Here is a 57,671-nt window from a genome sequence, read left to right as displayed (position 1 = left end):
GATTCCTCAGCGAATGGATGTTTAATTGATTAATCTCGTAATCATCAATCAGAACCTTGCCAATATTCGGTTTGATAAATCCGGTAATCAATTTCAGCAGAGTGGATTTCCCAGAACCGCTTTCCCCGGTAATCGCTATCAACTGACGAAGCCGGATATCCATCGAAAAATTTTTTAACACAAACTGTTTATTGGCATTATAAAACACGCCAATGTTCGCAAGCCGGATCCCTTTTTTGATTTCGATGGTTTTTTTAAGACCGCTGTGGGCATCGTACTCATCGGGAAGATCAAGAAAATTATCAATCTGCTGGATAGTCCGGTACAGTTTTTCGGAACGAACCATCGTCGATGATGCCACCTGAATGGGTGAAAAAATACGCCAGGAAAGAAAAACAGTAGCTAATAAAATATCCACGGTGATTTGGTTGGACCACACCAGGTAAATGCCTGTACACAAGGTAATAAGAATCCCCATGTTGGTAATCCATTTTCCATAATTGTCGACAAAATTACTGGCCAATTCAGCCTTGAGATTGTAATACGTGGCCTGTTCTGACAGGGCATTGAGTTTTCGCGTGTAATAGCGCTCCAGGCCCTGATAATGCAGGGTATTCAATTTGTCCAGATAAATGGCGGTGAGGTAGTATTTCTCGGTGTTAATCAAGGTATTCTTTTTGATTCTTGCAGCCAGAATACGATGAAAAAACACAAGGCAAATGGCCAAGAGAAGGAAACCGGCGGCAAAGATTATCGTAAACAGATAATGCAGGTAACTGATTAGAATAATCATCAGCACAATGGCTGGTAACTCAAGCAGCGTTGAAAAAATAGGCCCCGTGAAAAAATCGCGCACGGAGGAAAACGAACGGATACGCGCTATCTGTGAAGGCAGAGAGAGTTTTTCAATAATCGGCAGCGGCAACTGATTTAATTTATTCAGCACTTCATTGGTAACGATGTAGTCAACACGGCTACCCAGCCAGGACAGCACGCCCGCGCGAAAATAGCGCAGTAGCTGCTCGCATAACAACAAGCAAATCACACTGACAGTGACCACCATCAGGTTTGAGGTATCATGCGATACAATCACCCGATTGTAGGTGTAAATAAGATAAAGCGGCATCACTAGTGAGAACAGGTGAAGCACAATGGACATGAGAACCAGCTTGCCAATCACATAGCGAAAGCGGGCCAACAAAGCCACGAACCAGGATCGCCCCAGGAATTTAAGCACACCCCGACTTAAATCAAACCGCTCTTCTGCAAAGGGTTCGAAGGTATAAACCAGATACGTTTTGTCAATCGATAAACCGTCAAATGCCGTGTAGGAATCACTAAACGGATCGTAGCAAATGGTTGTCTCGTTTTCACGGAACAACACCCGGACATGATTATCGATATCAGATCCTTTGATTAACAGGCACGGGAACGTTACTTTTTCAAGCGTACTGCATCCCCGGGACTGCCGGCTCACATAACCCAATTGGGACAGACCATTGGTGATATTAATGATATTGGGCTTGTCGATTTGATGCGGAATCGATTTTAAAATGGTATTGGAATCATGGATGAGGGTTGGATTTAATTTAATGGTCAGTAAAATATAGGCATTTAAATAAATCTCAAAGTCAATGTTTTTAAAGGGATAGCTTAAGCTTGACAGGTTGGACAGCCCCCTCATTATCTTTTCTTTTAATTTAAGCAGTGCGTCTTTATTCATAACTGCCCACCTTTCATTTCTCGATGTCCAGCGAGTAATAGCGGCACGCGTCGAGTCGATAACAGTAATCAGCAAGATTCACGAGATTATAATCATTGGAAATAATGAGTATGGCGGAATGTTCACGGATGGTTTTTAAAAATTTAAACAGCGTCTGATAAAGCTGCTCATCCACGTATTCGTCGTCTGTATCGACAATAACCACCTTTGGTCTGAAAATGTAGCTGCGCACCAACAGAATCTTGACGCGAAGGCTTAAAGGTAATTCCTGCAGCGTCGTGGCGTTTAACACCGTCTGAAAACCATACTCCAGTTGCAGGATATCCTGCTTAATATGAAATAGCTGGCAAAGTGCTTCAATTTCTTCATCGGCAATGTCCCGCCCACCGGTGATGTTTTCCAAAATCGTGCCATTGATGAAATGTTCTTCCATGGTGATATAACCCATCGTGCTGTAAAATTGTTCACTGTTCAATTGATACAGAGGATTGCCCAGTACACGGACATCGCCGCTATCGGGCTTAATGGCGCCGGTCAGCAGTTTCTTTAAGATGGCTCGCTGATGACTGTTTATCTTGGTTATCGCGGCACATTGACCTGTTTTCAATTGGATAGTTAAGCCATTAATTGCGAGCTTGCTGGTTTTATAGTTTTCTCTGACCGTGACTTTTTCAATGTCCAGCGCATAAGCATAGCGTCTGCGCAAATGGCTTTTAAGGTAAGCACGCGTATTCTGATTATAAAAATCAAGCAGTTTCTCATTGGAACTTAAGTACGTGGCGACTCGAAACCAGAGCGTTAGCATTTCGCGGATGGGATTGGTCAGCCGACCGGCGATAATGACGGTGGCGATTAAGGTTCCAAACGTCAGGTAACCGGTTATGACCTGCGATGCGCCAATGACTAAGGTCGCAACAATCAGTATCTGGGTGGTAAAAGTCGAAAAATTATACAAAGAGGACAAGCTGATGGACAACTTGTAGGTGTTAACCACGGCTTTCCGCTCAATGATGTCCTGTTTTTGCAGTAGCAGGGATTCATTGGCATGCATTTTGGCAATAAAAATGGAACGTAAAAAATTAATGATCCCGGCCAATCGTTTTTCGTCGGAACCTGACCGGTTGTTATGCTGCCTGATAATGGATAGATTCATGTGGATGGCAATCAGGGTAAACACCAGCAATACCCCAAGAATTACCAGGCTCAAGCGAACGGATAACAGCGCAATCACGGCTAAAAACAGCGCTAAAAATAAAATATCCACTAAGGCGACATAGAGCTGACGGTAAATAAAATCATTGGTTTTGGATAACTCGTTAATAATCTCGCTTTTTTGAGCTAAGGTTAAATAGACTAATTTTTCAGGTTTAATGCGGGCAAATTGTTGAATGGCTTTGATGAACTCCACATGCTTGTTTTTGTTGGCATAATAAGAAATCAGGTTGCTGCGCAGCAGGCGGAATAAAAACTCAAGCCCAATAAAGAGGAAAGCCCCAAGAGTGAGAATGAAAAAAGTTGAAAAATTCTGATTGGTAATGATGCGATCGTAGGCCTGCAGGGTGTAAACAGGGAGCGCTAACGCACAGACGTTGATGCTTGTCGATAACGCAATCAACAGTCCGTTTTCCCTCATTTTATGAAATAACACGCTGGTTGAAAAATGAATGACACCCATTCTTTTTCCTTGCAACGATTCCAATTTCAACTTACGCGGTATTTCTACCAAGTTGGGCTAGTACTCCTGTTACCCAAAAAGCCCGCCATGGTTATCCAATCCCAGATGGTCAACCACATCGTTCACCTGGCCTACCGTGGCATCCACATTCATGTCCACCTCATTAATGACGGCATCCGGGCCGTCATTTGCCGCCTCAAGCGTCGAGGCAATGGCATCATAAATCGCATCACTGCCGCCATCCGCGTCCGCCGTGATTGGCTGCGTTGCCGTACTGCTCTCAACCGGCTCATCATTAGCCGCCAGCGTGGTTTCAAACAGGTTAATGATTTGATTGACTTCCTGCCCCACGTCATCCACCAGATTTTCGGAACTCACAGCGCTGCCTTCCGCCTCATTAATCAAGGGGACATCGTTAACCAGGCCGTCGTCACTGCCGCCTGCGAGCCCATCAAGCACCCCCCCCGTGAATTCACTGCTGGCTGTATCCAGATCAAGGCCATCAACGCCAGGTAAGTTATCGGCTGTTTCGCTGATATCTTCAATAAGGGGATTGACGAGAGAGTCGGAATCGTCGCCCCCAAGGACAGAATCGAGAGAATCAAGCAGTCCGCCTTCCTCACTTGAAAGCGCACCACCCAAGCCGTCAGCAAGTTCCTGCGTCACCTCATCCAATAGCCCGCCGCCCTCTTCCCCGCCAAGAATCGTACCCACATCATCCAGCAAATCATCCCCGCCGCCCTGCAGGACATTGCCGGCATTGTCGACAACCTCAGCAAGCCCCTCCTCGGTGTTAATGACTTCCTCGCCATTCAGATTCAGGACATCATCGATTAAAGACCCCTCATCACCGAAGAGCTCGAGGGAATTATCAAGAACATTGTCATCGCTGAGCAGGGAGGTTCCTAGATCCTGAACCCCATTCGTGTCATTGGTAATATTTAAATCATTCAGATCGATCACGCCATGATCATTTAATCCGAGATCAATCTGATCAAAGGGTAACTCGGGCACGACGGCATCCAGAACGGAATCCACGGCGCTAATCACAGGAATGTGGGCGGTTATGCCATCCATCTGTCCAAGCACATCGCCTACGGTCTCGTGAACACTGGTGACAATCGGATTGTTGTCAATGAGACCCGTGTCGATGTTGATGTTTAAAAAGTCGCTGGTCAACTCAAAAACCGCATGACGGATAAGGCTGTCGTTCAACAGGGAGTAAGTATTGGCAAGATTGGATAAATCGAATTGATTGAGCAGATCGCTGTTTAAGCCGAGATCAATATCCAGGTTAAATTCAATTTTACCCAGCAAATCGCCCAGAATTTCGGTGGTGATGCTGCCTATCACCTGCGTGGTGTTGGTCAGGGTCTCAAATAACGAGTGGGTGGTGTTATTCACCACATTAAACACGTCGCCCGTCACATCCCTTAAGGTATCGCCAAGGTGATTAACCACATTCTCAACATGGTTTAACGCCGTATCACCCAGTTGGGTCACATTGACTAAGGTGTTATCAATGAGGTTGGTGGTGGAATCAATCAGGGTATTAACCTGATTGACCGTATTATTCAGGGTATTATTAATCAGCGTGTTCGTCGAATCGATGACATTATTCACCACGGTGGTATCGACCACGTGAAGGTCTGTGTGAACATCGCCTTCTACCGTGGTGTTGTGATGGTTCTCAACGGTCGTGGAATGATTCTCGACGTGCGTAGTCTGATTGTCTATCGTGGTATGGCTTGAATTACCGCCGCTTCGCTCACCGCCCGCATTGGCTGCTGCCCGTTCAACTGCCTGGCCGTTCACGCCCGCTGACCCGCCGCCGGCATGGCCTGGTGCAGAAGGATCGAAGGCGTCTTCCCCCCCGCCCATGGGTTTGATGGCTTCTGCATTTACCCCCAGCAAGGCCGCCGTGCTGGTTGCCGCGCTGACCACATTCTGGGTCGGGTTGGAATTATCCAGAGGCTGATCGGCATTACCGCCCTCCCCGCTTTCATCTCCTGCATGGACCATGCTGTTGACAACACCCGGCGCAAGGTTCGTCTGCTCAAGCGAATACTGATCCTGAGCCAGATTAAAGGACGGGTTCTGTGCGGAACTTAAACGGCTCGATTCATAGGTTGTTGATTGAGACGCGGTTGCATCGTTGGCATTTAACTCGAATTGATCCATCAAGTAGAGTTTGGAGTTCAATGCGCTGTATTGACCACCCGTTTCCGAGTAGTTAATGTCGCTCATACTGGCATTCATAGGAAAAACTCCCGCACTGTACAGCTGGGCATTAATTGAAGCTCATTAAAATCGACTGCGTATTGTATAAATTTAGCACAAGCCAAATGAGAATGGTTCTTTTGGGCTAAAAAATTCTGCAAACCAACGGCTTGCCTCGGCAAGGGCTATACTAATAGCAATGGCAACGAGCAGCTGACCAAGGATTTTGTGAAAAAACAGGTACTTATCGTCGATGACGATGAAAGCATCCGTATCAGGCTAGGCAGCCTGCTTACTAATAATGGCTATGATGTATTTACTGCCGAAAGCGCCAGTGCCGGATTTGCCATCCTTAAATCACACGCCATCCCGGTGATTATTTCTGATCATCGCATGCCGGAATTGAGCGGCGCGGACTTTCTTGAGATAGTGAAAAATGAATACCCCCACACTGTCCGCATGGTCTTGAGTGAATACGAAGATTTTGCTGCCATGGCCGATGCTTTTAACAAAGGGGCCATTTATAAATTCCTTGCCAAAAAATGGAATGACGGGGAACTTTTAAACAATGTCGACTCAGCCTTTGTCTGCTATGAGGAATTAAACCGGCAACTGGCCCTCAATAGCAGCCTCAGTAAAACCATTGAAGCTGTGGTGATTACCAGCAAGGACGGTTTGATTACCTCCGTCAATGAATCCTTTGAATTGCTCATGGGGTTTAAAAGCGACGATATTCTGGGTAAACGCCTTGATATTTTTGACGGCACGCATGAACAGCTTAAGGCGATTCAACAGGGTTTAAATCAGAACGGCTGTTGGCAGGGTCGTTTAAAAGCCATTAAGCGGGATAAAACAAGCTTCCCTATTTTTCTATCCATTACCACCATTAAAAACAATCTGGGTTTAGTAGCCCAGGTCGCCTACTATTTTATTGACACCAGCGAAAGGCAGCTGATGGAAGAACAGCTGAATTATGAAATCGTTCACGATAAGCTGACAGGCCTTATCAACCGCAAAAGCTTTACCGATGAAGTGACTCTGTGGATAAAATCGTGTCAGGATGATCAGTCAGTCGTCGTGATTGCCATTGATCTTGAGCGTTTCCGTAACATTAACAATGTGCTGGGCACCAAAGCCGGTGATGAAATCCTCACATCCACGGCCCAGCGTCTTAAGAAAATTCTGACAGAATACAATGGCCTTGTGGCGCGCATTGGCGATGATCAATTCGCCATCGGCGTAAAAACCTTCAAAAGCAGCAGCGATATCTATGATTTAATTGATAAAATTGTTGACAATTTAAAACTGCCCTTCACGTACAATAATAAAAACATTTACATGGATGTGAACACCGGCTCCAGCAGTTACCCTGATGATGGGCAGGAGGCCATTATTTTGTTACAAAATGCCATCACCGCCTCTAATCTGGCCAAACGCATTGGCAAAAAAAATTACATTAACTTTAAACCCGACCTCAATAAGCTCTCGCAGGAAGACATGATCCTGATAAGCGATATCCGTCTGGGAATAAAAAACGATGAATTTGTTTTCTATTATCAGCCCAAAATCGAACTCAGGACGGGCAGAATTGTCGGTGCGGAAGCCTTGCTGCGCTGGAACCACCCCAAGCATGGCGTTCTTTTGCCAAAGGATTTTTTAAGCATCTGCGAGGAAACGTACCTCATTGTCGATATCGAACGCAAGATGCTCTACAAAGGCTGCGATTTTCTTAATAAACTGAACAAACTCGGCAACAATGATTTGACCATCAGCTTGAATATTTCTGCTCAGGAGTTCAAATGCGCCAATATCTACGTACTGCTTAAAGACATTATTAAAAAAACGGATTTGCCGCCTAATCTCATTGAACTTGAAATCACCGAATCCAATCTGCTCCACAATCTTTACGACATCAAAAATTACCTCGATAAAATTCAGAGCCTTGGCATCCAGTTGTCGCTGGATGATTTTGGCAAGGGGTATTCGTCGCTGAAATACTTAACCGTGCTGCCCTTTGATATAGTCAAAATTGATAAAAGCTTCCTTAAAAACATTGAACATGAAAGACGCAAACAGGTTATCTTTACCGCCATGGTGGAACTCTGCAGTAAAATCGGCTTAAAAACAGTCATTGAAGGAGTAGAAACGCCGACACAATTGCAGTTCGTCAAACAATTGCCCTGCGATTACATTCAGGGTTTTTTAATCTCCGAGCCTTTGTCAGAAGCGGACTTTCTTGAGTTTGTCAAAGCCCGCTACGTAAAAAATGCCTTACTGCAATAACTGGGCAATGCGGGCCAGCAATTTATTGGAATCAAAGGGCTTTTCAAAAAAAGCAGCCGCCCCGTACTCTTCGGCTTTTTTCTTCAATTCCGGTTTTTTATTGGCAGTCATGAAGATAATGGGAATATTACCGACCTGGGGAAGGCATTTGACACGCTCTGCCAGCAGAAAGCCGTCGCCAGCCGGAATGGAAATGTCCAGCAAAATAAGATCAGGCACATTGTTGACGACATGATTGACACCTTGAACCACATCAGCCGCCGTATCCACCTGATAATTGCAGGATTTTAAACGAATGGTGAGGGCTTTGGCGATGTCCTTGTCGTCCTCAACGATGAGTATTTTTTTCATGCGGCATCCTGCCATCTATGAGCGCTGATATGGAAATTTTAGTATAAATTGACTGCCTTTACCAGGAAGGCTGTCGACGCTGACTTCCCCGCCATGCAACTGCATGATCTGTTTACAGATGTATAATCCCAATCCCAGACCGGCATTGGAACCCACAGGGTGAGTATTGGCCTGAAACAGGCGGTCAAATATTTTTTTCTGATGTTCTTTTTCAATGCCGCAGCCGTGATCAATCACGGCCACCTCGACAAAACCCGCCTGACTATCCTCCGAGAGCAGGATTTTAATCACCTCGTTTTCAGGCGAAAATTTAATGGCGTTGTTAATGAGAATTAACAGGGCTTGAAATACTCTCGCTTCATCAACAAGGATTCGCAAATCCTTAGTCTGCGTTTCGAAGGTCAGCGTGATATTTTTACGGCTGGCAATGACGCGGCTGGTATTGATGGCTTCGTCAACGACAAATTTAATCGTCACCGGCGCACAATTTAACTCGTATTTGCCGGTGGATATACGGCCTATTTCCAGCAGATCATTGATGTATTGTGTGAGTTGTTTGCAATTACGGTGGCAAATGTCCAAGTACTCTTTCTGATCCGCAGTCAGTTCGCCAGCCAAACCATCGCGCATGATTTGAATAAATTCAAGCGTCGAAGTCAGCGGGGTCTTGAGTTCATGGGAAATAACCTGATAAAAATTGCTGATTTCCTCACTTTTAAGCTTAAGCATCTGATTGCTTTCTTCAAGCTTTTTATTGGTCTCCAAAAGCTGCAATTTAAGATTATTTTTGTAGAGGACATTGTTAATGGTGCTGTTTAAAAGATCGGCCGACAGATTTTTTTTAGGAATAAATTCCGAGATACCATAATGAATGGCCTCAGAAGCCATCTGGATGTCATTAGAACTCGATAACATAATCACCGGCAAGCCCAACGCATCCTCATTTGGCGAATGGCTCTCGTTTAATTGCTGGAGAACCTCAAGTCCTGTGCGATCGTTAATGTGATAATCCAGTAGCAACAAGGCGTAGTTGTCTTTGTTAATGGGTGTCAAATCAGTCGGCACCTCGTCGTACCAAACCAAATCAATCGCATAGTCGGTGTTCTTTTTGCAAAAATGACTGACTATGTCATGCATGGATTGTTCATCATCAATTAATGCGATTCGTAATGTTTCCATCGTCCTGTTCTGATTTAATGAGTAATTCAATGCCCGTGCTCACCGTCCTGGGCTCGCAGTTATCGCTTTTTAACAGTGTAAAATAAAAAGTGGTGCCATCTCCCGGGGTTGATTCGAGCCAGATTGATCCTTTATGACGCTCAATGATGCGTTTGGTGATCGTTAACCCGGCGCCGGCGCCGCCGCCGTATTCTTCCTTTTTGTGCAGGCGTTGGAAAATTTCAAACACCGTGTCTATTTTACTCTTCTCGATGCCGATGCCATTGTCCTTAACATAAAAGCAGACACTTTCATCATTGGATTTTTCAGGGGCACAGCCAATTTGTATCAAGGGTTCAGGTTTGTCGTTGTATTTTAAGCCATTGGTGATTAAATTGGTGAATACCTCGTTTAACCGCGACTCGTCGGCCATGACCTGTGGTAAATGGCCTTCTACCGTGATAATGGCATTTTTTTGCTTCAGCAGGTGATGGATGGTGTCCTTGACGTCATGGATGACACGCTGGGCATCCAGTGGTTGCAGGTTGAGCTTGAGGTTCCCCACTTTGGAATAATGAAGAAGTGACTCCAGCAGCAATTCCAGGCGGCCGCAGCTTTTTATCAGGGAGTTTAAAAATCCGGCACCGGCTTCATCAAGCAACCCCACATAATCGTCTTTAAGGATCATGGCGTAATTTTTAATGCCCCGCAACGGTTCTTTCAGGTCATGGGAAGCGATGTAAGCAAAGGATTGCAATTCCTTATTGGACGCCTCAAGTTCAGCCATTAATTCCCGGATTCTGATTTCATTGCGCTTGAGTTCGGTGATGTCGCGAATAATCAGCGAAATACCAAAATGGTCTTTGTCATAACGGATTAAATTCAGACTGGCCATGAAATAATTCGGTTCACTAGCCGCCGTGTTGGTGGAAAATTCATACTGCAGGCTTTCATTGGTTTGAATCAGGCGTTGAAGCCGGTCGGCTAACAATTCCGCATGTGTTTGGTTTAACAGGGTACCAATTGGCTTTAAAATCGCCTCACTTTCGTTTAAACCAAAAATACGGGCTGCGCCATTGTTCCAGGAGTCGATATGAAACCGGGAATCGAGAGAGACCACGGCATCTTCGGTTTGGCGGACAATGGTGGAAAGCCTCATTTCCTGCTCTCTTGCCTTTAATTCTGCACTGATATCATGGATGAAAAAACAAAAAATCGGACTGCCGTCATCGGATGTCACCGGGAAACAGCAGGAAGCGACCGGAATTTTTTTATTGTGATTATTGATGATGTGAAAGGTTTCACGCTTGCCGATGTATTTGGTTTTTTGATTGGACAGGTAATGATTAATGTCTTTTTCCAGCGTCAGCCTGGCATCCGCTGTACCTATAATGACTTGAGAAATCGATTTATTGATGACATTGTTCTTGACCTGCCCAACCAATGCTGCCGCCTGGGGATTCCATTCGATGATTTTGCCGCTTTTGTTGGTGATAATGACGGCTTCCAGGGTATTGTCGATGATGCTTTGTAGCAGATTACGGTTGGCCTGCAGTTTGGATTCAATCTTTTTGATGCTGCTGATGTTGGTGATGTACAGATAGGCCGTATTCTGCTCATTTTCTCCATCATGGGCGAGAACCCCGTCGACGGTCACCGGTATTTTATTACCGTCCAGCGTAACCACCTCTGCGGCATACTGATGCAACACCCCTTTACGCTGCAGGGTATGCAGGGCCTTGCGCAGTTTTTTTTCCTCGTCTTTAGGAAAAAGAGTGTGCACCGAGTGGCCAATAACCTGATAGGGATGAGCAACCTGAAGGGTCAGGGAAAGCATGCTGTTAATTTGTATTATCTGGCCGCTTACCATGTCGATTTTGGCAATCATGGAGGGTGATTGATAAAAAAGCATCTGCATTAAACCGTTCGTTTCATTCCCCCGAGGGGCAGGGGTACGGTTTACAGCATCAGACAGCAGCAGGCAAAGCAGGAGAACGCCGGGCAGCCAATACGGATTGACCTGCATAAAAACCAGCGTGGCAGAGAGCCCTGTCAGTAAGGCGTAAATCAGAATTTTTTTACTCACGGCATCGTCCCTGGCCATTTCATGGGGTCAGCACCCATCGCTTGGAATTTAATTCCTTTATACCAACCATAGCCCTTGGATGATTATTTGCAAGTGAGGGAGTCACTCTGCACCATTGACCTCACACGCCCTCCCCCTTCGGGGAGAGGGTTGGAAGAGGGGTGCTTCAATGTCCCTACCAGACCTGGCAACGTTTTTTATTCACCATCGGACTGTTCGCCGGCACGGCAAATGCGGTGATAAATGGCGTCATATTCGCCAGACTGCCATTCACGCGATAAATCATGGGCGGGTGCGGATCCATCGTGATGAGATGGCGGGCCTGCTCCGGGCGAATATTGGAGGCCCAGACGTGAGCCGCTCCCAGGAAAAATTGTTGCGGCGGCGTCAGGTGGTCAATGACCAATGCCTGCTGATACTGGGGGGAGTTCAAAAAGGCATGATAAGCCAATGTCAATCCGCCTAAATCCGCTGTGGCCTCACCGGCAACCAATTGCCCCTGAACAGGCAAATCGTCAATTCTGTATTGGGAAAATTGATCGATAATGCACTGGGTGGCGGCCTTAAACTTTTTTAGATCAGCAGCTGTCCACCAGGTTTTGAGGTTACCGTAACCATCAAATTGCGCCCCCTGATCATCAAAGCCATGCGTTATTTCATGGCCCATGACGAAACCGATGCCGCCGTAATTCACAGCCGCAGCGGCGTACTGATCAAAAAACGGCGGCTGCAGGATGCCGGCTGGAATGGTGATGTTGTTCATGGACGGGTCATAATAGGCATTGACCGTTTGCGGCGGCATGGCCCATTCGCTGCGATCAATGGGCTTACCTATTTTATCCAGCTCCCGTTTGATTAAAAATTGATTGGCCCGGATCACGTTTAACACATAGGGCCCTCGATCAATCTGCAAACTGGAATAATCCCACCATTGGTCGGGGTAGCCTACCCGCTCTTCCATTAAAGCCAGTTTTTTCAAGGCTGCTTTTTTTGTCTCAGGCGCCATCCAGCGTAGCGATTCAATGTCTTTACGCAGAGCCTGATGCACCGTGTGTAAAATGGCCAGGGCTTCTTTTTTGGCCTCAGGCGGGAAATTCTGTTCAACGTACAGTTTGCCAATGGCAAAACCCAAAGCGCCATTCTCAGTGGCCACCACCCGTTTCCATCGCGGCTGAAGCGTTTGAGCCCCTGTCAAAATAGACATCATGCGAAAATTCTGATCGACAAACGGTGCGGATAAATACGAAGCAAACGCATCAACCAGGTGCCAACGCAAATAGGTTTTCCAATCGTTTAAAGGAACAGACCGCAATTGGTCATCAGCCGCCTTGAAAAAGCCTGGCATGGCCAGATTAATTTCCTGAAGCTCAGGTTTGCCAATGGCGGCAAAATAAGCCGGCCACGAGAAATGCGGAGTCGCCTCCTCAAGCTGTTTGCGGTTCATGCGGTGGTAGATGGCATGCGGATCCCGCTGCTGTGCCGGCGTCAACGAGGCCCGGGCAAGAACTGTTTCCATACGCATCACCGTCTCGGCCTCCTGCTTGGCCTGCAGCGGTGAATCACCCAGCAATAAAAACATCTTTGTCACGTGCTCAACATAAGCCTTACGGATGGAGTCAAATTTCTTACCGGTTTTTAAGTAGTAATCACGATTAGGCAAACCCAATCCGCCCTGGGCAGCTGCACCAATCATTTCTTCGCTGTTTTTAAAGTCCTGCATACTGGAGAAATCAAACAGGGCATCGACACCAATGGTTTGAAGGTGAGCAATGACTGCATTAAGCTCCTTTCGATTGGTAATCGCCGCAATACGCTTAAGTTCCTGATGTAACGGTTTGACGCCCAGAGCATTGATTGATTGTTCATCCATGCCGCTGAAATAAAAATCACCTGCTTTCTGCTCGATACTTCCAGGAACCGGGTTGGGTTGATTGGCCGCCTTAATCAACAGTTGGTGAATGATTTTTTCTACTTTTAACTGCAGGATATTGAAACTGCCCCACATGGCATATTCCGGCGGGATAGGATTCATTTTTTGCCAATTGCCATTCGCGTAGGCAAAAAAATCTTCCGTTGGCGACACCGTTAAATCACGCCAGTCCAAATGCAGGCTTTCTCGCTGCCTGTCGGCTTCCACAGGACTTGAGGGCTGTGCCCAACCGGGGTTAGACAGTATAAAAGCAGTCAATCCCATGGCAATAAAAAAGCGCATAACAATCCTATTCTGGCGATTAAAGAGTTAAGTTTAAGCAGTTAAGAAGGCAGAGGCAATCTTTCTCTTATCCTAACGTATTTTCCCCGCAATTGTTTATTTTTCACCCTATACTTAACAAAATGTTGGCAGGATAGAAGCGTATGGAAGACAACAATCAGATTAAGGAAACCCTTGATCAGGAAAAGAAAGAATGCTCGAACCTGGCTTCTTCACCTGATCGATTGCAGGATTTTAACCTGAATAAACAGGGTCTCTGGCTGCAGCACAGTCAGGCCATCATTGAAGAACTCAGCCAGCACCTTCCCGATTACCCGCAGAAAAAACCGGCGCTACGCAGTGATATTCGCTGCCCAGAAGACGTTCTGCTGACTAAAACGGGCTGTGCGTATGCGTTTTTAGCCAGCAAACGGCGGGAAATTGCCAAACTGTTAAAACACAGTCCGTTGCGGCATCAGTTTGGCTTGTTTAACAAAGCCGGTTTTATCGCCAGCGATGATTTTAAGCTGACGGATTTACGGACTCAGAAAGAAACCATTTATAAACAGTTAATGGATTTAATTAGCAGGCCTCAGGATGGTGTCACGATTCAAAAACGCGCGCAAGAGCGCGGGACCATTTACATCATCGAGTTCCAGTTAACCCCTGAAGACGCAAAACGTCAACATAACGAGAATGCAAAAAGCACCCTTCCCTTTATCGAAGACACGACGGATTTGACCATTATTTTTTCTGACTACGGCATAGACGATGCAAAAACGACCCTTCAAATTGATCATCACATGACCCCGTTTTCAACCGATTACCGCAATGAATCAAGCTACTTTTACGTGCAGTTTGTACTGATTGAACCGTATTTGCGGGCCTGCCTTGCCTGGACAGACGAGCAGCCTGTTCAAGACTTTTTAAGCAATGCAGGCCGCATTGCCTATTCGCTGGCGCATAGACAGTTGGTAGGCCGTGGCAATTCAGCGATTGTTGAGTGGCTGATACGAGGTCTTGCTAAAAACAGGGGCATTGAACTGGGGCCCTTTAATCACAATGAAAACATAGGCTGGGATTTCAAAGCCTTCTTAACGCCCAACTGTGAAGAGTACGCGGACTGGTTTGCAAAAAAAGCCTTCGCAGTCGTTAAAATTCAGGAAACCGGGCAGTTTCTGCCCGGTAAAAAATAGGTTTGCCGCCCGATCGCATCAATTTCGGTAGTTGCTTTTTAAAGGCAATAAATCCGCGAGATCGTTGGCGTGTTCTTCCTCCTCCTCAAGGATGTGCTCCAGCATGCGGCGAGTGGTGGGATCCTGGTCCCCAAACCAGTCAATCAGCTTCCGGTAAACCATGATGGCAATGCGTTCGGCAATCAGATCCTCTTTAATCAGGGTTTCAAGATCCATCCCGGTCCCAAATTCCGTGGCAGTGCGCGCCATGATGGTCGCGGGATTAAAGTCCGGGTTGCCGCCGAGTTGATTAATGCGCTCGCCAATCATCAACATATGCTGCTCCTCTTCCAGGGCATGCTCTTCGAACTCGGCAGCGACTTGAATACAATCAATGCCGGTAGCAATAATCTGATGATGTCGATACCTGAGCACACAAAGAATTTCAGTGGCCAGCGCATCATTTAACAACTTGCAGGCGATGGTCAGATCCAACGGATAATCCGCTGTCACGGCGCCATCGCTAATGGATTTTTGCGCCTCTGAACGGATTTGATTGATGTCGTAAGGGGTAGGTTCCATCGTTCTTGATTTCATTGCATGTCCTTGTTTTTTATTTCTCAAAAAGTATAGTAAAAAACGCGCAATCATGCCCATTAATTGGTCACTTGAAATCTGTTTTATACTTAAAGAAAGCGATAACAGGAGATTTTCATGAAAAAAACCAAAAACAAAGACCATGCTGAGATAAAGGAAATGAAGAACATCTGCGACGTATCACCGCAAGCAAAAGAAGCCAAAGACGTATGCCAAGTGATAAACCGCAACAAAAAAACCATTCAACCTAAAAAATAACCTGGCATTTAGCCAGGTTATTTTTTTTAACGTTGTACAGCCCTTACATGGCATTGATTTAACACACGAATAATATCTTCTTTTTGCTCTATGTCATTATAGGAAACCCACAAAACAAAACCCCCTTTCCGTTCTTGATTTTCAATGCCTTTATTACGATTTTCTTTAATTCCTTTGGCGATAAATCGACCTATAATGCCACCCAAAACCACCCCTATCACTGCAAAAAATATATTTTCAGAGGGGGAATGAATGTCGCCAATAAGAAAGACGCCGATAGCGACTAAAACGAAAATGGGAATGCCATAGGAAAAGCCAATAATCCAGCCAAAATCATCCTGAAGATAAGGATCGGTTTCTGGCGGATTATGTCCGGCTTGAATCACCTCAGGCGCCACGTAAGGCACACCGTATTTTTCAGCCACCTGGGTTGGCGAACCCTGAACGCTTAAGTTTTGGCGTGCAACAGCATTTGCCAGCAATTCGTTAGCCACCAACTCCAACTGTCTTTCATCGTTTATTATCGCACTTATTTTTCCACTTCCATTATCCATGTCAGGCTCCTTGAAGACTCCTGTCAAGAGCACGATTAATATTTGGTAACAGGATCGCTCGCAGGAAAGGTTTCAGCCAACTCTTCATCCAGGTGTTTCTCTTCCCTTGCCTTAAGACTGCTGTAGCGTTTAGGGTTTTTTATTTTACTTTTTTTAGTCCCATCCTGAACATTTTTTGATTTTTTATGCATTTTATTCTCCCTACTTCGTTTGTTATAGGGGATTTAGAAATAGATTAATGATTAATTGGACTCCAATTAATTCATGGCGAATCACTGGAAAATCCAACACCCCTACTTTTTAATTTTAGTTCATTATCGGATTAACTTTGTTAATTAAACCTTAATAATTGACGATAATTAAATAAAAAATTAATCGCAAAAACCACATTGTTCTATACTTAAAATAATATCTAAATGATTCATGAATGAATAATTACATCAGTATATTCACGCATAGAATAAGGAGGAAGAATGGAACGATATACTGATCGAGGTGAAGCAGGAAAAATATTAGCCGAACACCTGATTGACTACAAAAACAAACCCAACACCCTGGTTCTGGCCTTGCCGCGCGGCGGCGTGCCGGTGGGATTTGCAATTGCCAAGGCGCTCTCGGTTCCCTTAGACATCCTCCTGGTTAGAAAGCTCGGTGTTCCCGGGCATAAAGAATTAGCATTTGGTGCGCTCGCATCCGGCAATACCGTATTTTTTAATGAAAACATTGTGCGTAGCCTTGCGCTGGACGATCAGACGATTAAACGAGTCATGGCGGACGAAGAAAAAGAATTAGCCCGTCGGCAAACCGCTTATCGCGGCGAACGCCCCTTTCCAGCCTTAAAAAACCAAACCGTTATTTTAGTCGATGACGGCATGGCAACCGGAGCCACCATGCGGGCGGCGATCAATTGCGTTTATCAGCATAAACCGGCATCCGTCCTAGTGGCCGTACCTGTTGCGGCTTATGCTACCTGTGAGGAAGTAAGTACCCTGGTTGACCAACTGGTTTGTCCATTTCGACCCGAGAATTTTTATGCTGTTGGCTTATGGTATGACAATTTTGACCAAACGACCGATGAGGAAGTCTCTGAATTGCTGGCCATGGCCCAGGTTAAACACCTGGAAAGTACTGCCTCATCCTAAGGAGTATTTATGACAGTGTTTGCTACGGACATGGAGCATCCGGTGACGATTCCCTGTGGGCATGCGGATCTGGCAGGATTATTGTATCTCCCCAAAAACACGACGGGCATTATTTTATTTGTCCATGGCAGCGGCAGCAGCCGCTACAGTATAAGAAATCAATACGTTGCCCACGTGTTAAATAAAGAGAACCTGGCTACCCTGCTGTTTGATTTACTGACGCCCGCTGAGGATAACATCGACTCCTCCACCGAAGAATTCCGTTTTAATCTGCCGTTTCTTGCCGCACGACTGCTTAAAGTCACGGATTGGATTAAAGACGAATTCCCGAATTTCCCTATCGGTTATTTTGGCGCCAGTACCGGCGGCGGTGCCGCCTTAATCGCCGCAGCGAAAGAGCGAGACACCATCAGTGCCGTCGTTTCACGCGGGGGGCGGCCTGATTTGGCTAAAGAAGCCCTGCCCTTTGTTTTGTCCCCTACGTTATTTATTGTGGGCGAGCATGATGAGCCGGTGATTGAATTGAATCAAATGGCGATGGCGCAAATGAATTGTACAGTCAAGCTTAAAATCATCCCGGGGGCTACGCATCTCTTTGAAGAACCAGGGACCTTAAGTAATGTGGCTGAACTGGCAAGGGAGTGGTTTCTAACCTACCTCGCTCTGGAAAAGAGATAACGGCCATGGAAAGTTATAACAAGTTCATTGATTGCCTGAATCATCACATTGAGCCCCTGGCGCATGTCAAAGACAACGCTTATGCCTCTGTGCTTGAAAAGATAGGCGACAAACGCTTTGTCTTAATAGGTGAAGCCACTCATGGAACAGAAGAGTTTTATCAGATCCGCATGGAAATTACAAAGCAACTCATCACTGAAAAGGGTTTTATGGCGGTTGCCATTGAAGCCGACTGGCCTGATGTTCATGGTATCCATACCTACCTGCAGGGCAATGGTCCGCAAGAAGATGCTGCCTCGGCCTTAAACGGTTTTAAGCGTTTTCCGGTATGGATGTGGCGCAACAAGACCATGCTTCCCTTTCTTCACTGGCTGCGCTGCCATAATGATACGATAGAATCCCCTCATAAAATCGGTTTTTATGGTCTTGATATCTACAGCCTCAACAATTCCATGCAGGCCGTCATTGACTATTTGTCACGAGTCGATCCTGAGGCTGCCGAACGGGCGAAAACGCGTTACGATTGTTTTGATCATACCGCTGTTGAGCCGCAGACATACGGTTATCTAACCCACCTTGGTATTAAGAAGCCCTGCATTAACGAGGCGATCAATGTGCTGCTGGAAATGCAGCATAATGCCGTGAAATACCTGAGGAAAGATGGCTTTAAAGCCGAGGAAGATTACTATTTTGCCAATGAAAATGCCGCCGTTATCCAGGACGCTGAAATCTATTATCGTTCCATGTTTGAAAATTCCGTATCCTCCTGGAACGTACGCGACAGGCACATGATGGCCACACTCAATCGGCTGGCCGATCATCTTGAGGCGCGTTTTGATAAACCCGCCAAAATGATTGTCTGGGCACATAATTCTCATCTGGGGGATGCCCGGGCCACCGAAATGAGTGACCGCGGCGAGATTAATCTCGGCCAACTGGTACGTGAACAATACGGCACTCATAGTTATACCATTGGCTTCTCCACGTACGAGGGCACAGTCACCGCCGCCTCGGAATGGGGCGGCATGCCTCAATACAAGACCATTAATCCGGGAATAGACAGCAGCTATGAACAATTATTCCATCAATTGAACACAAGGGATTTTATCCTCTACCCTGCGGAGTCGAAAGAACTGGTGCATTATCTGCAACTGCCGCGGCTGCAACGTGCCATCGGCGTTATTTATCGGCCCGGCATGGAGCGATTAAGCCACTATTACTTTACTCATCTTCCTTACCAGTTCGATTGCCTTATTCATATCGATAAAACTCAGGCGCTTAAACCCTTATTGCCGCAAAAGACTGCCGCTTTTTAGAGATCGTCTTCATCCATCCCCAGGACTTTCAATTCAAGCCCTTCAATTTCCTGCAGGTTTCTTCCAGCAATTCCCTGTAAATCACCATACATCCCGACTGTCGCAGTCATAACCCGTTCAATCTGTTCAGCTCGTTTGGCCCATTGTTTCATAATGGCTTTGCGCTCTTTTTCCAAATCGATCTGCATGGAAGAAAAGGCTTCGACGATGGCCTCAACCCGCTGACGAAATCGGGGGCCGGTTAAATACTGATAGACCATTTCGGTTTTGGTGAGTTGGCCTTCCGAGGATTTTCTCGCCAGATTCAATTCAAGCAGGGTCTGCCTTAACACCATGGCCACTGGAACAGCCGCCCGTGGATGGGTCACCCAGATGCCATTTACCAGATCAAAGGTATCAATGGCCGCAGGCAGCGTCTGGCTGACCAACACAGCCATCTCAGCCTTGGCTGTACGCTGATCTTCCCGCAATTTGGCAAGCCAGGCCTCGCTCCAGTTTTTAGTGCGTTTTGATTCCCAGAGAATGGTGCCGCACAGTTGGCCGCTGCCATTGACGACCCGCTGCAACAGGTCACCGCCAAATTCGCCTTTGGGCACGGGTTCAATGCGATCAAAGGGAAATTTACCCTGCAACATCGATTCAAGCAGCAATTCCTGGGCTTCTCCCTGCAACTGCTGCGATCCCTGCTCGGCTTTTCGCTTTAACTCCTCAATCTGCCGCTGCATAGAGGTAATGGTTTGTTCCCTTTCTTTCAATTTAAGGTTTAAGTGATCCTGAGCTTCCTTCATGGCATTCGCCCGGGCGGACTCAAGCCCCGCATGAATTCCTTTTTCAATGGTCAGTTCAACTTCGCGCCTGGCCTCATCGAGTTCCCGCTGCTTTTTCAGAAACTCAGCCTCTACCCTCTGTGCCTCAGCCAACTTGGCCTCACGAGCCTTGATGATTTCCTGTAAATCAGCCACCTCTTTTAATTTTTGCTCAAGTTCTGTCTTAATCAGCAACCGGGCTTTCCGGGCTTCTTCCTCAACAATGGCCTCACGATCTTTTTTCAGCCGGGCTTGAACCTGCTCATCCACTTGTTCATGCAAATGCTGCTGTGCCTTATGGAGCGCTCTTTCTTTCGCATGCAGGACATGCTCGCGATTGGCTATTTCACTGTCCTTTTGGGCAATCTGTTCCTGAAACTGCCTTTTGGTGGACTCAATCAATGGCGCCGCCAGGGATTCTGTTAATTTAATTTCTGTTTTGCAGGCAGGACAGACAATGGTCGGATCGGACATAATGACTATTCCGGGATAAAACCGTGATTATACTGCAAGGCCTCCCCTCACACACCCAGTTTTTTCTGAGCAAAAGAAAGCCTTCCCCGTGAAGGGAAGGATTAGAGGAGATTAATCAGGAAAAATGATAACCACCCGACGGTTTGGGAGTGGGGTTTTCGGATTGTTTAAAATCAGTCAGCTGGGACTTCAAGCCTTTCGTCATTCCAATCGACTGAAGGGATTGCTGCCTGAGTCCAACGTCTTCCCGCATACCTGGAGGCACCAGGGTGTACGAGTCGCCGATTTCATAATAAGGCATGGTCGTCTCATCCATTGGATGGCCTGATTCCATCGTGTTAATGGCATGATAATCCAATAAGCGATTATACATTTCTCCTACCTCCAGGACGGAATGATGGCCGCCATGAACGATGGTGCTGCACAGGGTGGAGGACACCGTTTGCGCAATGGAAGGATCAAAACCACTCTGGTTAAACGCACCGATATCCTGCAAAGCAATCAAAGTGCGGGCGGTGGTGCCTGAGGCAGTCGCCACCAAAGGCAGTTTACCGGGGCTTCCGCCCATTTCAGACAGCGTTTCAATAAAGGGTTTAGGAGGTGTCAATTCATCCAGGCTGACCGGCCTGTCCAGCGGCACGCGATAAAAGGTCAGTTTGTCGCCTAGGGTTTTCATCTCTTTTTTAAGCTCGGCAAGCCTTGCTTCCATTCCAGAAGTGTCCTGGAGAAGCGATTGGGCTTCTATTTCCACTTCAAGCTTGTCATGCCGCTCCTTGACATCCTGATAGGATTTCAGCAACACCTGAATTCGTAACATCGTGTCAGCACCGGCAAACGCTGATTTTCCCGCAATGTGTGTTCTTTCATAACCAGGGAGAATAGGATCCTCTTTGGGCACCAGGTCAACTCCCAATTCTCTTCCTATACCAAAGGTTGTGGCAATTTGATCTTTCTGCCCCACTTCCTTTCGCGTCACACGGATGGCTAATTCTTCAGGTGTTGGGAAGATATTGCTTTTAATTTTGTTGAAATTTTCCGAGTGCAGGCTATTTAATTTTTCGACATAGCAGAAACTGCAGTCTGTCATGGCCTTCATCACCCCGGCGAGTTTTTCCTCGTCATCCACATCGGTGATGTACTCGCCACTCAGCCGAGTGGCCAGAATCTCTAACAATTCCAGCTTTTTAGCCCTTGACCCCATAATCTCGCCTTTGGTCAATTCAGGCATGGCTCCCCCCCATTGCATCCCGTCTTTGGAATGTTCGGTGGCGAGAAATTCAATGGTCTGGTTTTCTTCTTCTGTTAATACCGAGCCTTCTTTCAATTTACCAATGATGGGGGCTAATACTTTATCGGACAATTGGACAGCAACAAAAGCCAAGGTGCCCTTGACCTGGGAAGAACGGGATGACTCCATTAATAAAGCACGCGCGAACGTGCTGTCGTGCTCGGGCATGTACATGGCTTCCTACCTTTCCTTCATCCGTGTACAAAAAGTATAGCCAATTTGTTTATTCTTTGTTTTTTTAGTGCTTTGTGTGTCCACATTAAGCCGTTTGTGGTACAATTTTCGACCAACCTTACTGGCAGGAGTCCACTATGCATCCCTTTGTCGCAGGTCAAATCGACCAACTTAAAAAAGGAAATTTTCCTGAAGATTACCGGATTGATTTGAGTTATCGTGTGCTTGGCGACAGCGAGATTGGCGCACTGGCACAGGTTTTAAGCTCACCTCCACACGGTGAAGCCGTCACTTACAATCTAAGCCATAATGCGTTCACCGCGGGAGGTATTAACGCGCTTTGTGATGCCTTAACGACAAAGACTTTTTCATCCCCTCTGGTTTTTGATCTGTCCTATAATCAACTGAACGATGATGCGCTTCACTGTTTAGCCCGGGCCCTGACAAGCGGTCGTTTTCCACCGTTAGTGACCTTAAAGCTCGGCTATAACTGTTTTTCGGCTAATGGCGCCCAATTTATTGCCGACGCGCTGGCCTCAGGCCACTGCCCGGCTGATTTAACCCTGGATTTCGAAGGGAACCGCGCTTTCTCAGAAACCGCCGCCACCCATTTCGCCCACTCGCTGGAGTCGAAACGTTGGCCGAATCGATTGACGCTTAGCTTAAAAAGCACCAACATGAAGGATGCCGGCATGACGCAAATCGCTGAAAAGCTGGCTTCTGGCCCCGAACAATGGACGCTGATTGCCAGCTTCAATGGGCTTACCTTAAAAAGCATGGAGAAGCTCGCTAAAACCTTACCGTTCCTGACCAATGACTTAACCCTTAACCTGAGCAGCAACAGCATTCGGGATGATGGCGCGATTGCTCTGGCTGCCTCGTTTCAAGCCAACGGTTACCCCTTAAGGCAAACCCTTATTCTTGATTTTAACGGCCTGACTGACGCGGGCGCGCAAAGCCTTGCCGCAACGCTCACCCAGGCGAAGCCCGAACACCGCCTCTCTTTAAGCCTGGCAGGCAACAATCTCACCTCTCACAGCACCACTGCTTTTTGGCAAATTTTAAAGCTCAAATCCTGCCCGCCCCTGACACTTAATTTTAAAAACAATCAACTCGCCCTGTTAAGCGTCAAAACCTTAGCCCACGCCCTTTCAACCGAAAAAATACCAAACGGCACGGTGATTAACCTCGCTAAAAATAAATTAAAAGACAGCGATGTGGCTGCGCTGTGGCAGGCGTTAACCTCCGAAACCTGCCCTTCCCGTTTGACCCTGAATTTAAGTGAAAACGGTTTAACCGGGGATAGCCTGCAAAGTCTCCTTAATCAGGTTGAACAATTTCCGAATGGATTGACTCTTGATTTAAGCAGCAACCGCTTCACCGCAGAAGACAACAGGGCATTGCTTGACGGATTAAGGAAAAAAGGACTCCCTGTCGGGTGCCGTTTTCTTTTAAGTAACAATCCCAACTCGCCGGAACAGGTCGAACTCCATCAGTTGACGCAGGCCTCTTTCCACCGTGCCTTGGCTTTTTTAACTATCCTCCAGGGGTATGCACAGGATCATGCGCTGTCACGTTTACCGGTTGAAATCATCACAGCCATTTTTTCAGACTGTATGGCGCATGAAAACCCAGCGAGTGTATTTAAACTCCACCGGTTGGCCGCCCAACAATTGGCGGGTGTTTACCGGAAACGGGCACAGAACAAAACTGATTTTTTTCTTAAGCAAGAAAAAACAGAGTCAACAGCTGATGTGTTCGTCAGTGCAGCATCACTTCAGTTGATTTAAGCATTACCGAGATAGGACCCAAGACACTATATGGTTATTTTTTATGCAATCGGCTTTTTTTAGATTATACTAATCTCATAATTTGACAGGAGATATGATGAAGCCTTTTCTTAGTTCGCTCATTAAATCCATCCGTGCAGGCAAATTTCCATCCAATGGTATCATTGATTGCAGCAATCAGAAACTCAACGACGAGGATCTGCAAATCCTTGTAAAAGAGTTGCGTTCGTCAGACAACGGCCAAACCATCACGTATAATTTAAGCGGTAACCAATTTTCCATGCAGGGAATCCAGGCATTATGGCTCGCCCTCTCCAAAGCCTCTTTTTCATCGCCGGTTGTTATTGATCTCAGCTCCAATAAACTGGGTGACAGCGCCATTGCTTCATTAGCTACCTACCTGAAACACTTTCCAGCTTCTCTCACATTAAAACTTGGAAACAACACCTTTCACAGCTTAGCCCCTCTGGCGTCAGTCGTTGCCTCAGGAAAATGCCCCCGGGACTTCACCCTTGATTTGGCCGGCTCCCCTGTTTCTCTCGCGGAGGCAACCCAATTAAAAACCGTCTTGTCCAAAGCACCTGAAAATCTCACGCTGAATTTAAGCCGAACCCACCTAAGAGACGAAGTCGCCATCAAGCTTTTCGAGGCGTTTGACAGCCCGAATTACCCTAAAAAACAAACCATTATCCTGAGTTTTAATGGCTTGACCTCACGAAGCAGCCGGGCAATGGCCCAATCGCTCGAAAAACTTGACTCCCAACATCAGTTAAGTCTTGATCTTGAAGGAAATCACCTGGCCTCCGATGGTCTTCATGCTTTTTCAACCCTGTTGACGAAACCCGACGCCCCGATTTTAACACTGAATGTCAAAGATAACGAAATCAATGCCGAAGGAATCAATGCGTTGGCTAAGGCGCTGTCTTCAGGGAAGGTGCATCGGGGCACCTGCATCGATCTCAGTAAAAATCGCCTGGACGATGATGCGCTTAAAGCACTGTGGACCGCCCTGCAATCAGAAAAATGTCCGGCGAATTTAACGCTGATCCTCAATCAAAACAACATCGGCCAGAAGCCCCTGAGACTTTGGCGCTGATAGCCAATCAATTACCCAATGGCTTGAGGCTTAGCCTGATTGGAAATAAATTCACCAAAAAGGATCTCGCCATGTTTATTGACGGGATCGAAGGCCAATTACTCCCCTTCTCATTGCATCTGGATATTGGGGCTAAAGACCATCCCCGAAGAACAACAGGAAATTGACAGGCTTTGCCGGCTTCCTTTGGAAACGGTGGTCAATTTTTTAGTTATCCTGCAGGGGCAGGCCCAGAAAGACAGCCCATTGAGTATTTTCTCTAATGAAATCATCGGCCATATTTTCTCCTTCGTAGCCACTGTCGACAATCCAGCGAAAATTGCCAAGCTTCACGATAAGGCTTTTGATAAATTGAGAAAAATTTATACCAGCCGCACGCAGACCTCAAGCGAATTCTTTACCCCCGCGCCTGCACTACCCGAAGACAGGACTCCGGAAAAAAAGGTCCAGGAAGACGAGAACCTGTCAATGGAATTGAAAACCAAACCCGGTTGAAAGTAACCCTGGAATCATCGCCGTGAGGGAAGTATGATAAGGCAACCCACTCAACCAAGGAACCGGCGAATGATGCCTGCCACGCCTAAGCTTCAAACTGTCAATGAATTTCATATCGTTGGCCTGTCGGTTCGCACCGACAATGCCAACGAATTCAATCCCTTCACTGCGAAACTGCCTGCCTTGTGGCAACAGCTGCATCAACAAGCCTGGGTTAAACCAACTCATGCCGGCATTTACGGGGTGTATTCCGATTACGAGTCCGACGTCAATGGCGCCTACACAGTGACGGCGGGGGTTGCCCTTTCAGACAACCCATCCCCCGATCCCTCGCTTGCCATGATTACAGTGCCTCAGGGTTCTTACCTGGTTTTTACCAGTCAAGGGATGATGCCCCAAGCGATCATTCATGCCTGGCAATCCGTTTGGGCTTATTTCGCTGCCAATCCAGGCCATCGCCGCACTTACCGGGTTGATTTTGAGCATTATTCCGGGCCGCTTGAATGCGCCGTCTACATTGGCATTCACGACGCGTAACCCCCGTGAGAAAGATTTGAGCAATTGGAAACGGGGTTGTATTTTGGGATTTTTTGCAGTGTATGCACAGACTTATCCACAGATTTTGTGGATAAGACTTTTTATGAAACAAAAAGAACATTGACTTAAAAAGTCATACGGGCTTTAGGTTTTGAAGGGTGTTAACAAAGACGGCGATTAAAAAAAACGGAGTGGTCAAAAAAAATATCCACAGGTTGTGGCAAAGTATGAATCCAGCAGGAAGATACCTATCCTATCAAATTTTTAATAAAAAAACAGACTTGACAGCCAATAATTCGCAAACTGATCACCGTAAATCGCGCCGTCTCTGGTAAAATTTTGTATAATTATTAAAGTGGCGTCTTGGACAAGGATGATCGATTGCGTCGCACTGGTGTGATAACTCTGGCTATTTTACTCGCCTTGGTCGGGGCGATCCTGCCTCTTGGCGCTGCTTTTTATTTATCCTTTATCCGCGCGGTACAACTCGAGAAAGACTACCTGGCTGACATCAGCCAACGTGCCTTAACCCGTGCCTTCATTACCTTTGTTCAAGCCAACAGCGCATTGCAATCACTGGCCAATACCCCGGTCAAGAGGGCCTGCTCGCCGGCTCATATTAATTTAATGCGTAAAATAACACTGGATAATCGCGTCATTGAAGAAGTGGGTTATTTTAAGCAGGACAGGCTGATATGCACGACCTGGGGACCGGTGCAGGGCAAATTAAGTAAATTTACTGCCGATTACGTTACCGCCTATGGCGTCGAAGCGTCTTTTGACGCCCAATCCTCACTCCATGATCGTGAACATTTCATCGCGCTTAAATATAAAAATTATCAAATCCTCATCGAGCCGCAACGTTTCGTTGATGTCATCGTCGATCCGGACATTCAGATTGCCATTGTGACCCGTAAAGGCCAAGTGCTTGGACAGCTCAATCATCCCGATCCGACCCTCATTAAAACCTTGCTGACCGAGTATAAAGAAAACCAGATCCATGGTTCGATGGCAGGTTATTTAGTCGGAATTGCCCAAAAAACCCAGTTCCTGGTGTTTTCGCTAGAACCCAAATCCCGCGTTTATGACAATTTCAAGCAGACGCAACTGTTTTTTCTTCCCTTCGGGTTGCTGATTGCGCTGTTTGTGATTGGCATGGTTGTTTACTATTCCCGCCAGCGGCTTTCCCTGCTCGGTGAACTCGCGGTCGCCATTGAAAATCATGAATTAATTGCCCATTACCAACCCATCGTTGACTTAAAAACCGGGCAATGCATAGGCGCTGAAGCCCTGGCCCGATGGCGGCGTCCTGACGGCTGGATGGTTAAACCCTATCTTTTTATCCCTCAGGCCGAAGACAGCGGCTTAATTTTAGGCATTACGGATAAAATCATTGAAGCCATCATCGAAGAGCTCGGGCCCTTTTTATCTGCTCATCCGTCACTGCACATGTCCATCAATCTAAGTCCGCGCGATATTCAAAGCGGGCGTATTCTGGATGTGCTTCACAACAAACTGAAAGGCACCGGCATCCAACCGAGTCAGATATGGCTTGAAGCCACCGAACGCGGTTTTCTTGAGGCTCAGTCGGCCAAAGAGACCTTAACACGCGCCAGAGAAGCCGGGTACATTGTGGCAATTGATGATTTTGGTACTGGTTATTCAAGCCTGTCCTACCTGCAGAACTTTCCGCTGGACATCTTGAAAATCGATAAATCATTCATTGATACCATTGGCATTGACGCCGCCTCAAGCAGCGTCACACCGCACATCATTGAAATGGCAAAAACCTTAAATCTCGCGGTCGTCGCTGAAGGAATCGAAAAGCCTGAGCAGGTCGATTACCTTGTCCATCGTCACGTTGAATTCGGGCAAGGCTGGTTGTTTTCAAAAGCGCTGTCAGCGGAACAGTTTATCGCGTTTTGTGAAACGCATTCCTGACGCAGTTACCTGAAAACCGGCAACTGCGTCGCAGCCTCAGTGACCATGGGAATGGGAATGGGAATGACCATGGTGATGGTGTTGATGCACAGACGGTTGAACGACAACGGACGGCGCGGGTGGAAAAAAGACTGGGGCGTGGCCATGCTGGTGCTGGTGTGTGGGTAGACCATGGGGCTGATTCTGTCCATGTCCATGCGTGTGTCCCTGTGGATTATTGGTGTGTCCATGGGAGTGACCGTTTCCATTGAAAAAAGTCCCTTGATGGCGGTGTTGATGACTCATTCATTATCCTTACAAAGTTAATACCAAGACCACTATGCCTTTATTTTAAAAAATACGCAAACACCTGCCACCAGGGGGTTTACTTAGTGTATAAAATTCATGTATCTGCCTATTTTTTGGGCGTTTTTCACAATCATTTCTATACTTAGTGGGAATCAGCAAAAAAGGAGATGTCATGAAGACACATTCAATCCGCCGTACCCCGCTGCTGTCTGCTTTACTGCTTGGCAGTGTATTGATCTTAGGGTTTGCCTACTCCTCCTCAGCGCAGGCCGCACAGGGTTGTGGGTTTGGTTATCACATGACGGCTTTTGGACGCTGCGTTCCCAATAGCCCAGGCCCCTGGGCAAGACCTGTTCCGGGACGTCCTGATTGCTGGATCAATGCTCGAGGTTTTTTACGTTGCTGGCGTTAAGAATAAATCCAGCGCCGATTCAGGCGCTGGACTTCATCAGGGTGAATGGCAATCCATCGGCAGGCGATAAACAGACTCAGGGCTTACTGCCGATTCAGCCTTTTCTTCACAAGCCTGCGTGAGTTTATAACCGGCATAACACAACACCATCATTCCGGCTAAAGGCAGTGAAACAGCCGCCACGGCAATCAATGAGGCAGTAAAGACAACATTAAAAAGAAAGGAATCCATAAAAACAGCAAATGCTTCATCCTGCCTGGCCATTAATCCAGTGAGTGGCTGAGTCGCCTTAAGTCCGGATTGGCAGTTTAGCTTTTCACGCGTGACCCAGGTAGCCGCCTGCCGGTATTGTTTAAACTCATTGGCGGAATTGTACATGGCATTGCCCACCATGCTAAGTACCGCCAGAGCCCCCAGCAGAACTGGGTTAAAGGTCAGCAGGGTCATTGCAAATACCGAGCAAAGCAGGACAGCGGCAACCAGATTAAACACATGGTAGTCGCATTGGACTTGCCACTCATCGGCAAGCAGGTTGATCTGGCGATGAATAAGCGCGGCCTCCCAGGCCGTGATATCCTCTTTCGCTTGCATCTTTAATTCCTGCAGACGCTGGCAATAATTTTTCATGTCAATCAGCCAACGGACCACCAACATCACGGCATCCATCCCCAGGAATATCAAACTGAGGCGGGCAGCCGTTGGCGCTGATACGTTAACTAACTCCCGATAATTGTTAATAAAATTCACGCTGGTCCACATGGAATCATCCATCAGGCTATAAATCCGCTTTTCGATTTCCTGCAGGAACACTTTTTTTACGGACAGGTTGTCATTACCGGCTGCATGAATCAGGTGTTTGAGGAGGGTGGACGTATTAATCAGTAAGCGTAAACCATTTAAGGCCACACTCGAAACCCGCAGCACCCCCTGGGTTTGATTAAGCACCTGCATCACGTCAGAAACCCCGCAGTGGACTCCCAGGGCTTCATTAAATCGCATTAACTCTGCTGAAACACCCGAAGCCACAGCAAAGCGGATCAACTGATTGGCAAGTGAACGACTGGTATTCCAATACGATCGTGCCGCAATCAAGCGCGCCACATAAGTACGAAACCGGGCGGAACTTTTTACTGTTTTACCCACGGAGACGGCCGTTTTTTTAAGCGTCGACCACGTGGCTAAAGGGTATCGATCGGTTCGTTTTTCTTCGTCATCAAGTGTTTGTTCTGAAAAGAAATCGTCTTGAATAAATCGGGTAATCGTTTGCTTTTTAAGACGGAGTTTTTCCAACTCGTCCGCCACGTAATCGACAGTATAATAATCCATTAAAGTTTGGCTTAAGTAGTCAAGGTAGAAAACCATTTCCTGATGGTTTTTCATTAACGATTGGTTAGCGATAAACAGCGAATAAAGACTTGAAAATTCAAACCGCAATTGATTTAGATTAAAGTCATCGATAGATGAAAAGGGAGGTAGGTGACTGGCTTTAAATGATTGGTTGAAGAAACCCTGTCTGATAAGACCGATCCTTGGCATAACCGATGACTATCCTTGGCAAATCCATTACCCCCTCACTTATAACATGCCCCTACCGATAAACCAATCCTTCACGGATGACCAGCCTGCCACAGGCAGGCTTTGTCAGGTTAATGGCCATTGCGATAAAATTGGACGCTGACCTCCGCACTCATGCCAGGGCTTACCGTCAACCTCCCGCTGGCATTGCCTGTGCTTTCGCTGAATTGGCCATTGAGATTGCCGTACTCCGTTTGAATCGTTACCACCCCATCCTGGCAGACGCCCGTCAGTTGCCGGGTTGTGTGACTGGGGCATAAAAAGCTGCCGGAATCTTTATCCACCGCCAATTCAATGCTGAACTGGCCATTGCCGTTCACTGCACTGACCCTACCGGCACCATGGTAATGGCACTCGCCTGTCAACCAGCTCGAAGCCACGCCCTTTCCAGCCCAGTTTCCGGCAATATTCTCACACCGGTTCAGCGAATTGGAGTAAAAAGTAAAATCGGCATAGGACCAATTAGCCAGAGACATCATTGCCATAAATCCTATTATTCTGTGTCGTTTCATAATCCTGCCTTGAATTGCAATGTCAGTAGTACAAACGCAAACGGTTTGCGCTTAAATTAATCGCGATGATTATTACCTTATAAATCCATGAAATGCAATGAAAAAAAAGAAGCATCGCTGCTTTTTAACAGCGGGGGGTGACCTTGAAATTAATAGAAAACACCCCATGTTCAGTTCAAATAGAACTATCAGTTAAGTGAGAAACCATGTGCGTCCAAAGACCAGAAGACATTCTCCCCGATGCGGAAAATTATGCGTGTTACAACAACATCAACGTCAGAAAAGGCACCGTGGCCGCTGTGTTGCGTAATGCGGAAATTCTGGACAACCCTCTAAGCAGTGAAGCCGACAAACAAGAGGCTTTGGCAATAATCACCGAGTTAGCCCCTGGCCTGGTTGCCTTGGGGGTTCATGAACACCTGATCTTTAAAAATCCTGACATTCAACAGAAGGTAGACCAGGCCGCCGCGGCCATGCGTTGACCATTACCTGTGCTCATCGCCGGGTCATTACAAATCAACCAGAACGTTAAAACCGCCATAGGCCATGCGCTTGCAATCAAACAGCTCGCCAAACTCCTCGATGTTTTGCTTGATGCGTGGGTCGTCCATGACCCGCTTGTTGACTTCATCACGATGTTCTCTGGACTTAAAGACAATGTAGGAAAAAATAACGACTTCATTGGCTGATGCCCCGGCCAGCTGGGGAAAGGGAACCATACCCTCAGCCGAGGTATCGTCTGCCACGCACTCACGAAAGGCCAATGCACCGTGCTCCATCCACAGTTCCCCCGCGGATTTAGCCATGTTGCGATAGGCTTCGATTTTATCGGCAGGAATAGGTAAAACAAATCCATCCACGTAGCTCATGTTTTTCTCCCTGGTTTTTACCTATTTTTAAAGATAGCTCAGGATACCCGTTGACGCCCATTTTATTTCTGAACCATTATGTATATATAATAATCAATTCAACAGGACAGATGATGCCGCGGCTTTTTACTATAGGACATTCAACTCACCCCCTGGCGGAACTGATCGATATCCTGCGCCACCATGGTATTACTCAGGTGGCTGACATTCGGACGGTTCCACGTTCCCGTCACGTGCCGTGGTTTAATCAAGCCGAATTCAGTCATTCCCTGGCTTTAGAAGGCATCGCCTACACCCATTTGTCGCAATTGGGCGGATTGAGGAAAAGCTCGCCTGATTCCATTAACACCGGATGGCGAAATGCCAGTTTTCGCGGTTTCGCCGATTACATGCAGACCAAAACCTTCTTTCAGGGGCTTAAAGAATTGCATGCATTGATAAAAAAACAGCAGGCGGTTGTCATTCTGTGTGCCGAGGCCGTACCCTGGCGCTGTCACCGCTCGTTAGTGGCGGATGCTGAAATCATTCGCGGCGTGAACGTCATCGATATTCTTGGTAAAGACAGCCTGCGCCCCCATCAATTAACTCCGTTTGCGGTGGTGAATAAAAACACTCGCCCCTATCAACTTTATTATCCCAATCCGAACTGATGGAGTCTATACTAAAGGCAAGACACGACGGAATGGACAGACGATGAAATCCATGCTCCCCGCCTGCTTGCTGCTTTTTTGCAGTGAAGCGCTCGCCGAACCTTACCTCGGCGGTTCCTTTCAGGGCGATATAGGTCATTATGATAACGAGGCCATAGCCAAGGTCGTGAAGGAAGCCAGCCAGGTATGCACCGACATGTTTAAAGGCGATTTTGAAATCACGCACTGGCTTTACAAACCCAAACAGGATGAAGTGTACCTGACCGGCAATACCAGCCGCTGGTTCTATGACAACGCAGGATGCAGCTACCGCCCAAGTGATCATTCCGCAACGGGCAGTCAATACCCTGCCCCACCCAATTTTTTTGGTGATTATGAAAAATTTTCCACAAAAAAGGACGGTGCATAAGCGCCTTTCTCTGCGTGTATGCCATACTTAAAGAGATAACCTATTAACTGCGGTGGATGTTAAGGGATTCTATGTTGTATACAGCAAAGGTGTATGTTGGCGATCGTTTGATTGCGGAAAAAGAAGGCAATGACATCGACAAGCTTTTCGCCTGGATGATTGCCCAAGCTCAAAATGGCGCAGGACGATACCATGGTTCAATCGTGAATAATGACACCCAGGAAGTCATCAGAACATTTAAAACCAATTCTGTTGAATAATTATTTTCGCACGGCTTTAACGGGCCTCTCAATTTTTTGAATCATTTTATTGACCTCGCTGCGGAACACCTGTTTTTTTGTTAAATCGAGACAGGTCTTTAAGTCGGCCCGGTGAAGGTAGGCCGGGAGATAGAATAATTCCAAGAAACGCTCATCCGCCCAATTTAAGTCCGCCACATCAGTTAAACCTTGATTGATGATTATTTCGGCCGCACGGCAGCAGACATAGGTGATAACGCAATCACGCAGGGCGTCCCCTTCTAAAGGGCAATGGGCAGGAGGTACGCCGAGAGGCAACAAATGATGACGTATCCCTTCAACAATTTCCTGAGGCAGTTGCCAGGCCTGCGCTAACTCGCTGCCCACAATGGCGGCATTGAGACCCAACTCCTGCTGTTCTATTTTTGTCCTATCAAACAGCGAATAATTTTCGATTAAATAATAGGCAAGCTGTGGCTTGTACGTGATGATGGCGAGGTTGCCAATGTAAGCCAGCAGGGCACGGGTTCCTAATTCAGCCGCGTGACTCAAGCCCAATTGTTTCGCCAGGGGAAGCACCAGAGAACTGGCCAAGAATCCTTGCGCCCAGATGATTTTCAGGGCTTGATTGAGCCGTTTGTCCGGGGATTGAACGTTGGCCTTCATCACGCATTGCAAAGCGATGTTTTTGACCATGTTACTGCCTAAATACAAGATGGCATAATTTAAATGGGTTATTTTCTTAGTCAGATAGAATCCGCTGGAATTGACGGTACGTAAAATTTTAGCCGCAATTTCTGCGTCACTTTTGACCACCTGGTACAGTTTTTCGGGATTGTCCAGATTGCTCGTCAGCGCTTTCAGCAAAGGATGCGGCCGCGGCATGGCCTGAGTCATTTTAAGGATGTTGTCAACGACCTCAGCCTGACATTCTGTCCTGGTAATTAAATGGAAAGCAGCCAGTTCAACAGGGGGGGTTACTGCAGGCGATGGCGTGATAACAGGCGGGCCTGGCAACTCCGGTGACGGTATAATCAACGTGGCTTCCTGGGGAAGAGGCGAAGGCGATCGGTAAAGAGGCGATTTGCGGTCGCGTTTGTGAGGCTTTACACCCAAATAGAAAAGGAGTACCAGAATCATCAACAGGATGGCGATGAAAATCATTTTCCTCTCCTTTGGCAAGAGGGAGAATTTTTATCAATTTAAACTAAAATTGGCAAAAATCCTACTTTTTCCTGCATTCCCCTGTCAACGGTGGGTTTGATACACCCGGCGCGAAGGTCTGGTCATGGCCTGAACGGTTTTCCATCCGCGAGGTTATACCACAGGTACATGTTGGCGTCGTCGAGTAACTGCAGCATGAATCGAATCCGGTCGTATTTTGCCGCTTCTTTCGGTTTTTTCTCCCGCAAAACCTTCACCTGGTCATTCAGCCAATGGCAGACTTCTACCCATGTCCTCTCACAGGACTCAGCCTCGCGAATGGTTTGCAGCATGTGAGAATCCAGAGTACTTCTCTTTTTTTTATGGCCGCCCACAAAAATACTTTTCCCCCGTAACGGCTTCAATTTACCCGGCTGGGTGAGGAGTTCTTCCGCCACATAATGGGCAATTTTCTGCGCCAGTTTTTCATGTTCAGGTCGACTCACAGCAAAAAAACTGCCATCATTCATTACCCCAAACGCTGGACTGTGGCAACTGTACAGGAAATTTTCCTTCGGCAGCTTCCCATGTCCCATCACCCGCAAAACCCGTTGAACAAAACGGACGACGTCTCGATAGGAATCGTCATTCCGTGCATGACTGTCTTTTTCAGGCCCATTGTTGCTGTGAATGATGAGGGTGACGCCGCGAATATCCTTTATCGCATAAAAAAAACGGTAAAGAGCCCGGATTAAGTTTTTTTGATTGACCCCCATGTTACGCTCAAAGGGCGAATGAATGGCGGCACGGATGTAGTCATCCTCACAACCAATGTGCTCGGTTGCCGAATGGTACAGGCCCAGTTTTTTAACTGTCTCTCCTTCGCGGTAAATCAACCCGATGCCCACACAGGAAGTCAATTCCGTGGTATAGAGAAAAGGGGTCGTTGCTGCGTCGCCTTCGCGATAATGCGGATCAAGGAGATACTTGACATTGACATAGAAGGGATTTTCTTCTGTATGGGGAAGCAGTGCGGCCGGTGCGTTTGATGATTCATGTCGCGATTGCAAGGAGTCTCTCCGTCAAATAGCCCTCTGTATACCATATCGAAAAACAAATCAGCAAACATTACTTTTACCCACTGCTTTTGTTCTATCCTTTAATAAAGGTTCGGCCAAGGAAAAGCCATGCCCCTGACAAAGGAAACGATGCACCTGTACTACGATCTGACCCCCATGAAAGACAGCGATGGCATTGTGGTGATGGTAGGCAAAAAAAAATCAACCGACAGTGACGCGACTCATCCCCCCTGCATTCTGTTTAAAGAAGGCTTAGGCGCCATGGCTGACAGGGATGCCTCCCTCCTATTACAGGCCACCGGCTTACCCGGGTTTTTACCGGTTATACATTCCGGCGATAATTATTTCATTCGCGCGGCTTATGACAAACCTTCCAGTAAATGGGCAGCCGTTGAAGGGCAGACTGCCAGAATCATTGAGGATGCGTTGGACCTGTCATTGGCCATGTTGTCTGCCGGAGTCATCGATAAAGATCGAAAATTCATGAAAGGCAGCGGCGACATTGAATCCAGAAATGCCGTGATTACCAATGGCCGGGTGGTGTTTTTTGATTTTGAACCGCTACGGATTATTGATTGGAAAAAACCGTTAACGCCTGCCGATGCAGAGAGCATCGCCACCTGGAAACTCACTTACGAAACCCTGATTAAATCACTGGCCATCAACCTGCATTTGAACCAGAAAAGCACCCAGGCACTCCTGGACCGATTCTATGGAACGGCCGCAAAAATACTGGCCGATAAAGGTCCTGCTGCCGAAAAAATATGGCAGCAGCTCACAACCCCTGAGGAAGCCGATTTGGGCGGCAGTTACAAGCCGCCGAGCTTAAGCAGTGCCAGCGGTTATGTACCTCCCGACGGGGGAAGCCGCCCGTCACCCGAGCCGAAAGTAATTCCTGTCACGCCCATCACAGCCTCCTCCCATGCCCCCGTCAAAATGCCGGTTCCCACCGTCGCCGACATTTTTGTGGTGTTAAGCAAACACCTTCATTCGCCCACCCTGCCTGATGAGGCCATCGTCGACAGGATGGCCAGAATGGCCCATCGTTATGCCAATCATAAAAGTCAAAGCGAACCCAACGTGTACGATGCCCTCGAAAAGCTGATTAAAGCGCAATTCCCCCCCAAAACGCAGGAAAAAGCCATTGGCATGGTCGACGGGGTAAAAAAATTTTTAGATAATGCCTACAGATCCCAGCTCCACGATCCCGATGAACTGGGAGCAAGACCGCGCGGCCCCTGGGGCCACAGCAGCTAGCGCGCTCACATTCATTTTGACGCGGGATGCTTATCAAGGCAAAATAAGTCTTTGTCCAGTACGGATTTTCGGAACAGCCCAAAGGGCGGGACTAATCATGTCATTATTAGCCAAAGTAAAAAAATACTACAGGGCCTCAGCCGAAAACCGCCTCCAGATTCACCTGTTCCTGGGGTTTGTCATCATTCCGGTCATCGGCATGACCCTCTTATACCTTTTTGTTCTCATTTTCTGGCTATGAGCAACCTCTTTTGGCTGATTTAATATTGCGCTAATAATTGCCCTTTATCATAGGGGTCCGGTTATTACTTCCTGATGTGAATGATGCGAACGCTTGTTCTGGCTTTAGTCAGTCTCCTGCTGGTCAATCCGCTGGCTGCCCAATCGGTTGAGCCAAATCACCTTTATTATCACATGGGTTTTCCAGTCGCTCTTGAAGAGCAGACGGAAAATCTTGTTCTTAATGACAACAGCCGTGATTTGCTGATTGCCAATCTGGTTGCGGGAGCGATGTATGCTTATCTGATTCGTCAGCATGATCCACAACTGGCATTTGACAACGACTACATTGCGGGCTCCCTGTTTGCGCAGTTGCTGCAGGAAAACCTGCAAACCACGGCTTACAAAAGCACATCACCCTGGATCAATCCCGATCCCGCCATCCGTTCCATGCTGCTTGCACCCGGACAGGGCGGCCCTTTTCAAATCAATGATTATGGCAAACGGCTGGAAAGCGGCGTAGGCCTCATCAATTTTACCGTGCTGCAAAAGAGTTTAGGCTATCGCATCGAGGATCAGGACAGTGGTCAACAGACCGTGAAAAAAGGCCCTGACAGTCTCGATAATAAATACTTTGGCCCCTTGGCAGCAGCCTATTTCCAATACAATACGCTACTTAGGCTTTATGCCATCAATCAGGATCCCTGGGGGCCATCAGCCGATGATTTTGCAGCTTGCCTGCGTAACCTGCAGAATCCCGATAAGAATATCCTGGACATGATTCTGAATGCCGGCTACAACGCCGGTCCCTGGGCCGCCATCACCAAAACCTACATTCATCTTTGTGCCAACGCCGACAATCCTGCGTTTAACAACCAAATCAACCACATTAATGATTACACCTTAAGTGATACAGCCTATCAGCAGGCGATTGATACGCGCGAGGCGGCGGGCAGTACATTTATCCTTTACCCACGGCAAATCCGCTTTTACCTCGATGAGCTTTACAATAACCCGACCCCGCTGCCAACCCATACTGCATTAAGTCTGCCGCTCAATGAAGTGCGCGCTGTTTTTGCACAATCCATGCACACCCTCGGCCGGGTTACCAACAATCACTACGAGGCCATTGCCATCAATGCGGCTGAAACAGCCTTTGATACGGCGGCGCAGGGTTTATCACTCCCCCTAACCGACACGCTGGACATTGGTAACCGCGAACAAAGGCAGCAGTTGTTCCAATTGCTGAATAACGCCATTGTCAATCTGGCATCGCAACTGACCATGGATTTCAGTGAAACGACCGAAAGGGATTGGGCTCGCGCGAATCCGCAGGCATAAAGCTAGTCGCCACGGTGCGTGCGGGTAAATTTTTTAATTTCCGGCAGAATAATATGGGAAAATTTTCTGCCGTTAAACAGGCCATAATGACCTACCCCCATGGCCAAAAAATACTCCTTCATGCTGTCAGGTAAATTTTTGCACAAATCAATCACCGCCCGCGTTTGTCCAAGGCCGGTGATGTCATCGCGCTCGCCTTCAATCACCAGAATGGCGGTCTTTTTAATGTCCTGCAGGCGAATGCTGCGGCCTTTGGATTTGTAGCGGCCTTTGACCAACAGGCTTTCCTGGAACACCGTATGAATGGTTTGCATGTAAAATTCTGCGGTTAAATCCATGGTGGCAAAGTATTCCAGGTAAAACTCAATGATTTTAAACGCCTCATCCCTTTTCTTTAAGGCAAATTTATCAATGGCGTTTTTCAGCGACTCCAAATGCCTTTGCATGTTCATGCTTAAAAAACCCGACAATTGCATGAATCCGGGATAAACCAGCCGCATGGCGCCAGGAAACCGGGCGGGAACCATGGTAATCACATTCTGCTGAAACCAGTCATCGCCGCGTGAAACCGCCAGATCATTGACGGAGGTGGGTGATTGGCTGGTATCGATAGGCCCGCCGAGTAAAATGGCGCAATGCGGCGTTTTCGGATCATTTTCCGTCGACATCATGGCCAGTGCTGCCAATGTCGGCACCGTGGGTTGACACACCGCCATGACATGGACGTCAGGACCCAAAAGTTGAAAGTAGGAAATCAGGTATTCAATGAAATCATCCAAATCAAAAGCCCCTTCTTTCAGCGGCACGTCGCGGGCGTTTTTCCAGTCGGTGATGTAGACATCGTAATAAGGCAGCATGGATTTGACCGTCCCGCGAAGCAACGTGGCATAATGCCCGGACATGGGTGCCACCAGCAGCACTTTGGGGAGTGTCTTCTCGAGGCCTTTCTTGCGAAAGCGCAGCAGATTGCAAAAGCTTTTCCTGTCAACGATTTCTTCTTCTATATCGTAATACTCATCACCTATCTTCACTTCGGTGATATTAAAATGCGGCTTGTCGTAGATATTGGTCATCATATGAAATACATAAAAATACCCCGACAACTCGCGGTTAAAACGCACGCCTGAATCGAGAAAGCCGGCCATGAGCTGGGTCTGGTCTTCCGAGAGGTAGGGGATTCGTACGGGCAAGTCCATGCTGTCGGCAACCCGCCTGAAACGCCGGGACATGGTCAGGCAATAGTCAGAATACGGTTGCAGGGCACTCATGCCCCAATCATACCAGTTGTAAATCGAACGATTATCAAGTGGGTGCAACATGGTTCGCTTCCTTCCCTGAGGCGGCGTTGAATAGCTAAAGTATAGATCAGGATGGATTTTTTTGTTTATCATGGGGTTATAATAGGAACCCCCAGGTTGATTAAATATAGAATTATTGGTACAATAATTGACCAATTATTTGTGTTTATTCCTCATGCAAGCCAAACATTCTTTTTTTAATACCAAAACAGCCTTTGCAGCGACTACCGAGGTTGAAAAGTTCCCTCTTCATGCAGCCCTTGCCTCCTGCTCCAAAGCCGCGGATATAACCCATTATGTGGCTCAAATCAATCAGCAGCAATTGGTCAGGATGCTTCATACCCCTAATAAAAAAGGCCTTCTACCCATCCAACTCATTGACGATTTATCAATCGATCTCAGGGAAAAAGAAACCATCTATGAGTGTTTTCTACCGCACATGAAACCATCCCTTCCCTCCCTGACAACACCAGTCGATTTAAAGTCGATTTGCGATCACTATAAAATCGTGCCGGACAGTCCTTTGTACAGTACCTTGAAAATCGCCTGCCTTTTAGTGAATGAGATTCGCCAAACGGCTTTTTTATCGTCAACTCACCCCGACTTCAGTGGAAAAGACGCCGAGGACATGGACTTATTGCACGAGGAAATAAGCGACCATCGCAATGAAGCGGACAGGAAAAAATACGAACACCTGTTTACCGGCAAAGAGGTTACTTACCCACAACGTGAGGAAGACAAGGAGTATTGCACTATAACCGCCCATTTCACACCGCCTGTCCGTGACACCCTGCTCCAGACCTACGCGGAAATTCCCCTGGCTGCCAAACGCGCTAATTGCGCCGAATTAAGCGACATTTTTGTTCATCTTTTCACTAAACTGAACCTGAAGCAGGAGCGCATCGAACTGTTTGACCTCGGCAAGGGCGATCATAGTTTTGTTGTATTAAACCGTGAACCGGACAGTAAACCTTCGCAGTTTAAAACCTGGGGAAATCGAGCACTTGTTGTCGACGTCTGGGCAGGAAAAATCTACCCGGCCGCTTCAATTCCCGACGAGTTATGCGCTTATTGTTCAATGGACATCACCCTGGATAAGGCAACCAGGCACCAGGTCTTTATTGTACCTTTTATTTCAGAATACCATACTCTGCTATTGGATACCGACGTCTCGATTTTGAAGGAAACAGTCCAATTTAAACTAAAACCGACCTCCTATGTCGGCAGATTCATTAAACAGCTTGATCTGTCTGACAAGGAACTCTTTTTATTCCATGGTTACATTAAACCCCTGCTTAAAGAATTAATTGCGGCGAAAAAACTGAACAAGTATGAACTCGCCGAACTGGAATGCCCTGTGGAAACCCTACTCTATACTTTTCTTGATGCCCATTATTTAAAAGAGCTTACTCACGGTCAGGTTTTCTTAAAAGGCATTGAAGATCGGCACATTATCGACGATGTCCCGCACCCCATGGGGTATGAAATGCCCTGGTTATCAAGTCCGCAGGAGGCGTCCATTTGTCAGGTGCAACCGGGTAAATAACTCCCTGATATATTGAAGATTCCTGCTGCTTCCGATAAATTGAACAGGTGTTTTATGTATCCGTGTTCATAAACTCTCGCCTGGAATCCCTCCAGGCCATCAGTCAAGGGAATCCGTATGGAATCTGGAATTGCATCGGCAAAGGACGTCGACCGTGTCTCGCCCTGGTGGCGAAGGGCTGTCTTTATTGTTATGGCTTTAGGTTTTAGTGTCCTCATTGTGCTGACCGCCAAAGTTTACCGCGATGCTCCCCCTATCCCCGACCGTGTGGTTAATTCGCAGGGGCAGGTGATTTTTACCAAAGACAACATCCTGGCTGGACAGGCCGTGTTTCTTAAATACGGATTAATGGACAATGGCAGCATCTGGGGACACGGCGCCTACCTTGGTCCCGATTTTTCCGCTCAGTACCTGCATAATTTAACGCAAAACCTTCATGATGACTTCGCTCAATCCCGTTACCAAAAGTCATTTAATCAGCTGAATGAGGGCGAACAGGCGATAGCCCGCTCCCTTAGCCAACTGGTTTTAAAATCCAACCGTTACAATCCGCAAACCGGCATTTTAACCTTAAGCGACAGCGAAGCGGCTTCCTATGCCAGGCAGATTGACTGGTGGGCCGCCTACTTTACTAAAACCGCTGACAATGGCGGGTTGCCGGCCAATTTTATTACCCGGGGCGACGAATTAAATCATCTGGTTGCCTTTTTTGCCTGGACGGCGTGGGCCTCCGTTACCAACCGCCCGGGGCAAACGACCACCTACACCAATAATTTCCCCTATGATCCGGACGCCGGGAATTTTCTCGGCGGTTCCGCGGTTCTCTGGAGCGCGCTGAGCCTGATTGCACTTTTAGGCGGTACAGCCCTGGTGCTTTTAGCCTTTGGCAAATTTGATTACCTGGGATGGAAACGAAGCCGGGAGAAAATCCTTCCGCGATTTGCTATCGGTAATCCCACCCCAAGCCAGAAAGCCACCATCAAATTTTTTGTGGTGGTGATGCTGCTGTTTTTGGCACAAACACTGGTTGGCGGCCTTACTGCGCATTACCGCGCGGAGCCTGGCGATTTTTACGGGCTCGACTTGTCGTCCATCTTCCCGAGCAACGTCGTGCGCACCTGGCATCTGCAACTGGCCATCTTCTGGATAGCCACGTCCTATGTTGCCGGGGCCCTGCTGTTGTCCCGTGAATTGGGCGGACGTGAGGTCAAATACCAGACCCTCTTTACCCATGGATTGTTTGCGGCCCTTTTTGTGGTAGTTGCCGGCAGTTTACTGGGTGAGTGGGCAGGAACTTTCCAGTGGTTGAAGGAGTACTGGTTCTGGTTTGGCCAACAGGGCTGGGAATACCTTGAGCTTGGGCGATTCTGGCAGATTCTCTTAGCCCTGGGTTTGATTTTCTGGTTATTCCTGCTGGTACGCAACGTCATGCCGGTGATTCATGATCCTGAATTACGGGAAATATCGCGTCTGTTCCTTTTCGCGGCACTGGCCATACCCGTTTTTTACCTGCCGGCGATGTTTTTTGACAGCACCACCCACTATTCGATTGTCGACACCTGGCGGTTTTGGATTATTCATCTGTGGGTTGAAGGGTTTTTCGAGTTCTTTGTCACGGTACTGGTAGCACTCATTCTGTTAGGCCTGGGCGTGGTTGCGCGTACCACAGCAATCCGGGTGATTTATCTGGACGCCATTCTTTATTTTGGCGGCGGCCTCATTGGCACCGGTCATCATTGGTATTTTAATGGCCACAGCGAAGCCAACATGGCCTTCAGCGCGGTGTTTTCCGCCATGGAAGTCATTCCCCTGACATTACTGACCCTCGATGCCTGGGATTTTATTCGCGTTACCGAAATGGAGCGCCTCCCTTCCGGAGAGCCTGTGCATGTTCCCCACAAATGGACCTTTTATTTTATCATGGCCGTCGGTTTCTGGAATTTTGTCGGAGCCGGGATCCTTGGCTTCCTGATTAATCTGCCGGTTGTCAGTTATTTTGAAATTGGCACCATGCTCACCCCCAATCATGGGCATGCGGCAATGATGGGCGTGTTTGGCATGCTGGCTCTGGCTTTGCTGGTTTTCGCCATGCGTCATGTGTCAACCAATGCACAATGGCAGCCGTTGGAACGTTATGTCAAACTGTCATTCATTGGTTTAAATGCAGGACTTGCCTTAATGCTAGTCATGAGCTTATTCCCAGGCGGCGTCATGCAGCTTGTGGATGTGCTGCATCACGGTTATTGGCATGCCCGAAGCCTTGAGTACACTGCCATGCACAGCGCACGCGTTGTTGAATGGTTGCGCACCCCCGGGGATGTCATTTTTATTGTGTTTGGCGTGGTCCCCTTACTGATTGCTATTTTACGCTGTTACTCCAACATTCGTTCAAAACCGGCACAAGTGGTTGACCTGCCTGCATCAAGTGTCCATTAGCCGTGACACTGGATAACCTCATTGGGGCCCTCCACAGGATGGGCCCACCTTCACAGGCTTTCAGATCACAGAGCCCCCTCATCCTGAGTAACTCCTGTACACTCAGGAATCTCTTCTCTGATCAACGGGTTTTACAGGGTATACACAGACTTATCCACAGTTATTGTGGATAATGCGGTTTTTATCCATGCAGCCAACGCCTGAAAAAATCAGGTACAGTCTGGTATTTTAGATGGTTGTCATGGATGGGCTGGGAAAAAAGACGGGCTGTTTACAAAAGATATCCACAGGCTATTGTGGGTGTGGAAATAGAAGACACCCCAACAGAATATCAGAAAAGAAATAAAAATACAGTCTTGACATTGGTTAATCGGGTTCGAAATGAAAACGGCATACATAGAGCGACAACTCGTTACCCCCATTCCCAGGCATCACCATTCGAGTTTCGAATAGTTGCCCGCCTGCGCGGGCAAGACAGCGGATGAATTCACAGGCCGGGGCTATCCTTGCCAGCGGGCAAGACAGCGGATGAGTTCACAGGCCGGGCTATCCTTGCCAGCACGGGTAAGACAAAAGCATAGTTCCTGCCTGCTGGAGGGAAAACAAGAGACTAGAACCGTTTAATCAACACGAGTCAGGAAATTCAAACCGATAGCACAGCACCGAGTAGTGGGCAACTTAACCTATCAGGCCCTAAGACCCTGTCGTGCCGGCAAGGGCTCTTTTTGTCTTGCCCGCGCAGGCGGGCATCCATTTGTGTGGCCGGTTGCGGCTCAAATGACAACGTATTACCTCACGCCCAGGCATCACCATTCGAGTTTCGAATAGTTGCCCGCCTGCGCGGGCAAGACAGCGGATGAGTTCACAGGCCAGGCTATCCTTGCCAGCACGGGTAAGACAAAAGCATAGTTCCTGCCTGCTTTGTTCCAGGACTCAACTCCGAGAAAAGTCAGGCGTCCAAGCGGCACCAACCATTATTTGACTCGCTTTCCTGAGGCGTCATAGATTTGTACATCAACGGCCTGGTCAGCATTTTTGCTGGCATACACAACACGGGCGACCACATAGCCGCGATTGTTGGAAATCGCACTTTCAATGGGAGTTCCCGCCACTTCCCATATTCCCAGCGTGGCGACATCCAGTGCTCCATGGCCGGCTGCACGCACATAATTTAACCCGCTCTTTCGAGATTGAGCGCGGTAAATCTCCAGGTATTGGCCATTTTTAAGCGGACTTTTCTCAATGGATTGCATTCCATGGGACAAAAAACACATGCGCGTTTCACAGCGACTGATGTCTTTAGGCGATACGCCTTTATTTTCCGCGGCCTTGTAAACCGCACAACTGCTCAAAAACACACTGGCCGCCGCAATCACATAGTTTGCACGCCTCATACCAATTACCCCTATTGTTATAATTTTGCGCATTCTGATGCTATTGAATGCTCATGTCAAGGGGATCTACGCGTGGCGTCATTGTTTATTTTTGGAACTCCTTTTTTGCTTTTCAAGCTCAGCATAAAATTCCTGCTCTTTCTTGGCAATGTGCTTTTTATAGCCCTGGGGATCCACAAAGGGGTTCTCTTTTTGGGTCTTCAGTAAAGCGTATTTTCCCGCAAGATCGAAGTAACGGGCATGCGCGCCCAGAAAAATATCGCAGGGCAAGGATTTCATAACGTCAATCGCCTGCTTGAAATCACTCGCAATCTCCGGGTAGGCGGTATTATTCATCAGCTTATAGCCTGGATTAACGTTAAGGCTTCCCACCATCACCACATCGTACGTTTTGCCCTGATCATGGACTTTCATGGTCCAGGTTGTACATCCTTTCGTGTGCCCAGCCGTGCGATGGGCGGTTAAGACTGTTCCGCCGAGTTTAACCTGCTCCCCATCGTGCAGGACTTTATCGACCCGGGTGGCAGCAAAATACAGGCTGCTGTCATTGGCGTAATGAAAATCAGTTCGCCCTCCAGACTCCACTGTCGGCACGTCCTCCGCCATAACCAGGTATCGGGCATGGGTTTGTTGCTTAATCCGCTTGCTGCCGCCGGCGTGGTCCAGATGCGCATGACTGACCAGCAGAATTTTGGTATCACTGAATTTAAACCCCAGGGTTTCAATGCTCTTTTTAATCATGGGTACATTGGCGTCAAGATCACTATTAACGAGAATGTTCCCCTCCGGGGTCACAATTAAATAACTCGCCAAATCGTCGGTTCCCACATAATACAGGTTTCCGGCAATTTGAAACGGCGGAAAAGGATGGCCAACCGGGTAAGCAAAACCGACTTGATTCATGCCAAGGATCAATAAAACCAGGGAAATTACGTTTTTTTTCATTGGGTTCTTCGATAATTAAAAGCGCGGAGTGTAAACGTCTTCGCTACCGGCAGCAAGAGCATGGATTACTCCAATTCGTGTTGTTCTCCTTTGTGATCAGCTTATCGGCAGACAGCATCCACCCGCAGCCCGTTTTTTCTGACAGTTTGCAAAATGACTCTGCAACTTTGCCGTTTCTCAAGTGCCTCACGAATAAGCGCCGTTTCGGGCTGTTTTGGAAGGCCGGACTGCAGAAACCGGCAATTTTTATAGAGTATTTCTTCTTTCAGATACCCGGTTAGTTTTTCAAAGGCTGAGTTGATGTAGATGAGGGGTTGCCCTTGTTGTTCCATGTCGACCAGGGTGATGCCCTCATTGGCTGAATTTAATACTTCCAGTGCAAAAAAACTCGATAAATGGGACATCATTTTCTCCGGGACCACGTCAGTCAATTATACATAGCCCCTGACTCTTCAGCACAGTCAAAATTACTTCATCGTAGGAGGCTCATACCCCGAATTCGGCTGATGAATGGTCATTCCGGCAAACATGTCCACAGCGGGCTGGCCTCTGACTTCCCAGTTCATGCTGTGATCATGGGTAACGGCTGTGCGGCCCAATACGTTTTTAATAATGACCGACGGTACCCCGGTAAACATGGGCTCCACCCCCTGCTGTGCGCATTGCTCGGTGTAATCGCCAATCGCCTGTTGCAGTACCATGACCTGTTCATCGACTTGATCGGCGATGTCTTCTGCAGGCGCCTGCGTCAGATCGGCGCCTCTTTTTTCAAGCGCACGTAACCTGAAAACAGCTGAAGCCATAAAATCAATATCCACTTTCAAAGGCCCTTCCTCGCGCCCTGGCGGTACGCTGTCTGAGTAATTGAGCGTAATGGCCGTTGCTTCGCCCTGACGATTATCCAGGTATCTGCCCAGTAATGATCCAACCTGGCCGGACGTATTATCCATCCAGTCACGGGATACATTCATAAAACACCCGCGTAAAATCATTTTCCCGGCATTGTTGGGTCCAATTTCATATTCCGGCTGTATCCGATTGGGCATGGTGTGTCCTTAGTCCATTATTTGATCAAATTATAGGAAACCCACCCCACTATTCAACCCGATACGGGTTAAGATCCTGATAACACATGCAATTCTGTCTTTGCTATACTGTCAACAATCATCCACCGTGGGTTAGCCATGATAAACAAAGACAAATGGGAAAGCCTGAAAGCACGTATGGCTCAACTTGGTATTGACGAAACGCATCTTTTGGAAAAATTCATCATTGGCAGTGGCAAAGGCGGCCAGAAACTACATAAAACCGCGTCGACTGTTTACCTCAAGCATCTGCCCACAGGATTTGAAATAAAATGCCAGGACTCACGCTACCGTGAAGACAATCGCTATTTTGCACGATTACGTCTCTGCGAAAAAATGCACACCCTGTTCAGTGAAGAGAAATCCAAAACGCAGCAGGCGATTGAAAAATTAAGACGCCAGAAACAGCGGCGTTCCCGGCGCGCGAAACAGCGGATGCTCCAGGAAAAAACAAAGCAAAGCCAGATTAAGCAACTACGACAAAAACCTTCGCCTGATCAGTAACTTCTTCTCTGCCGCGTAGTTCAATCTCTTGGACTATAATTGAATTGTATCTGCATTATGAGGTATATCATGAAAAATCGTCATCAACAGAAAAAATCCATTCGAAAAATTTCCAAACAAAATCTGGAAAATGTGGCCGGCGGTAATCGCAATCCCCGAGAGCTAATTGATGGGGATGATATTAGTCGAAGATTGACAGACTTTGTTAATCGATTTCATCGCCGATAGCCTGTTGCCAATCAGCTTACTCTGGAATCTTATCCGGGTTACACCTGGGTCAGGCGTCGTGCCATTCGCAATCAGTATTTGATAAACCGTTGGGTTTCGTGGCGTTTTTGATGCTGAACATGGCGTATTTGGGAACGGTTTAATGCTAAAATGGGCATCGCTGATTGAGTCATTCACCCATGAATCCAACACGAAAAATTATCCATATCGACATGGACTGTTTTTATGCCGCCATTGAAATGCGCGACTTTCCGGAACTCGCTGACAAACCCATCGCCGTGGGAGGCGATGTAAAACGTCGCGGCGTCATAGCGACCTGCAATTACGCCGCACGCGAATTCGGTGTGCGCTCGGCCATGCCGACTGCTCAGGCGTTGAAACGCTGCCGTCAATTAATACTGCGTCCTGTCCGTATGGAGGTTTATCAGCGGGAAAGCCAATACATCAGGGCCTTGTTTGCGGAATACACCGATCTCATCGAGCCCTTGTCCCTGGATGAGGCCTACCTCGACGTCACACAGGCCACCCGCTGCCAGGGCAGTGCCACCTGGATTGCCGAAGAAATACGGCAACGTATTTATGAAACACGGCAATTAACAGCCAGCGCCGGCATTGCGCCCAATAAAAGCCTGGCTAAAATAGCCAGTGAATGGAATAAGCCCAATGGCCAGATGGTAATTCGACCTGAAGACGTAAGTTCCTTTATTCTTGACCTGCCGGTTCGCAAGTTATTTGGTGTAGGTCCCAAAATGGAAGCGAAGCTCAATGCCCTTCAGATAAAGACCTGTGCTGACCTGCAACAATACCCCGTCGAATTCCTGTCAGCCAGATTTGGTACCCTGGGACAGCGGCTTTATGAATTGGCGCGGGGCATTGATGAGCGTCCGGTTAATCCTGAACGCATCCGCAAATCCTTGAGCGTTGAAGAAACCTACCCAAGCGATTTGCCTGACAGCGAAGCCTGCGTCGCCGCATTGCCAGACTTGATAACTCGCCTTGAAGCGCGCATTCAGCGTGCGGGCGGCCTCACCGGTATTCATCATTTATTTGTCAAATTGAAATTCAATGATTTTCATCAAACCACCGTCGAACGGGTAAGCCATCAAATTGATTCGGATATTTTAAGCCAATTACTGCGCGAGGGCTTTGCCAGACACAACCTGCCCGTGCGCCTGCTGGGTGTCGGGATTCGGTTGAAGCAGGAGCCTGGGCATGAAGTGATCCAGTTGCCATTACTGGATTTATAATGCTTTCGAGTAACCTAACCTAAATTTTAGAATGCCAGCTTTACCATGAAGGGTTTAAAGTCTAAAGGGTAGCTCGCTAAAATCAATTTCAGGGGCACTGCGGGTATCCCAACCTTCTCTTATAATGGTTTTCTGCTCAAACGATTTTTTAATGTGCCCATCGAGAAAATTATCAAACTGCTTAATCAATCCTTGTTCATCCTGATTAGCAATGAGTTTGACAATAAGGGGCAAATCGCTTTTGCTTACCGTCGTTGATGTGCCATTATCGCCTTTAATCAAATGAAATTTGATCACATCAAAAGGCAGAATTCTTTCTAAAACAAGGCTAAAACCGCCAAAGGGATACCCGGCCGGATTAAACAGTTGCTTTAATACCGACAATTCGTCTCTGTCCTCCTTGGTTAACTCATTGAATTGCCAGCTTGCAAATGAAAACCGCAGTTTTTCTCGATAAGAAGTAAATCTTAAGATGTTCAATAAAACTTCATTTGAAAGTTCAGTCATGTGTATTTCCCTTGTTTCCCATTCCTGGCAATTAATTGCCCAATATTGTTTAAACCCATCGGCTTCCAGCTTACCTTACTTAGCGACGAAGCAACATGATAAACTGGCAAAACAGATTATCAACTCAATTGACATGATTACCCTACGCGAACCCTCAGCTCAGGATGAAACAGTATTTATTTCTACCATGAACAAGAGCCGTGACTTTCATTTTCCATTTATCACCGCCCCCTGCACTGCGGAGGCATTTCAAACTTATTTGCAAAAGAGCCAACAAGACAGTGAGCAGTATTACCTTGCCTGGGACGAAGACCAACGACAAATAATCGGTGTTTTTAACATCAGCAACATCGTGCGCGGCGTATTTAAAAGCGCTTATTTAGGTTATTATGCCTCGGTAGACTATGCAGGAAAAGGCTTCATGAGCCAGGCATTGAAACTCGTGCTTCAACAGGTATTCACGACCCTTGATCTCCATCGTATTGAAGCGAATATCCAACCGTCAAATACCGCATCGATACAACTGGCGACGAAAAACGGTTTTTTAAAAGAAGGGTTTTCACCCCGCTATTTAAAAATCAATGGCCTCTGGCAGGATCATTTTCGTTTTGCGATCACCCTTGAGGACTGGTTAGCCAATCAATAGGAAAACCCATGCACACGATCACAACCACCCGTTTGTTTTTAAGACCTTGGCATCCAAATGACAGCAAGCCATTCTTTGACATCAATCAGGATAAAAAAGTGCTTGAGTTTTTGCCGGGGCCTATGTCTCAGGAACAAATAAACGATTTCATGCAGTATCAAAATGCACAGTTAGACAAGCGAAAGTACATGTTATGGGCAGCCGAATTACAAGACACGGGGGAGCTTATCGGCTTCATCGGCCTCAATTATTTTGATAAACCCACGCACTTTTCGCCCGCGGTAGAAATTGGCTGGCGTCTGGGTTCGCAATACTGGGGACATGGCTATGCGCCGGAGGGGGCTTTGGCCTGTCTTGATTACGCATTTAAGCAACTGGGCCTCGATGAAATCGTCGCTTTCACCGTACCCGATAATGCGCGCTCGCGAAAAGTCATGGCAAAAATAGGCATGGTGCAGGACATGGACGGCTCTTTTGCTCATCCTGGACTGAGCGTGGAGCATCGGCTGTCGAGGCATGTTTTGTATCGTAAAAAAGGACAGTAATCCATTTTATGGAATGGAGCATGATTCCATACTTCCATGCTCCATTCCAAGCCGGCTGATTATTAAAACAAACAGCCATTGGCTGTGACAGTGAGTCATACTCTAAAGCGCTTGTTAGCCGCTGTCCTTTACCAACCGACAAAACAAATTCATCATGGAAACGTGTTCAATAGTCCCAGGCACTGAATCCAACAAAGCCGGCGAATAAACAACGATTGCCAGGCATTGTGCTCTCGATATCGCCACATTCAGGCGATTCCTGTCGAAAAGAAAATTAAAACCCCGAGGCGACTCATTGGCGCTGCTTGCGCACAGGCTTAAGAAGACAACCGGGGCTTCCTGACCCTGGAATTTATCCACACTCCCGACCCTGGCTTTAGGTCCCAGGGCGGCTTTAAGTTTATTGACCTGATAATTATAGGGAGCAACATACAGGATGTCCTCCCAATCCATTATTCTTTTTTGACCGTTTTTCGCATGAAACGTCCGCCCCAGTAACTCATTCGTCAAGGCAACGATGCACTCCACTTCTTCATCACTGGCTTGCGTATTGCCTACATGTTTCACCGGCACAGGGATTATTCCAGCGGTTTTGTTTAAAACCCCATGATACCCGGCTGGGATACTTATCCATTGCTCATCATTTTCAGGAGCCGTTTCAAGCTTGCCTTCATAGACGGCCTCACTGATAAACTGATTGACGGCCGAATGCATACGGTAAGTGGTACCCAAAAATACCCCCATGGAATCCGGTATGGTTGGTGTTGAATGCAATAAATAATCCAAAATCGATAAGCCGCTGTCCTCGGGGTGACATCCCTGCGAAGGCTGCCCCAATTGCATCTGATCCCCCATCAGGATAATGTTGGATGTCGATTGGCTCATGGCAATCAAATTCGCGACACTCACCTGCCCTGCCTCATCAATAAACAGATAATCAAAGGCATTTTTCAAATCGTCTCGGGAAAACCCCCAGGCGGTGGTCCCTACCACACAGCCTGCCTGTAAAAAACCGGCAATCTCTTTATTGTCGAACACGCGGATCTTTAAATCATCAATGGCTGAATCCGTGTGCCGGGTACAGGCAAAATGACCGCTAATGCCTTCTTTGCGGCAATAGTCAGCGGTGCTGATTAATAAATGATTGACCGCTTTATGGCTATTGGAAGAGATGCCTATCTTTTTGCCATTTTTAATTAATTCCGCAATCAAATGCTTGCCCGTATAGCTTTTACCGGCTCCCGGTGGTCCTTGGATGGTCAGGTAACTGTTATTAAGGTTAAGCACGGCTTGAATCATTTCATTCAATCGCTGTTTGGGATCATGGCTGGAAGCGATAGGCTGGCCGGCGGTATGCCCCTTGATTCGAGGGGTGGCTTTACTCAGAAAATCAATGATGGCCGTTTGCGCCAACTCCCCTTTCGCAAATTGGCGTGCCTGCTTTGCGATGGCTTGGGGTATGGGCTTAGGATTAACATGCTCATCGGGGATTAACGTGATTGGGCCATCCGGCTCATCCTTTAATTTCAGCGCGATAATTCCTTGCTCCAAATCACTTCCGTCAGGATAACTGCTCACTTTTATGTTTTTACCCTCGGGGGTTTCATGGCCTAACAGGTAGTAATCCTTCAGGTTGCCCTTGAATTCCTGCGCTGGATCAAAGGCATACTCATAGACTAAATGACGTGCTTTGGGAGCAGGTTTATAAGGCGGTTTTTCAGTTCGATGGCAAGAGGCCAGGCAATCAATATCATCGAATAATTCCTCTTCACTTAAGCCTAATCTGTCGAACAAACGCCAAAACACCGGTTTGGATTCCCGTCGATGAAATTCAATGGACCAGGCCATGACGGAATAAACTCTGGCGGACTGCTCATCCCCTTGTGCTTTCAATTGCGCGGCTTGTGCCAGTAACTGATCGCGAAGTTCAATACCCTCGTTCATCCCTTTATTGTCTGGCTCAACGGGTTCTTTTTTGCCAAGGAAACGAATGCCGCTGGATTCCTGCCTGTCTCTTAGCCAACTCACCAGCTCCTGAGTGGAATGACAATCATCGCTATTGTACAAACGAAGATTATTTAATAATTTGGAGGTTTGCCAGGTATCACCATCCGGATTTTCACGCCACCGTTCGTAAACAACGACAGAGTCGCCCCCAGAGCCGACCTGTGTATTTCGTTTGCTGCGGTATAAGTGCTCAATGTTTTTAATTGAATAACGTGGCTCACCCACGAGCAAGGCGGCTTTTACAATTTTATATAAATCAACAAATACCTCATTACGCAGTAACTGATCGACTTCATATTCACACACCCCATACCTGCTCATCAGTTTACGGCAAGCCGTGATTTCATAGCTGGCATAATGATAGATGTGCATGGAAGGGTCCTGCAGCCATCGCTGATAAGTCCATTCAATAAAGGCTCTGAAACATTCCTTTTCCTGGTCGCTGTCGTGCGCCCAGAAATCCTTGTATTGACGCTGGTTGTTGTCATCAAAATAAGCAACACCCCAAAGGTACTCGAGGCCGCCATCGTCCAGGGGGAAGCCTTCGATATCAAAAAAAATATCGTGCCTGGAATGCGGGGGCAGAAGCGCCAACCCCTGCTTTTTCCCCGGTTCATGAGCGATTAACCGATAGGCCGGCCTCGCTTTGCCAATGCTCTCTTTCTGGATTTTGGCCTGAGCCTGTAATCGTGCAAACGGCTCCGGTTTTATGCCTTTGACACCACTGCCCCTGGCTTCCGCTAAAGCCGTCATGGTCGTGATGCCGGCATCATGCAATTTTTTGATTTGGCTTAAGGTAATGGTCGCTACCTGAATTAAGTGGTCTGCGTTTAACAGCAACTGTTCTGCATGAGTACCCCACCTCCCCCAACTGCGTGACGAAGCCGGATCGGGGCACTGAGTCGGCTCAAACGATTGATGCGCTGATAAAAATTGGCATTTAAGATTCTGGTAGAAGTAAAAATAATCATTAATCCTGAAGCGAACTTGCTCCTTGTTTCCCAACACGGTAGTAAAGTATTCGGCTCTTGCCTGTTGCATTGCCTCAAGCATTTCAGCATAGCAGCATAATTGCACTAGAAAATGCGGTTTAACAGACTTCGCTAATTTGGTGTCCCAGATTTCATAGCGATGCTTTCCAAAACGGCTTTCGCCTTCAATTTTGATCAAAAAATCAGCATAACCTCTGAACGGTAACCCTTGCAAATGGGCTTGATAAATAACATCTACCCCGCTTTTCATCGCCTCCATGGTCGCCTGATAAGCGTCATGCCGCCCGTGCAGATTGGCAATGGTTAAACCTTTAGCTTTAAAGCCCTCCAATAGTTCCGTTTCATGTTGATATCCTTTATCACGCAAAAGATCGGACAAAGGGTCGCTTTCATCAGGAACCGGGAGTATATCCGGGTGTTTTATGGCCAGATGCTCCATCCACGAGGCAAAAGGGCTATCCATAAACTGGGTGAGATCAGACGGTGAGAATACCATTTGACTGGATTCAAGGTGCATTCGGAGGTGACTCCCATTGATTGATAAAATGCATACATCATCTCATCCTGAAAGGCATGATATTATCAACAAAGTACTTAGGAGTAGACAGTTTACAATGCTTTGGTTTTAAAATTAACCCAACAATTTAGTGTTTATGCGGGGTTTTAAATAGACAACTTTTCCTTGTGATACCAACTTGCTGTTATGTAATGTAAAAGAATTACTCCTTTGGCAATGACTTGATGAACTCATGGTTATTTTACGCCACAGACCTGGCAGGATTGATAAAAAGCAAGGATGGCTAAATCATCATTCGCAAGATCCATCAACGCTTGTCTCTCCTCAGCCCACTTTGCTTCGTCTTTGCCTTGTTGAAGAGCAGTTTTTTTAAAAGCAATGTGGCCATCCAACACTTTTTTCTTTTGTTCATCTGTCGTAAGCACGGGTTGGATAAGTTTTATAGCCTGAATAGCAAATCCCGATTTTTTCATCCAATAAAAGAGCTTCATCCCGAATTCTCCGTCTCGTTGGATGCCGTCTGTTTCTTCTTCTGGAGGAAGAAGAAGATCACCTCGACTTCCTTGCCAGGCTCTGGATGGCGGATAGGCAAAAGCCGAACTGACAATGCCCTCTTCAGCCAGGTAAATGCCCCCTGGATTTAACGCTTGATAAAAAAGACGTATAGCCAGCCTGGGACTATACAAATGATGAAGTACAAAACGACAGTAGATTAAATCAAAGGTTTCATTGAGAGATTCAAGTTCATATAAAGAAAGCTGCTTAAACGTGACATTGCCAGCACCTTGTTGCTGACAATAACGTTCTGCGCGTTGTAATTGTTCAAGGCTATTATCAATGGACAAAACATGCCCTTCCTGACCAACCCGCTTCGCAAGGTAATGGGTCATGACCCCTGAGCCACTTCCAACGTCCAATACCCGCATGCCCGATTGAATGCCATTCATTTCGATAAACGATCGGGTCGTGGGATTAAAAGCCATGTCGAGGATATCGTAATCCAATCCTTCTTCCGGTATTTCAAACTCGTAATGCTCTTTATCTCGTGAACTCATGTTAATCTCCATTGATCACTTTAACAAACACCACATCGTTTAAGAAAGGCCTTTGTAAGGTGCCTTAACGGATTCAAAACCTTTAAATACACGTCAATCCCTCTCATCCAGCACTTCAAAAAACGAGGTTAGCTCCGGTCTTGGCATATCAAAACTATCTTGCACAGCCATATAGCCATGGTAGCCTAAACGAGCGAGTGGGTTAAATCGGGTTGGATCAATGCGTTGCTCTGCATCCAGCACGTATTCAGAGACATGAATACCAACCACCTGGCCAATGACCATACGGTTAATTAACTTCTCTGGGTTAGATCGAGGTAATTGTACTGACATGTAATACCGGCACTCCAAACTAATCGGTGCAGCTTTAATCAATTTTGGTCTTACTATTCTGGCAGGCGCCTGCTCAATACCAGCCATAGAAAATTCACTGGTATGGCGTGGGAAATTCATCGAGGTGACATTCATTTTTTCTTTTAAGGCATAGGAAGTGATATTCACCACAAATTCACCCGTTTCTTCTGCGTTGCGCAACGTGTCTTTTTCACCTTTTTCCACATGTGCCTCAGTGGTTGAAAACATGACCATCGGCGGTTCATCAGCCACACTATTAAAATAGCTGAACGGTGCGAGGTTGTCTTCTCCGGATTGGCTGACTGTGCTTATCCAGGCAATGGGTCTTGGAATAACGCAGGCCTTAAATAGTCCTTTAGGTAATTGGTTAGCTGGATAGAACATGGGCTTTCTCCGAAAAGAGTTGATCTGCTTTGCTGAGCAACGAGTGCATAATACGGCTTATTGATCCCGATTTAAATAAGATAATTGGCTAAAACTACTCTGCTAACCTGTGAGTGGCCAGAGACATAGTACCCAAAATGTGCGATTTTTTTATAGTCTATAAGGGAGAACGCATGATGGCTGCTCAATGCCAGGGAGCAAATGGGCTAAATGACCAAATAATCCATCCATGGTATTAACTATCCTTTGCGACAAAGACTGCAGGATGCTATTTTGTCGACACAATTTACCCCTTATAATGACAAATACCAGAGTATGAGTGAAACCATCGCTGTTTGTGTCTGTACCTGCATGCGCCCCAAAATGTTAGAGCGTTGCCTTTTATCGTTGATTCAGCAGGAATGCCTGGACAATTGGAAGTTAGTATTCATTGTGGTAGACAATGAATCATCGCCTAACAACGAATCATTGGTAGCCAGTTTTCAAAGCAAGACCCGTTTTCCTGTGGCGTACGTCCATGAAGCCAGGCGCGGCATATCCACTGCCAGAAATGCGGCTTTAAAAGAAGCCTTATCGCATAAAGCAGATTGGGTATGTTTTTTTGATGATGATCAGTATGCTGATAAACAAGCCCTCCGGTGGGCTTACACAATGATGAAGACACACAATGCCTCTGTGGTTTCTATGAATTTGAAGTACGTCGACCAGGGTGACACCAAGCCATTTGAACCCTTACCCGAAGAAGAAAAAAAACGAGTAAAATTATTACAGACGTGCGGTACCTGTGGTGTTTTGTTTTCTGCCTCTTTAATTCATCCTGATGGATTCGCTTTACGCTTTGATGAATATTATTCGTTATCGGGTAGTGAGGATGCTGCTTTTTTCTTTGCCGCTTTTAGAAAAGGGGCAAAAATGATAAGGTCAAGAAAAGCAATTGTCTTTGAAGAAATAACGAGGGAGCGTTTAAAACTTCGTACCATCCTGTATAGAACATACTGCTCTAAACTGCAACGACTTAAAATGAATATAAAATGTCGAAGGGTTGCCGCTGTATTCGCGTTTGTATTGTCCTCAATACTCTTTCCTCTTGTGGCCTCAATCGAACTGTTGTTGTTACCTCTTTACAGAATTTACAGCAGGAAATTCTTTCATAAGCGATTAGTCAGCATCTTAAGAAAATACGTGAGGTTAGTCGTCCTTTTAACCTGCACCTTCGCAAAGCCAGAGATGTATAAAAAAATAACGGGCTATTAGGATAATAAATTGATAATCAAGGATAGGAAAAAGAGGCGAGTAGTGGGCGAATCAAATTGATGAATTATGGTCAATCCCAGAATCATCATTCAAACCTGATATTAAAGAAAAATAATTATATTTAATGCAAGGTAACGATTTTAGCAACTCCAACATAAAAGATATTATTATTTTGGGAGACTCTTATAATTGCAATAAATGGACTTCGGCTATGGAATTATTTTAAGCAAATTTTTTCTGCTTGAGGATCAACTCTACGACTTTATAGTTTCTGATCCATACTTATCCAAATATATTAAAGCTTAGGATAATGGCTTTAGGCACCCATCTAAAATAGAAGGGACACGATATTTCTATGAAGCAAACTAAATGTTAATAAAAAAAAAGACATAATAGTTCGTTTGGCCGATCATATAGGATTAGAAAAAACGGATATCAAAGTAATTCTAGCTGATTGAGTGTCCCCCCGTAATTGGGAAAGACTCATCACTACACGCAATAATCCAAGCTAACTCGCTCTTTTTGACTACCAATTTGGCCGACAATGTCAGCCAAATTAACTTAATCTCATTGGTGTCCTTAAAAACTGGAGAGTGAGAAATAAAAGAAGAAATAAGGTCAAAGACAGTTTGAAATTCCTGGATCTGTAAATAATTTTGTGTAATTAGTCATAGCATATAATCTGTCGGCACTGGATAGTGCTGACAAATATGATGAGAACAACTA

54 protein-coding genes (1 of these 54 running past the window's edge) are annotated in these 57,671 nt (G+C 46.9%); 27 read left to right on the top strand and 27 right to left on the bottom strand.

Translation table 11 applies throughout. The features are described 5' to 3' along the window. The 3 genes from Lrub_RS00845 to Lrub_RS00835 all read right to left on the bottom strand — a co-directional run. Nucleotides 1–1,723: the 5' portion of an ATP-binding cassette domain-containing protein gene (locus Lrub_RS00845; RefSeq protein ID WP_058530311.1), read on the bottom strand. Its footprint begins 416 nt before the window's first position; only the first 1,723 of its 2,139 coding nucleotides appear in the window; it begins with the start codon at nt 1,721–1,723; its stop codon lies off the left edge, out of view. 13 nt (nt 1,724–1,736) lie between these two features. Then, entirely contained in the window at nt 1,737–3,398 is a 1,662-nt protein-coding gene (locus tag Lrub_RS00840) for an ATP-binding cassette domain-containing protein (RefSeq protein WP_058530310.1), read from the bottom strand. 69 nt (nt 3,399–3,467) lie between these two features. Beyond that, nucleotides 3,468–5,657, bottom strand: coding sequence for an autotransporter outer membrane beta-barrel domain-containing protein (locus Lrub_RS00835; protein ID WP_133134062.1), 2,190 nt, complete (start codon nt 5,655–5,657; stop codon nt 3,468–3,470). Between the two features lie 189 nt (nt 5,658–5,846). Between Lrub_RS00835 and Lrub_RS00830 the strand changes: the two genes are divergently transcribed. Next, nucleotides 5,847–7,901 carry an EAL domain-containing protein gene (locus tag Lrub_RS00830; RefSeq protein WP_058530308.1) on the top strand — a complete coding sequence of 685 codons (2,055 nt, stop codon included), beginning with the start codon at nt 5,847–5,849 and terminating at the stop codon, nt 7,899–7,901. Here Lrub_RS00830 and Lrub_RS00825 read toward each other — a convergent pair. The 4 genes from Lrub_RS00825 to Lrub_RS00810 all read right to left on the bottom strand — a co-directional run bounded on the left by Lrub_RS00825 (nt 7,890) and on the right by Lrub_RS00810 (nt 13,708). Then, nucleotides 7,890–8,252, bottom strand: coding sequence for a response regulator (locus tag Lrub_RS00825; protein WP_058526112.1), 363 nt, complete (start codon nt 8,250–8,252; stop codon nt 7,890–7,892). The genes Lrub_RS00830 and Lrub_RS00825 overlap by 12 nt on opposite strands. 15 nt (nt 8,253–8,267) lie before the next feature. Beyond that, the gene (locus tag Lrub_RS00820; protein WP_058530307.1) at nt 8,268–9,431 is read right to left on the bottom strand and encodes a hybrid sensor histidine kinase/response regulator; all 1,164 of its coding nucleotides are present in this window, start codon (nt 9,429–9,431) and stop codon (nt 8,268–8,270) included. Then, nucleotides 9,403–11,496: a PAS domain-containing sensor histidine kinase gene (locus Lrub_RS00815; protein WP_162263118.1), complete on the bottom strand. Its 2,094-nt coding sequence runs from the start codon at nt 11,494–11,496 to the stop codon at nt 9,403–9,405. The genes Lrub_RS00820 and Lrub_RS00815 overlap by 29 nt, the downstream gene beginning before the upstream one ends. 175 nt (nt 11,497–11,671) lie before the next feature. Then, on the bottom strand, nt 11,672–13,708 hold the full coding sequence (locus Lrub_RS00810; RefSeq protein ID WP_058530305.1) for a M13 family metallopeptidase: 2,037 nt from the start codon (nt 13,706–13,708) through the stop codon (nt 11,672–11,674). Between the two features lie 143 nt (nt 13,709–13,851). On the opposite strand from Lrub_RS00810, the gene Lrub_RS00805 reads away from it, so the two are divergent. Next, nucleotides 13,852–14,883 carry a hypothetical protein gene (locus tag Lrub_RS00805; RefSeq protein WP_058530304.1) on the top strand — a complete coding sequence of 344 codons (1,032 nt, stop codon included), beginning with the start codon at nt 13,852–13,854 and terminating at the stop codon, nt 14,881–14,883. A gap of 18 nt (nt 14,884–14,901) precedes the next feature. Here the strand turns inward: Lrub_RS00805 and Lrub_RS00800 are convergent, their stop codons facing one another. After that, nucleotides 14,902–15,459, bottom strand: a complete 558-nt coding sequence (locus Lrub_RS00800) for a ferritin-like domain-containing protein (RefSeq protein ID WP_058530303.1) — start codon at nt 15,457–15,459, stop codon at nt 14,902–14,904. A gap of 117 nt (nt 15,460–15,576) precedes the next feature. Here Lrub_RS00800 and Lrub_RS14695 point away from each other — a divergent pair, with 117 nt between their 5' ends. Continuing rightward, the gene (locus Lrub_RS14695) at nt 15,577–15,717 is read left to right on the top strand and encodes a hypothetical protein (RefSeq protein ID WP_156413021.1); all 141 of its coding nucleotides are present in this window, start codon (nt 15,577–15,579) and stop codon (nt 15,715–15,717) included. A 26-nt stretch (nt 15,718–15,743) separates the two neighbouring features. Here Lrub_RS14695 and Lrub_RS00795 read toward each other — a convergent pair whose 3' ends face one another. Together Lrub_RS00795 and Lrub_RS14930 are read right to left on the bottom strand one after the other, a co-directional pair. Further along, nucleotides 15,744–16,271, bottom strand: coding sequence for a hypothetical protein (locus tag Lrub_RS00795; protein WP_058530302.1), 528 nt, complete (start codon nt 16,269–16,271; stop codon nt 15,744–15,746). A gap of 35 nt (nt 16,272–16,306) precedes the next feature. Next, a complete protein-coding gene (locus Lrub_RS14930; protein WP_164480551.1) occupies nt 16,307–16,462 on the bottom strand; it encodes a hypothetical protein in 156 nt (51 codons plus the stop codon). A gap of 282 nt (nt 16,463–16,744) precedes the next feature. On the opposite strand from Lrub_RS14930, the gene Lrub_RS00790 reads away from it, so the two are divergent. From Lrub_RS00790 to Lrub_RS00780, 3 genes are read left to right on the top strand one after another with little or no spacing between them, the layout of a single operon-like run. Next, complete coding sequence (locus Lrub_RS00790; protein WP_058530301.1) at nt 16,745–17,413, top strand: phosphoribosyltransferase; 669 nt, start codon at nt 16,745–16,747, stop codon at nt 17,411–17,413. A 9-nt stretch (nt 17,414–17,422) separates the two neighbouring features. Then, the gene (locus tag Lrub_RS00785) at nt 17,423–18,091 is read left to right on the top strand and encodes a dienelactone hydrolase family protein (protein ID WP_058530300.1); all 669 of its coding nucleotides are present in this window, start codon (nt 17,423–17,425) and stop codon (nt 18,089–18,091) included. A 5-nt stretch (nt 18,092–18,096) separates the two neighbouring features. Then, nucleotides 18,097–19,407 carry an erythromycin esterase family protein gene (locus tag Lrub_RS00780; protein ID WP_058530299.1) on the top strand — a complete coding sequence of 437 codons (1,311 nt, stop codon included), beginning with the start codon at nt 18,097–18,099 and terminating at the stop codon, nt 19,405–19,407. Here the strand turns inward: Lrub_RS00780 and Lrub_RS00775 are convergent. Next, on the bottom strand, nt 19,404–20,687 hold the full coding sequence (locus Lrub_RS00775) for a DUF2130 domain-containing protein (protein WP_058530298.1): 1,284 nt from the start codon (nt 20,685–20,687) through the stop codon (nt 19,404–19,406). The two genes, Lrub_RS00780 and Lrub_RS00775, sit on opposite strands and share 4 nt — an antisense overlap. Nucleotides 20,688–20,802: 115 nt before the next feature. After that, nucleotides 20,803–22,149, bottom strand: a complete 1,347-nt coding sequence (locus Lrub_RS00770; protein WP_058530297.1) for a hypothetical protein — start codon at nt 22,147–22,149, stop codon at nt 20,803–20,805. 137 nt (nt 22,150–22,286) lie between these two features. On the opposite strand from Lrub_RS00770, the gene Lrub_RS00765 reads away from it, so the two are divergent. The 5 genes from Lrub_RS00765 to Lrub_RS00745 all read left to right on the top strand — a co-directional run bounded on the left by Lrub_RS00765 (nt 22,287) and on the right by Lrub_RS00745 (nt 28,008). Further along, complete coding sequence (locus tag Lrub_RS00765) at nt 22,287–23,939, top strand: leucine-rich repeat domain-containing protein (protein WP_058530296.1); 1,653 nt, start codon at nt 22,287–22,289, stop codon at nt 23,937–23,939. 97 nt (nt 23,940–24,036) lie between these two features. Beyond that, nucleotides 24,037–25,035, top strand: a complete 999-nt coding sequence (locus Lrub_RS00760) for a leucine-rich repeat domain-containing protein (RefSeq protein ID WP_058530295.1) — start codon at nt 24,037–24,039, stop codon at nt 25,033–25,035. Nucleotides 25,036–25,113: 78 nt separating this feature from the next. After that, a complete protein-coding gene (locus tag Lrub_RS00755) occupies nt 25,114–25,530 on the top strand; it encodes a hypothetical protein (protein WP_133134060.1) in 417 nt (138 codons plus the stop codon). 69 nt (nt 25,531–25,599) lie between these two features. Then, nucleotides 25,600–26,067 carry a GyrI-like domain-containing protein gene (locus tag Lrub_RS00750; protein WP_058530293.1) on the top strand — a complete coding sequence of 156 codons (468 nt, stop codon included), beginning with the start codon at nt 25,600–25,602 and terminating at the stop codon, nt 26,065–26,067. Nucleotides 26,068–26,430: 363 nt separating this feature from the next. Next, nucleotides 26,431–28,008 carry an EAL domain-containing protein gene (locus tag Lrub_RS00745; RefSeq protein WP_202813738.1) on the top strand — a complete coding sequence of 526 codons (1,578 nt, stop codon included), beginning with the start codon at nt 26,431–26,433 and terminating at the stop codon, nt 28,006–28,008. 5 nt (nt 28,009–28,013) lie between these two features. Here the strand turns inward: Lrub_RS00745 and Lrub_RS00740 are convergent, their stop codons facing one another. Then, complete coding sequence (locus Lrub_RS00740; RefSeq protein ID WP_133134059.1) at nt 28,014–28,256, bottom strand: hypothetical protein; 243 nt, start codon at nt 28,254–28,256, stop codon at nt 28,014–28,016. A gap of 212 nt (nt 28,257–28,468) precedes the next feature. On the opposite strand from Lrub_RS00740, the gene Lrub_RS00735 reads away from it, so the two are divergent. Then, nucleotides 28,469–28,708: a GCG_CRPN prefix-to-repeats domain-containing protein gene (locus Lrub_RS00735; RefSeq protein ID WP_058530290.1), complete on the top strand. Its 240-nt coding sequence runs from the start codon at nt 28,469–28,471 to the stop codon at nt 28,706–28,708. A 36-nt stretch (nt 28,709–28,744) separates the two neighbouring features. On the opposite strand, the gene Lrub_RS00730 is transcribed toward Lrub_RS00735, so the two are convergent. Continuing rightward, the gene (locus Lrub_RS00730; protein ID WP_058530289.1) at nt 28,745–30,244 is read right to left on the bottom strand and encodes a hypothetical protein; all 1,500 of its coding nucleotides are present in this window, start codon (nt 30,242–30,244) and stop codon (nt 28,745–28,747) included. 110 nt (nt 30,245–30,354) lie between these two features. Next, nucleotides 30,355–30,762, bottom strand: a complete 408-nt coding sequence (locus Lrub_RS00725) for a hypothetical protein (RefSeq protein WP_237760720.1) — start codon at nt 30,760–30,762, stop codon at nt 30,355–30,357. A 239-nt stretch (nt 30,763–31,001) separates the two neighbouring features. Here Lrub_RS00725 and Lrub_RS00720 point away from each other — a divergent pair, with 239 nt between their 5' ends. Beyond that, complete coding sequence (locus tag Lrub_RS00720) at nt 31,002–31,277, top strand: hypothetical protein (protein ID WP_058530287.1); 276 nt, start codon at nt 31,002–31,004, stop codon at nt 31,275–31,277. Between the two features lie 27 nt (nt 31,278–31,304). On the opposite strand, the gene Lrub_RS00715 is transcribed toward Lrub_RS00720, so the two are convergent. Further along, a complete protein-coding gene (locus tag Lrub_RS00715; protein WP_058530286.1) occupies nt 31,305–31,664 on the bottom strand; it encodes a DUF1428 domain-containing protein in 360 nt (119 codons plus the stop codon). Nucleotides 31,665–31,774: 110 nt separating this feature from the next. Between Lrub_RS00715 and Lrub_RS00710 the strand changes: the two genes are divergently transcribed. The 3 genes from Lrub_RS00710 (at nt 31,775) to Lrub_RS00700 (ending at nt 32,983) form a co-directional block, all read left to right on the top strand. Further along, nucleotides 31,775–32,314 (top strand): DUF488 domain-containing protein, encoded by a 540-nt coding sequence (locus tag Lrub_RS00710; RefSeq protein ID WP_237760719.1) that lies wholly within the window; start codon nt 31,775–31,777, stop codon nt 32,312–32,314. A gap of 43 nt (nt 32,315–32,357) precedes the next feature. Then, nucleotides 32,358–32,723, top strand: a complete 366-nt coding sequence (locus Lrub_RS00705; RefSeq protein ID WP_058530284.1) for a hypothetical protein — start codon at nt 32,358–32,360, stop codon at nt 32,721–32,723. A gap of 71 nt (nt 32,724–32,794) precedes the next feature. Further along, complete coding sequence (locus tag Lrub_RS00700; RefSeq protein ID WP_058530283.1) at nt 32,795–32,983, top strand: hypothetical protein; 189 nt, start codon at nt 32,795–32,797, stop codon at nt 32,981–32,983. Here the strand turns inward: Lrub_RS00700 and Lrub_RS00695 are convergent, their stop codons facing one another. After that, a complete protein-coding gene (locus Lrub_RS00695) occupies nt 32,984–34,126 on the bottom strand; it encodes an HDOD domain-containing protein (protein WP_058530282.1) in 1,143 nt (380 codons plus the stop codon). 122 nt (nt 34,127–34,248) lie between these two features. Further along, nucleotides 34,249–35,175, bottom strand: a complete 927-nt coding sequence (locus tag Lrub_RS00690; protein ID WP_058530281.1) for a hypothetical protein — start codon at nt 35,173–35,175, stop codon at nt 34,249–34,251. 117 nt (nt 35,176–35,292) lie between these two features. On the opposite strand from Lrub_RS00690, the gene Lrub_RS00685 reads away from it, so the two are divergent. The 3 genes from Lrub_RS00685 to Lrub_RS00680 all read left to right on the top strand — a co-directional run bounded on the left by Lrub_RS00685 (nt 35,293) and on the right by Lrub_RS00680 (nt 38,001). Then, on the top strand, nt 35,293–36,441 hold the full coding sequence (locus Lrub_RS00685; RefSeq protein ID WP_058530280.1) for a hypothetical protein: 1,149 nt from the start codon (nt 35,293–35,295) through the stop codon (nt 36,439–36,441). A 97-nt stretch (nt 36,442–36,538) separates the two neighbouring features. Continuing rightward, nucleotides 36,539–36,682: a hypothetical protein gene (locus Lrub_RS14925; protein WP_164480550.1), complete on the top strand. Its 144-nt coding sequence runs from the start codon at nt 36,539–36,541 to the stop codon at nt 36,680–36,682. Between the two features lie 80 nt (nt 36,683–36,762). Continuing rightward, entirely contained in the window at nt 36,763–38,001 is a 1,239-nt protein-coding gene (locus Lrub_RS00680) for a hypothetical protein (protein ID WP_058530279.1), read from the top strand. Between the two features lie 2 nt (nt 38,002–38,003). Here the strand turns inward: Lrub_RS00680 and phaZ are convergent, their stop codons facing one another. Continuing rightward, nucleotides 38,004–39,320 carry a polyhydroxyalkanoate depolymerase gene (phaZ, locus tag Lrub_RS00675; RefSeq protein ID WP_058530278.1) on the bottom strand — a complete coding sequence of 439 codons (1,317 nt, stop codon included), beginning with the start codon at nt 39,318–39,320 and terminating at the stop codon, nt 38,004–38,006. Nucleotides 39,321–39,474: 154 nt separating this feature from the next. Between phaZ and Lrub_RS00670 the strand changes: the two genes are divergently transcribed. Then, nucleotides 39,475–40,845: a hypothetical protein gene (locus Lrub_RS00670; protein WP_058530277.1), complete on the top strand. Its 1,371-nt coding sequence runs from the start codon at nt 39,475–39,477 to the stop codon at nt 40,843–40,845. A gap of 117 nt (nt 40,846–40,962) precedes the next feature. Beyond that, nucleotides 40,963–43,281 (top strand): nitric-oxide reductase large subunit, encoded by a 2,319-nt coding sequence (locus Lrub_RS00665; protein ID WP_058530276.1) that lies wholly within the window; start codon nt 40,963–40,965, stop codon nt 43,279–43,281. Between the two features lie 974 nt (nt 43,282–44,255). Here the strand turns inward: Lrub_RS00665 and Lrub_RS00660 are convergent. From Lrub_RS00660 to Lrub_RS00645, 4 genes are all read right to left on the bottom strand, one after another. Continuing rightward, a complete protein-coding gene (locus Lrub_RS00660) occupies nt 44,256–44,675 on the bottom strand; it encodes a hypothetical protein (RefSeq protein WP_058530275.1) in 420 nt (139 codons plus the stop codon). Between the two features lie 78 nt (nt 44,676–44,753). After that, nucleotides 44,754–45,620: a subclass B3 metallo-beta-lactamase gene (bla, locus tag Lrub_RS00655; protein WP_058530274.1), complete on the bottom strand. Its 867-nt coding sequence runs from the start codon at nt 45,618–45,620 to the stop codon at nt 44,754–44,756. Between the two features lie 101 nt (nt 45,621–45,721). Further along, a complete protein-coding gene (locus Lrub_RS00650; protein ID WP_237760718.1) occupies nt 45,722–46,027 on the bottom strand; it encodes a PAS domain-containing protein in 306 nt (101 codons plus the stop codon). Nucleotides 46,028–46,087: 60 nt separating this feature from the next. Continuing rightward, on the bottom strand, nt 46,088–46,666 hold the full coding sequence (locus tag Lrub_RS00645; protein ID WP_058530272.1) for a hypothetical protein: 579 nt from the start codon (nt 46,664–46,666) through the stop codon (nt 46,088–46,090). Between the two features lie 138 nt (nt 46,667–46,804). On the opposite strand from Lrub_RS00645, the gene Lrub_RS00640 reads away from it, so the two are divergent. The 3 genes from Lrub_RS00640 to dinB all read left to right on the top strand — a co-directional run bounded on the left by Lrub_RS00640 (nt 46,805) and on the right by dinB (nt 48,684). Then, nucleotides 46,805–47,209 carry a peptide chain release factor family protein gene (locus tag Lrub_RS00640; protein ID WP_058530271.1) on the top strand — a complete coding sequence of 135 codons (405 nt, stop codon included), beginning with the start codon at nt 46,805–46,807 and terminating at the stop codon, nt 47,207–47,209. 69 nt (nt 47,210–47,278) lie between these two features. After that, entirely contained in the window at nt 47,279–47,437 is a 159-nt protein-coding gene (locus Lrub_RS14690; protein WP_156413019.1) for a hypothetical protein, read from the top strand. Between the two features lie 179 nt (nt 47,438–47,616). Then, nucleotides 47,617–48,684, top strand: coding sequence for a DNA polymerase IV (gene dinB / locus Lrub_RS00635; RefSeq protein ID WP_058530270.1), 1,068 nt, complete (start codon nt 47,617–47,619; stop codon nt 48,682–48,684). Nucleotides 48,685–48,738: 54 nt separating this feature from the next. Here the strand turns inward: dinB and Lrub_RS00630 are convergent, their stop codons facing one another. Beyond that, the gene (locus tag Lrub_RS00630) at nt 48,739–49,191 is read right to left on the bottom strand and encodes an F-box protein (RefSeq protein WP_058530269.1); all 453 of its coding nucleotides are present in this window, start codon (nt 49,189–49,191) and stop codon (nt 48,739–48,741) included. Between Lrub_RS00630 and Lrub_RS00625 the strand changes: the two genes are divergently transcribed. Beyond that, complete coding sequence (locus Lrub_RS00625) at nt 49,190–49,837, top strand: GNAT family N-acetyltransferase (RefSeq protein WP_237760717.1); 648 nt, start codon at nt 49,190–49,192, stop codon at nt 49,835–49,837. The two genes, Lrub_RS00630 and Lrub_RS00625, sit on opposite strands and share 2 nt — an antisense overlap. An 8-nt stretch (nt 49,838–49,845) precedes the next feature. Then, nucleotides 49,846–50,382: a GNAT family N-acetyltransferase gene (locus Lrub_RS00620; protein WP_082651396.1), complete on the top strand. Its 537-nt coding sequence runs from the start codon at nt 49,846–49,848 to the stop codon at nt 50,380–50,382. A 114-nt stretch (nt 50,383–50,496) separates the two neighbouring features. Here the strand turns inward: Lrub_RS00620 and Lrub_RS00615 are convergent, their stop codons facing one another. The 3 genes from Lrub_RS00615 to Lrub_RS00605 form a co-directional block, all read right to left on the bottom strand. Further along, nucleotides 50,497–53,898 carry a TM0106 family RecB-like putative nuclease gene (locus Lrub_RS00615; RefSeq protein WP_058530268.1) on the bottom strand — a complete coding sequence of 1,134 codons (3,402 nt, stop codon included), beginning with the start codon at nt 53,896–53,898 and terminating at the stop codon, nt 50,497–50,499. Nucleotides 53,899–54,134: 236 nt separating this feature from the next. Next, entirely contained in the window at nt 54,135–54,953 is an 819-nt protein-coding gene (locus tag Lrub_RS00610) for a class I SAM-dependent methyltransferase (protein ID WP_058530267.1), read from the bottom strand. A 93-nt stretch (nt 54,954–55,046) separates the two neighbouring features. After that, nucleotides 55,047–55,691, bottom strand: coding sequence for a flavin reductase family protein (locus tag Lrub_RS00605; protein ID WP_058530266.1), 645 nt, complete (start codon nt 55,689–55,691; stop codon nt 55,047–55,049). Between the two features lie 315 nt (nt 55,692–56,006). Here Lrub_RS00605 and Lrub_RS00600 point away from each other — a divergent pair, with 315 nt between their 5' ends. Next, on the top strand, nt 56,007–56,945 hold the full coding sequence (locus Lrub_RS00600; protein ID WP_082651394.1) for a glycosyltransferase family 2 protein: 939 nt from the start codon (nt 56,007–56,009) through the stop codon (nt 56,943–56,945). Nucleotides 56,946–57,671: the final 726 nt, after the last annotated feature.

Origin of the sequence: Legionella rubrilucens, from assembly GCF_001468125.1 — a bacterium.
Taxonomy (GTDB): domain Bacteria; phylum Pseudomonadota; class Gammaproteobacteria; order Legionellales; family Legionellaceae; genus Legionella_C; species Legionella_C rubrilucens.
Note: the sequence above shows the minus strand (reverse complement) of the source record. Positions and strands in the feature narration are given on the sequence as shown.

Bases quoted from the DNA above. Each gene is read 5' to 3' on its own strand.
- Lrub_RS00840 (WP_058530310.1), bottom strand. From the start codon at position 3,398: ATGGGTGTCATTCATTTTTCAACCAGCGTGTTATTTCATAAAATGAGG.
- Lrub_RS00835 (WP_133134062.1), bottom strand. From the start codon at position 5,657: ATGAATGCCAGTATGAGCGACATTAACTACTCGGAAACGGGTGGTCAA.
- Lrub_RS00825 (WP_058526112.1), bottom strand. From the start codon at position 8,252: ATGAAAAAAATACTCATCGTTGAGGACGACAAGGACATCGCCAAAGCC.
- Lrub_RS00820 (WP_058530307.1), bottom strand. From the start codon at position 9,431: ATGGAAACATTACGAATCGCATTAATTGATGATGAACAATCCATGCAT.
- Lrub_RS00810 (WP_058530305.1), bottom strand. From the start codon at position 13,708: ATGCGCTTTTTTATTGCCATGGGATTGACTGCTTTTATACTGTCTAAC.
- Lrub_RS00805 (WP_058530304.1), top strand. From the start codon at position 13,852: ATGGAAGACAACAATCAGATTAAGGAAACCCTTGATCAGGAAAAGAAA.
- Lrub_RS00800 (WP_058530303.1), bottom strand. From the start codon at position 15,459: ATGAAATCAAGAACGATGGAACCTACCCCTTACGACATCAATCAAATC.
- Lrub_RS14695 (WP_156413021.1), top strand. From the start codon at position 15,577: ATGAAAAAAACCAAAAACAAAGACCATGCTGAGATAAAGGAAATGAAG.
- Lrub_RS00795 (WP_058530302.1), bottom strand. From the start codon at position 16,271: ATGGATAATGGAAGTGGAAAAATAAGTGCGATAATAAACGATGAAAGA.
- Lrub_RS14930 (WP_164480551.1), bottom strand. From the start codon at position 16,462: ATGCATAAAAAATCAAAAAATGTTCAGGATGGGACTAAAAAAAGTAAA.
- Lrub_RS00790 (WP_058530301.1), top strand. From the start codon at position 16,745: ATGGAACGATATACTGATCGAGGTGAAGCAGGAAAAATATTAGCCGAA.
- Lrub_RS00785 (WP_058530300.1), top strand. From the start codon at position 17,423: ATGACAGTGTTTGCTACGGACATGGAGCATCCGGTGACGATTCCCTGT.
- Lrub_RS00780 (WP_058530299.1), top strand. From the start codon at position 18,097: ATGGAAAGTTATAACAAGTTCATTGATTGCCTGAATCATCACATTGAG.
- Lrub_RS00775 (WP_058530298.1), bottom strand. From the start codon at position 20,687: ATGTCCGATCCGACCATTGTCTGTCCTGCCTGCAAAACAGAAATTAAA.
- Lrub_RS00770 (WP_058530297.1), bottom strand. From the start codon at position 22,149: ATGTACATGCCCGAGCACGACAGCACGTTCGCGCGTGCTTTATTAATG.
- Lrub_RS00765 (WP_058530296.1), top strand. From the start codon at position 22,287: ATGCATCCCTTTGTCGCAGGTCAAATCGACCAACTTAAAAAAGGAAAT.
- Lrub_RS00760 (WP_058530295.1), top strand. From the start codon at position 24,037: ATGAAGCCTTTTCTTAGTTCGCTCATTAAATCCATCCGTGCAGGCAAA.
- Lrub_RS00750 (WP_058530293.1), top strand. From the start codon at position 25,600: ATGATGCCTGCCACGCCTAAGCTTCAAACTGTCAATGAATTTCATATC.
- Lrub_RS00740 (WP_133134059.1), bottom strand. From the start codon at position 28,256: ATGGAAACGGTCACTCCCATGGACACACCAATAATCCACAGGGACACA.
- Lrub_RS00735 (WP_058530290.1), top strand. From the start codon at position 28,469: ATGAAGACACATTCAATCCGCCGTACCCCGCTGCTGTCTGCTTTACTG.
- Lrub_RS00730 (WP_058530289.1), bottom strand. From the start codon at position 30,244: ATGCCAAGGATCGGTCTTATCAGACAGGGTTTCTTCAACCAATCATTT.
- Lrub_RS00725 (WP_237760720.1), bottom strand. From the start codon at position 30,762: ATGATGTCTCTGGCTAATTGGTCCTATGCCGATTTTACTTTTTACTCC.
- Lrub_RS00720 (WP_058530287.1), top strand. From the start codon at position 31,002: ATGTGCGTCCAAAGACCAGAAGACATTCTCCCCGATGCGGAAAATTAT.
- Lrub_RS00715 (WP_058530286.1), bottom strand. From the start codon at position 31,664: ATGAGCTACGTGGATGGATTTGTTTTACCTATTCCTGCCGATAAAATC.
- Lrub_RS00710 (WP_237760719.1), top strand. From the start codon at position 31,775: ATGATGCCGCGGCTTTTTACTATAGGACATTCAACTCACCCCCTGGCG.
- Lrub_RS00705 (WP_058530284.1), top strand. From the start codon at position 32,358: ATGAAATCCATGCTCCCCGCCTGCTTGCTGCTTTTTTGCAGTGAAGCG.
- Lrub_RS00700 (WP_058530283.1), top strand. From the start codon at position 32,795: ATGTTGTATACAGCAAAGGTGTATGTTGGCGATCGTTTGATTGCGGAA.
- Lrub_RS00695 (WP_058530282.1), bottom strand. From the start codon at position 34,126: ATGATTTTCATCGCCATCCTGTTGATGATTCTGGTACTCCTTTTCTAT.
- Lrub_RS00685 (WP_058530280.1), top strand. From the start codon at position 35,293: ATGCCCCTGACAAAGGAAACGATGCACCTGTACTACGATCTGACCCCC.
- Lrub_RS14925 (WP_164480550.1), top strand. From the start codon at position 36,539: ATGTCATTATTAGCCAAAGTAAAAAAATACTACAGGGCCTCAGCCGAA.
- Lrub_RS00680 (WP_058530279.1), top strand. From the start codon at position 36,763: ATGATGCGAACGCTTGTTCTGGCTTTAGTCAGTCTCCTGCTGGTCAAT.
- phaZ (WP_058530278.1), bottom strand. From the start codon at position 39,320: ATGTTGCACCCACTTGATAATCGTTCGATTTACAACTGGTATGATTGG.
- Lrub_RS00670 (WP_058530277.1), top strand. From the start codon at position 39,475: ATGCAAGCCAAACATTCTTTTTTTAATACCAAAACAGCCTTTGCAGCG.
- Lrub_RS00665 (WP_058530276.1), top strand. From the start codon at position 40,963: ATGGAATCTGGAATTGCATCGGCAAAGGACGTCGACCGTGTCTCGCCC.
- Lrub_RS00660 (WP_058530275.1), bottom strand. From the start codon at position 44,675: ATGAGGCGTGCAAACTATGTGATTGCGGCGGCCAGTGTGTTTTTGAGC.
- bla (WP_058530274.1), bottom strand. From the start codon at position 45,620: ATGAAAAAAAACGTAATTTCCCTGGTTTTATTGATCCTTGGCATGAAT.
- Lrub_RS00650 (WP_237760718.1), bottom strand. From the start codon at position 46,027: ATGATGTCCCATTTATCGAGTTTTTTTGCACTGGAAGTATTAAATTCA.
- Lrub_RS00645 (WP_058530272.1), bottom strand. From the start codon at position 46,666: ATGCCCAATCGGATACAGCCGGAATATGAAATTGGACCCAACAATGCC.
- Lrub_RS00640 (WP_058530271.1), top strand. From the start codon at position 46,805: ATGATAAACAAAGACAAATGGGAAAGCCTGAAAGCACGTATGGCTCAA.
- Lrub_RS14690 (WP_156413019.1), top strand. From the start codon at position 47,279: ATGAAAAATCGTCATCAACAGAAAAAATCCATTCGAAAAATTTCCAAA.
- dinB (WP_058530270.1), top strand. From the start codon at position 47,617: ATGAATCCAACACGAAAAATTATCCATATCGACATGGACTGTTTTTAT.
- Lrub_RS00625 (WP_237760717.1), top strand. From the start codon at position 49,190: ATGTGTATTTCCCTTGTTTCCCATTCCTGGCAATTAATTGCCCAATAT.
- Lrub_RS00630 (WP_058530269.1), bottom strand. From the start codon at position 49,191: ATGACTGAACTTTCAAATGAAGTTTTATTGAACATCTTAAGATTTACT.
- Lrub_RS00620 (WP_082651396.1), top strand. From the start codon at position 49,846: ATGCACACGATCACAACCACCCGTTTGTTTTTAAGACCTTGGCATCCA.
- Lrub_RS00615 (WP_058530268.1), bottom strand. From the start codon at position 53,898: ATGCACCTTGAATCCAGTCAAATGGTATTCTCACCGTCTGATCTCACC.
- Lrub_RS00610 (WP_058530267.1), bottom strand. From the start codon at position 54,953: ATGAGTTCACGAGATAAAGAGCATTACGAGTTTGAAATACCGGAAGAA.
- Lrub_RS00605 (WP_058530266.1), bottom strand. From the start codon at position 55,691: ATGTTCTATCCAGCTAACCAATTACCTAAAGGACTATTTAAGGCCTGC.
- Lrub_RS00600 (WP_082651394.1), top strand. From the start codon at position 56,007: ATGAGTGAAACCATCGCTGTTTGTGTCTGTACCTGCATGCGCCCCAAA.